The following is a 57,671-nucleotide window of genomic DNA, read 5'->3' on the forward strand; positions in this document are numbered from 1 at the left end:
GGCTCCCTACCGTTCCAACTGGGGATACGACAACCGTTCCTGCATGATTCGCATTCCACCAGAGCGCGGCCAGGGAACTCGCCTCGAGATTCGCGTGGGCGACGGTGCTGCGAACCCTTACCTCGTTATTGCAGCAATCCTGGCAGCTGGTCTCGATGGCATCGTCAACGAGATGGAATGTCCTCCAGATGCAGTCGGTATGGCTTACGACAACGAGGGTGCAGAAATCTTGCCCGAGACCTTCACCGAATCGCTGGATGCACTCGAAGCAGACGACGCGCTGCGCACCCAGCTCTCTGAGGAGCTGGTCAACGTGTTCATGGTGCTCAAGCGTGATGAGATCGCTCGCTACGAAGCAACGGTGAAAGACCCCAAGACGCGTGAAGTTACCGAGTGGGAAATCACTGAGTACGCAGCTGCTTACTAACGATCACTGCTCCCCAGCAGGAGCAATGAATATAAAGAACCCCCGGAGATATTCTCCGGGGGTTCTTTGATGATCTGAATTAGATGCTGGGGTTAGATCCCAAGTCAGCGACCAAGGTTCCACCGTTAAAGGTTGTGCCAACTTCTCGGAAGTAACCACCAAGGATCTTCTCGACAGGAAGGAGTGAGCCAAGCTCATCCCACTGTGAGTCACCAAGGGTGAGTTCTGCTTCGCCACCCCATGCCTGTCCGAGGTCAAGGTCGACACCGCCCATCTCAATGAGCTGGTTGAGTGAGAGACCAGCACCTGGAGTGATGGAGGGAACCCAGCGGCTGTGGAGCATGCGGTGACCGTTGACGAAACCGTTGCTCTCAACGGGCTCGCGCAAGGTGACCTTTGCTGATGCTAGGCGGTGGTCGTAGGCAGTGAGGCTCGCACCGAACATGGCACCGGCCTCGAGGCGAGGAGTTGCCTTTCCGCGGTTGTAAACGCGAGTGGCGTGCATGGACCCAAGCTTCTTGGGGTAGCCCTGGAACCAGCCACGTGCCATGGCGAAGTCCTTGGTGACCCAGATGGCTACACATCGGCTGTAGGTCACACCTTCATACTTGCAACGCACAACCACGAAGGTCTCCATGTACTGCGAACGATCTGGGTCCATCAGCTCTTCGAAGTCGTTGCTGCAGGACTGCCAGTCTGCCCAAATCAATGCAACAGCACCAGGCTGCTCATCTGCGAGCTCAAGCTCAGGGGGAAGTATGGCGCGGACGTTGGCAGGATCAGTTAGATACTCGACAGTGAGTAGCGTTCCTGAATAGTGCCAGGGCATCTCTGGAATGATGGCGCTTTTACCGGTTGGGGTCTTTGGCGCAAGAAAGCCTTTAAGTTCAGTCATGAAGATAAGAATATAGGTCATTCGTATCCGAACAAAACCTTTGTTTGAAGTATTTTTTTACAGAAAATATTCTGTATTTCTGTCAGGAACAGTAATACCCTTGACTTGACCCCGTCAGTAATTTTTGACAAAGTTAGACAATCGTTTATATCCAAACGATTGTTATGAACTCAATGAGGAGATCAAATAATGTCATCCACTCAGACAACTGAGGAAGGAAAACTCCACAAGGGCCGTCTCGGCATTGCTGGAATCGTCTTCTTCGTTGTAGCCGCATCAGCCCCTATGGCTGGTATGACAGGTACCGTTCCGGTAGCTGCTGTTCTCGGTGACGGCGTAGCCGTTCCTGGAGCTTTCGTATTCGTAGGTCTTATCCTGCTTCTGTTCAGCGTCGGTTTCACCGCGATGAGCCACAAGGTCACCAACGCCGGTGCCTTCTTCGCATATGTAGGTAAGGGCCTCGGCGTCAACATGGGTGTTGCGACATCCTTTGTCTCCGTGCTCGCATACATGACCGTTCAGTTCTGTATTTATGGCTTCTTTGGCGCCATGATGAGCTTCACCTTCGCACCAATGGGTCTCGACCTGCCTTGGTTCGTCTGGTTCATCATTGGCTGGGTGCTTGTCACCACTCTCTCGCTCTTCAGCGTTGACGTGGGAGCAAAGTTCCTCGGTGTCCTCACCTCTCTTGAAGTTCTCTCCATGCTCATTACCGCCATTGTGATCCTGTCAAACGGTGGTCCAGAAGGTCTGAACTTCGACGCGAGCTTCAACCCCTCCAACATCTTTGTTGGTGGCATCACCGGCACCGCTGGTATTGCACTCTCCTTCGCCTTCGCTTCCTTCATCGGATTCGAATCAACCGCTATTTACGGTGAAGAAGCTAAGGACCCCAAGAAGACCGTTCGCCGCGCAACCTACTGGGCCGTCGGAATCATCGCTGGTCTGTTCGCAATTGTGAGCTTCGCCATGATGACCGGTATGGGTTCATCAGATGCAATCAACCAGATCCTCGAGCGTTCAGACGGACTTGCAAACCCTGCAAACGTACTGTTCTCACTCACCAGCGAATACGTTGGACCTTGGATGGCTTCCATCATGCAGGTACTGATTCTCACCAGCCTCTTTGCAGGTCTGCTAGCTTTCCAGAACGCTGGATCTCGCTACTTCTTTGCAATGAGCCGTGGTGGAGTTCTTCCTCACCAGCTCGCCAAGACCAACCGTCGCGGCGCACCTTCCGCAGGTGTATGGACCATGTCCATCGCAGGTCTGATTGTTGTTGGATTGTTCGCAATCTTCCAGCTTGACCCCATCCTGAACCTGTTCTACTGGCTCAGCGCAGTTGCCGTTCTCGCCATCACTTTGGTTGAGATCCTGGTTTCGATTGCGGTTATCTCCTACTTCATGAAGAACGAGGGAGCTAACGTGTGGCAAGGCAAGATTGCTCCAGCCCTGGCTGCAATTGGTATGACCTTGGCTATCTACCTGGTTGTCGCCCGCTTCAACCTGCTTGCAGGAACCGTAGCGGATGGCGTTGACCCAACTCTCCCAGAAAGTGCTTTCCAGCTGAGCCCACTTGGTTGGTTCTTGGTAACACTTCCTGCGATCTTCTTCGTCATCGGCCTCATCGTGGGTGTCCTCGACAAGAAGGAAAACGCATCGCTGACCGAGGACATGATGTCCTAATCAGCAACAACAACTGGGGCGCTCACCTGCATAAGGTGGGCGCCCCTTTTTATGCCCTTACCTACACAGCTGCTGCACACACAAGAATGCCCCCGCTTTCGCAGGGGCATTCTTACTGTTTATTTGTTAGAGCTTGATGTAGGTGGTCTTGAGCTCGGTGTATTTATCTAGAGCATGACGTGACTTATCGCGCCCATTACCGCTCATCTTGAAACCGCCAAAGGGAACCGTAAGATCACCTTCTTCGTAGCAGTTCACCCAGACCGTTCCGGCCCGAACCTGACGTGCTAGACGGTGGACCTTAGAAACGTTTGCCGTCCACAGACCTGCTGCTAGACCGTAGTCAGAGTTGTTTGCCACCTGGATTGCTTCTTCATCACTCTTCACGGTGGTGACGGAGAGCACAGGTCCAAAGACTTCCTCTTGAGCTAGTGCCGAGTTGGGGTTCACGTTGACGAACACGGTGGGCTGGTAATACGCACCGCCAGAAAGTGGACCGCTGAGATCAACCGAGTTTCCACCGAGGGCAAGCGTGGAGCCATCTGCAAGCGCACGGTCAACGTGTGCCTGGACTTCAGCACGGCGTGAGGATGACGCCAATGGTCCCATCTTTGTGCTGTCACTGAATGGGTCGCCGGGCTGGTAGTTCTCTGCTGCCTTGATCACGCCAGCAATCACTTCATCTGCGACATCTTGGTGAACAATCAAACGCGACGGTGCTGTGCACATTTGACCAGTGTTGAAGAAGATGCCCCATGCGGCAGTATCAATTGCTGCTTGGAGGTCGGGGGCATCCGGCAGGATGATGTTCGGCGATTTACCACCAAGCTCCAGCCAAACCCTCTTCAGGTTGGACTGTGCTGCGTATTCCATATAGGCACGGCCCACCTCAGTAGAACCGGTGAATGCGAGGGAGTCCACGGCGCGGTGGAGTCCGAGACCTTTACCAATAACTGAACCGCGTCCGGGCAAGACGTTGAGCACACCGGCTGGAATGCCTGCTTCCAAAGCTAGTTCTGCAATGCGCACTGCGGTGAGCGGAGTGAGGTCAGCAGGTTTGTGAACAACAGTGCAGCCAACAGCGAGCGCTGGAGCAATCTTCCACGCTGACAAGGTCAGCGGAAAATTCCACGGCGTCACTACGGCAACCACACCCACAGGCTCTCGAGTGATCAATGCGAGATCATCATCACCAACGGGGGAGATTTCGTCGAGTTCTTTATCTGCCATTTCGGCATACCAGCGATAACTGTTGATCAATGCTCGAAGCTCAATGCCCCACGCATCTGCGATGGGCTTGCCCATCTCCGCGCTGAGCATGGTGGCAAGCTCGGTGCGGTGCTGCTCCATAAGACCTACCCACGCTAGCATCAGTTCCTTGCGCTTCTTAGGTGCCATGCGCGGCCAGGGGCCCTCATCGAACGCTGTGCGGGCCGCAGCAACTGCCTGCTCTAGTTCATCACTGGTTGCGTAAGGAACCTGAGTGACTGTTGATCCATCTCGTGGGGTAACAAGTGGAACATACGAGTCATCTTTGGCGGCTTGTGCCTTGCCATCGATGACCATGGCCTGGGGCCAGGTCAAAGAATTTGCGTAGTCAGTCCATTCTTGAACACTCTTGGTAGGAAAGTTCATCTTTAGTTCCTTACAGCTTCTTATTCGGCAACGGTGAGGACGACTCGGCCACGGATTTCTCCCCGGCGCAAACGGTCGAGTGCTTCTTGAGCGTCGTCGAGTGGCATGGTTTCAACCAGGTGTGCAACACCCTGCGTCTTGACGAACTCCAGGAGTTCTTTCATTTCTTCCAAACTTCCCCAGATGCTTGTGGTGATAACTGCCTCGCTGGGGATGACGCCCACACCAAATTCGAGACGACCACCAGCAAGTCCGACCACAACAAGAATGCCTTGACGGTTTACTGCACCAGCAGCTGCCTGCATAGTGGGGTTTGCTCCCACGAAATCAATGATGGCGTCATACTTCACCCCAGCAGGAAGTTCTTTGACTGCGTGATCAGCTCCAAGTTCCTTTGCAGCTGCCATTTTGTCATCTGCCATATCGAGAACAGTAAGTTCGACGTTGGCAAGCTTCTTGATGAACTGAACCGCAAACTGGCCCAAGCCACCTGCGCCGATGATGAGCGCTTTCGCGCCTGGAACGTTGAGGTGCGGAAGCGTACGCTTGACTGCGCGGAAAGCGGTGAGCCCACCGCAGGCGAGTGGCGCTGTTGTCACAGGGTCCAAGTCCCCAATGGGAACGAGGTAATCCCGGCTAGGAACGCGCATGTATTCGCTGTAACCGCCGTCATCAACCACCCCAGCTTCGTGGCTGTTGGCGCAAATCATTTCCAAACCAGCGTTGCACTGACGGCAGTCATCCTTGCGACATCCCCATGGTGCATAAACAAGAACTCGGCCCAGCTCAGGGTGTTCACCCACGACTTCGTGACCGAGTACTAGTGGGAGTGGTCCACCAAAGTGTCCATCGGCAACATGAATGTCCGAATGACACACACCGCAGGCAATTACTTTGACGATTTCTTCGCCCGGACCGGCAGTTGGAATCTCGCGTTCTTCTCGCAGCAATGGCATATTTGCTTCCGCCAATACGTAAGTTTTCACGAGACCTCCACAGTGAGAAATGCCCGGCAATAGTTGCCGGAGAAGTAACCCTCGGTTACTCTATATATTGTATATCCGATTGTCGGATCTGTAACTCAAAGATGAGGAACCATGGCTTCACAGACCGCTACTGCAGCAAAAACCTTGGCTGATTGCGCAAAGATCATCTCCGAAAACAACATTCACACCGTGGAATGTATTTTCACCGACACCTGGGGAATGCCGCGCGGTAAGCGTCTGCCAGTGGAACAGTTCCTCTCCGGTGCAGGCTTTGCCATCTCCGGTGTCGCGTTCTCGTGGAACTTCCGTTCCGACGTCGAGGCGACTCCATGGTTCGAACGCGACATGGGTGCTCCCGACATGAAGGCGATCCCTGATTTGCAGTCCTTCCGCATTGCTGGGTGGGAAGAAGGCATGGCCAACGTGATGTGTGACATGGTCGATGGCCACACCGGAGAACCCGTCACGATGGATGGTCGCGGCATGCTCAAAAAGACCATTGCTGAATTCGCCAAACTTGGTTACGGCATCAACCTGGCAACCGAACTTGAGTTCCACCTGTTTAACGAAGACTGGACACCCATCTCTGACCAGGCGTATTGCTACTCCATGGACCGTGCAGATGAATTGGAAAACGTCATCGGTGGTATCCGCCACGCACTCGAGCGTTCCGGAATTGAAGTAGAAGCTTCCAACGTTGAATACGGTCCCTCTCAGATTGAAATCAATCTGAAGTATGACGATGCTCTGACCATGGTCGACAAGACCATCTTGTTCCGCCACATTGTGCGTCGCGTTGCACGTCAGAACAGCTTGCACGCAACGTTCATGGCAAAGCCCATCAACGGCGGCGCTGGTTCAGGTATGCACGTGCACCTGAGCCTGACCGATAACAAGGGTAAGAACTTGTTTGCCGCAAAAGACTCAGATCACGTCGTTCACTCTGACCTCATGCGCAAGTTCCTTACTGGTGTACTCAAGCACAACCTCGAACTGCAGATTATTGCTCAGCCCACCCAAAACGACTACAAGCGCATCGTGGACTACTCCTTCTCCCCCACCCAAGTGTGCTGGGGCTTGGACAACCGCCTGGTGGGTGTGCGCTGCATCACAGATGCTGGTCCCGGCACCCGCATGGAAGTTCGATGGGCTGCAGCAGATTCCAATCCCTACCTCGTCGCCCAGGGCTACCTCCAAGCAGGTCTTGACGGTATTCGCAATGAATACGAACTCATTGGTCAAACCATCGGAGATGCTCACCTCGATGAATCGTTGGTTCGCTTCGCCACGAACATGCGCGACTCGTTGGCTAATTTCTCATCGAGCTCATGGGCGCTGGAGTGCTTCGGCAAAGATTTTGTCGAGAACTTCACTGTGATGCAAGAGAATGAAATGGCCGCATTTGCTGCATGGGTTACCGACTGGGAGACCCAGCGCTACCGCGATGTCATCTAATCCAAGGGTTACTAGTGTCTAAAACAATTCTTCTCGTTACGCACGAAGAAACTATTGCCTCTGACTATGGCTACGTAGCTGACTACCTCACCGAGATTGGTCACACCGTCATTCACCATGAGGTACTCAACGCGACCGAAAACCACGATGGTTTCCTACCCGCGAATACCAATTTCCCCTCACTTGAGGGCGTGGACTCCGTCATCGTGTTTGGTTCGTTCACGCACGCATACAACCCAGCAACACGCGCCTGGGTTGAGGAAGAAATTGAGTTCATTCGCAAGGTTCGAAACCGTGGAACTCCGTACTTAGGCATCTGCTTCGGCGCACAACTGCTGGCGGAAGTTCTCGGCGGTCGCACCATCAAGGCGGAGCGTATGGAGGTGGGCATGATCGAATTTGATGCCTCCGCTGGCTGCCCCGCAGCACCGGGTCCCTGGTTCTCTTGGCACAACGACATTGTTGAACTCCCTGCCGATGTTGAAGTTCTTGCCCGCACAGAGATTGCTCCCCAAGTTTTCAAGGCAGGTAATTCTCTCGGAGTGCAGTTCCACCCAGAAGTCACCAAAGAACTGATGGAGGAATGGCTTCGTGTTGGCGGAGATGAGTTGGTGGGTAACTTCACCGCCGAAGAATTCCGTCAAGAATGGGACGCCAAGGGCAAATATGCTCAGGCCCACGGCCGTGAACTCATTGACTGGTTCCTCGAGGTTGAACCGGTAGCTGTTTAGTTCTGAAACCTAAGAAGCCCCCACCACAGTGGGGGCTTCTTGTTTGCCGTGAGGGCGTGGAGGTTGAGTAAGTTTCGCTTAGTAGGTCTCGCGACGCTTCATGGTGAAGTAGCGGATCTCCTGGTATTCCTCGAGACCTTCTGCACCACCTTCACGTCCAGTGCCGGATGCTTTCACGCCGCCGAATGGAGCTGCGATGTTGGAAAGCAAACCGTTGTTGATGCCCACCATGCCGGTCTCGAGTGCTTCAGCCACATTGATGGCGCGATCGAGGTTTTCGGTGAACACGAATGCTGCCAAACCAAATTCGGTGTCATTCGCCTTCTCGATCACTTCTTCTTGCGTGCTGAAGCGAGTGATTGCCGCGACAGGGCCAAAGATTTCAGTCTTTGCAATATCGGCATCTGCTGGCACGTTATCCAGAACAGTTGGTTCGAAGAAGTGACCTTCGCGCTCTGGTGCCTTGCCGCCGGTGCGCAGGGTTGCACCCTTTGCAACGGCATCATTGACCAGGTGAGTCAGTCGTTGAACAGCACGGTCATCAATGACAGGACCTAAATCAACGTCCTTGTTCATTGCGTTGCCCAGCTTGAAGGCAGCCATTTTTGCAGTGAAGCCCTCAATGAATGCGTCAGCGATACCGCCTTGAACAAACATGCGGTTTGCAGCAACACATGTCTGTCCACCGTTACGCATCTTGGCCAAGATGGCGCCTTCGATTGCACGGTCAAGATCTGCATCATCAAAGACAATGAGCGGTGCGTTTCCACCGAGTTCCATCGAGCTCTTCACGATGTTCTTTGCAGCAAGTTCCATCAAGGTTGAACCCACTGGAGTAGATCCGGTGAAGGAGATTTTGCGCACACGCTGATCGGCGAGCAGCGTGGAGCTAAAACCTGGAGCATCCGTTGTGGTGATGACCTGAACGAGGTCTTCTGGAACTCCAGCTTGAACCATCAGGTCTTGAACAACAACAGTGGTCAACGGGGTTAGGTTTGCTGGCTTGACCACACAAGCACACCCTGCTGCCAGAGCTGGTGCAATCTTGCGAGTTGCCATGGCCATAGGGAAGTTCCACGGCGCGATCAGCACAGCATTTCCTACTGGTGCTCGGCGCACCAAAATGGTGGCATCGCCAGCTGGCGAATCACGGTAGAGACCCTGTGCTCGAAGTGCCTCCTCGGCAAACCAGCGCACATAATCCGCTGAGTACTGGACTTCTGCATAGCCTTCAGCCAGTGGCTTACCCATCTCTCGAGAGATGATGTAGGCAAGGGTGTCCTTGTTCTCGATCAGCTTGGCGTAGACAGCATGAAGAACGTCCGAACGGTGACGAGGTGACGTCTTTGCCCACTTCTTTCCTGCAGCATCTGCCTTTGCCAGTGCCTGCAGTGCGTGTTCTGGAGTGTGGTCAGGAAGTGTCCCAATGACCTTCTCCGTTGCCGGGTCGATGATGTCAAAGGTCTGAGCTGATGGAATCAGTCGTGCTGTGCTGATTGATGCGAGTGCCTTTTCTGAGGCAGCAAGCAGATCGGCATCTGGTTCAAAGTACGACATTGCCTTCTCTTTCTTTACAGTCCGCCGCGTGCAACTAGCTGTGCAGCAATAACGTTCTTTTGAATCTCGTTGGTTCCCTCGCCCACAATCATGAGCGGTGCATCACGGAAGTAGCGTTCAACATCGTATTCGGTTGAGTAACCGTAACCTCCGTGAATACGGATTGCATTGAGCGCAATCTCCATAGCAACTTCAGATGCGTAGAGCTTGGCCATACCCGCTTCCATGTCGCAACGTTCTCCGCTTTCATACTTCTCTGCGGCATAACGAGTGAGCTGACGGGCAGCGGTGAGCTTGGTAGCCATTTCTGCCAAGTAGTTACCAATGGACTGGTGCTTCCAGATGGGTTTACCGAAGGTCTCACGTTCTTGGGCATATTTGAGTGAATCTTCAAGAGCGGCAGCAGCAACACCGAGTGAACGTGCCGCAACTTGCAGGCGGCCGGTCTCGAGCCCCTTCATGAACTGAGTAAATCCATGGCCAGGTTCACCACCGAGAATCTGTGTCACGGGGGTGCGGTAGTCATCAAATGAGATCTCGCAGGATTCCACACCCTTATATCCGAGCTTGGGAAGATCCTTCGAGACAGTGAATCCAGGACCTGGTTCTACCAAGACAATGGACATACCTTTGTGACGGGGTTCTGCTTGTGGATCGGTCTTTACCAGAAGAGCAATCAGTCCCGAACGACGTGCATTAGTAATCCAGGTCTTCGACCCATTGATGACCAAGTCATCTCCGTCAACACGAGCAATAGTTGAGATTCCTTGCAGGTCTGAACCTCCACTGGGCTCAGTCAAGGCCATGGTGGCACGAAGTTCACCGGTGGCCATCAGGGGAAGGTATTTGCTCTTCTGCTCTTCAGTGCCATACATGGTGAGCAACTTGGCAACTACGGTGTGACCGCCCATTGCTCCCGAGAGGCTCATCCATCCCCGGGCCAACTCTTCGGTTACCTGGACATACGCAGGCATGGAAATAGGAAGTCCGTCATATTCTTCAGGAACTGCGAGACCGTAGATACCCATCTCTTTCATCTGTTCAATCCACGCTTCAGGGTATTCGTTGGCGTGCTCTACTTCGTTGACGGTGGGCTTAACGTCGCGATCGATGAATGCTCGGACAGTGTCTACGAGCATCTGTTCATCTTCATTGAGATAAGAGGTCATAAAAACAAAATATATCATATTGACCGTATCCGACAGAGCTACAACGAATATTATGTAAAGAGCACTTTCGCCCTATTTCGCGGGCATTTCATGCGCACATATACCTAGGAGCACTGCTGATGATCCCTCCCCGCCAGCACCAAGTTCGTCCCCAACTCGGCGATGAAGCTGCCTCCTTCTTGCGTGACCAAATCACCTCCGGCACACTCCCCGCTGGCGCACCAGTTCGTCCCGAAACAGTTGCCGACGAGCTCGGTATTTCCACCACCCCCGCCCGTGAAGCACTGCAGGCACTTCGTGCCGAAGGATTCCTTGACCTTGCCCCCCGTCGCGGATTCACCGTTGCCAAAGTTGACGGCAACGATGTGCGCGACATGTTCCTCGTTCAGTCCATGGTTGCTGGAGAGCTGGCAGCTCGTGCTGCTTCGAAAGCAACCCCTGAAACGGTTGCCTCACTTGAGCAGATTCACACCGAACTTGTCGCTGCAGCAAACCGTGGAGACCTGGGCGCACTGGAGGAACTGAACCATGCCTTCCACCGTGAAATCAACCTCACTGCAGATGCTCCCCGACTGGCGTGGGTGATCAAACTCGTTTCACGATATGCACCACGTCGTTTCTATGCAACTATCAACGGCTGGCCTGAAACCACCGTGCACGATCACTCAGGTTTGCTCGATGCAATCCGACAGGGCGATGCAGAACGAGCACGCCAGGAAATGACCGAGCACGTGCGTCACGCGGGTGAACAACTCGCGAGCCACATCGACGCTCGTATCGCCGCCCAGGGCTAAACAAAACGCGGTTGTTGCTGCTCTTGCTCTCCCATAATGAGTTTGGTATATAATATTTTCTGTTACTCGATGAGAGGAAAACAGTAGTGAAAATCGTTGTATTGATGAAGCAGGTGCCCGACACCTGGGGTGAGCGCAAGCTCGACACCTCAACAGGATGGGTAGACCGCGGCGGTGACAATGTCATCGATGAAATCAACGAGCGCGCACTCGAGGTTGCCCTCTCCTACAAAGACTCCGATAAGTCCGCTGAGGTTATTGTGATGACCATGGCACCCGGTGATGTCAGTGAATCCATCAAGAAGGCACTGGCCATGGGATGTGACTCAGCAGTGCACATCAACGACGCTGCACTCGCAGGTGCAGACGCAGGCCTCACTGCCGCCACGCTTGCAGCAGCAATCAAGGAAATCTCCCCCGATCTCGTTGTCGCCGGTAATGAATCAACGGATGGACGTGGAGGAATTGTTCCTTCGATGATTGCCGAGCACCTCGGCTTTGCTCACTTAGGAATGCTCGGATCCATTGAAATCTCTGGCAGCTCTGTGTCAGGTACTCGACTACTCGAAGACGGAACCCAGCAGGTTCATGCTGAATTGCCTGCGGTCATCTCAGTGAACGAAAGCAATCCCGATGCTAGATTCCCCAGTTTCAAGGGAATCATGGGCGCCAAGAAGAAGCCTGTTGCCACAAAGACCGCTGGGGACCTGGCTGCGGCAGTTCCAGCTGGATCAACAACAGTACTCACCACCACAGTTCGCCCTGCACGCGAAGCAGGAATCAAAGTTATCGACGACGGCACAGCTGCCCAGCAGCTGGCTGACTTCCTCGTCTCGAACAGACTGATCTAAGGCAGGTACTCACATGTCGAACATTCTTGCCCTCGTAGAACTCAACAGTTCTGGATCGCTCAGCTCTACTACGCCCTCACTCTTGGCATCGGCTACCAAGCTGGGCACTCCCGTTGCTGTCGTTGTTGTTGCCCCAGGAGCAGCGGCAAACCTTGCCCAAGAACTCGGAGCATTAGGTGCCGCACAGATCATCATTGCTGAATGCGCACAGGCAACTACCGCGTTAGCAACCCCTGCGGTTGCTGCACTCGAAGCAACAATCAGCTCAACTAGTCCTGCCGCAGTACTGATTCCCAACACCATCAACGGCCGTGAAGTTGCCGGTCGTCTTGCCGTGCGTTGCAACACCAGCGTCTTGGTTGACGCAGTAGATCTCACATCGGGCACTTCTGGAATTGTGTCCACACACTCTGTCTTCGGTGGTGGTTACACCGTCGAAGCCCACACCACAGGTGGCCTCGTAATTGCCACAGTCCGTCAAGGATCGCCTGACGGTCGCACCCCGGTTGCTTCGCCTGCAGTGAGCACGATTTCTTTTGAGATCAACCCCGCACAGTCCGGAACAATTGCGAGCACCCAAGTGCAAGATTCCAACTCAACACGGCCCGAACTTCGTGGTGCTGAGAAAGTCGTCTCAGGTGGTCGTGGTCTTGGTACGGCTGAGAAGTTTGTTCTTGTTGAGCAACTGGCAGACACCCTCGGTGCTGCAGTTGGCGCATCACGCGCAGCGGTGGATGCCGGGTTTATCCCCCAGTCACACCAGGTTGGACAGACTGGTGTGACTGTCGCACCACAGCTCTATGTTGCTCTCGGAATCTCTGGCGCCATCCAGCACCGTGCTGGTATGCAAACTTCAGACACCATCATCGCCATCAATAAAGACGGCGATGCGCCTATCTTTGAGGTTGCAGATTTCGGAATCGTGGGAGACGTCTTCACTGTTGTTCCGCAGTTGATTTCTGCAATCGAGGCTCGTCGATGAGCAACCTTGCTGCTGCATTCAGCAGCCCAGAAACCAAAAAGAAGCTTGCTTGGGGAATCCCCCTTGCACTTGTTGTCCTTGTTGCCATCGTCTTGGCTGCCCAGTGGTATCGCGCCAGCGAGGCTGGTGCTGCATTCCTGGCTCAATACCCCGGAGCAACAGAGCTTCCTGCTGGGGCTCCTGAAGGATTCCCGGCATGGTTGAACTTCCAGCACTTCCTCAACGCATTCTTCATTGTGTTGATTATTCGCACCGGATGGCTCGTTCGCACTACCCAGCGCCCTGCCGCCTATTGGACCCGAAACAATAAGGGACTACTTCGCACAAAGGGTGGGCCTAAGAAGATCAGCCTAGATCTGTGGCTTCACCTTAGCCTCGACTTCCTCTGGGCAGTCAATGGCGTGATCTTTATTGTTCTGCTGTTTGTCACAGGACAGTGGATGCGTCTGGTGCCCACAACCTGGGAAGTCATTCCTAACGCCTGGTCTGCAGCAATTCAATATGCGTCACTTAATTGGCCTGTTGAGAATGGCTGGGTCAACTACAACAGCCTTCAGCAGCTGGCGTATTTCCTCATCGTCTTTGTTGCGGCACCATTGGCAATACTCACCGGTATTCGCATGTCTAACGCCTGGCCTGGTCCTTCCGCCAAGATCAGCAAGCTCTACCCACTTCCCGTGGCTCGGGCAATCCACTACCCCGTGATGCTGTTCTTTGTGCTGTTTGTCATTGTTCACGTGACTCTCGTTCTCACCACAGGCGCACTCCGCAACCTCAACCACATGTATGCCGCAAACAACGGCGACAGCTGGCTTGGCTTTGGCCTGTTCGCTGGATCGCTCGTTCTCACTGTTGCAGCATGGATTTTGGCCAAGCCTGCATTCCTGCAACCTGTGGCAACAATGACCGGCAAGGTCACTCGCCAGTAGTACTAATTCAGACCGAACTCAGCCAGCACTGATTCGGTATCTGCACCGAGTGCCGGGATGGGACCCATCGCAGGTTCATAGGACTGCGCAGTCACAGGTGGCAGTAATGAGCGTGCGGTGTCGCCGTGAGGGAGTTCAACTTCACGCCACCTATTGCGTGCGGCAAGCTGTGGGTGGGCAGAGAAGTCACGCATGTCTCGCAGTTGAGCATTGGCAATTCCTGCTTCGTCCAAGCGTGCAAGAGCCTCGTCGTTTGTGAGCGTTGAGAAGGTGCTGTTGATGACCTTGTGTAATGCAGGTCGGTTCTGCACGCGTGACACCCCAGCACTAAAGCGTGGATCGGTCGCAACCGAGTCATCCTGCAGAACAACCTCACAGAACTTGACCCATTCGCGTTCGTTTTGAATGCCGAAGAAGACTGTTCCGTTGCTGGTATTGAACGGGCCATATGGAGCGATGGTGGCATGTTGAGCACCGGAGCGTGGCTGCTGAACACCGCCATACTCTGCATAGAGATAGGGCTGACTCATCCACTCACCCAATGCCTCCAGCATGGATATTTCGAGCACATCTCCCTTGCCCGTTTTACCCCGCTGAATCAAGGCACTGAGCACACCTGAATAGGCATACATACCCGCAGCAATGTCTGCGACAGAGATTCCCACTTTGGCCGGAGCTTCTTCGGTGCCGGTCACACTGAGCAAGCCTGCTTCACACTGCACGAGCAAGTCGTAGGCCTTCTTCTGCTCATAACTTCCGCCACGGCCATAGCCAGAGATGGAGACATAGATCAACTGCGGGTTGATGTTCAACGCTTCTGCAGAGCACAGACCCAACCGTTCAATGGCGCCTGGCGCCAAATTCTGGATAAACACATCTGCCTTCGAAATGAGTCCCTTGAGTGCAGCAATACCCTTGTCACTTTTGAGGTCTAGAACGACGCTTTCCTTATTGCGATTGATCCAGACGAAGTAGCTTGCTTCTCCATGAACCTTGTCGTCATAGGCGCGGGCAAAATCTCCGGCATCTCGTTCAATCTTGATCACTCGAGCACCGAGATCAGATAGCTGACGGGAAGCAAAAGGGGCCGCAACAGCTTGTTCGAGAGTGACGACGGTGATGCCATCGAGTGGGCGAACCATGGTGTTACTCTCCCGCCCTCGCCAGTATGCGCTTAGCCCGGTCAACGACCGGCTTATCAATCATCACACCGTTGTGCTGTGAAGCACCGCCTTCAAGTCCCTCGATTTCCTGAGCCCAGGCAATCTGTTCTTCACTGGGGCGAAAACTTGTCTTGACCGGTTCGACCTGAGCAGGGTGGATGCACAGCTTTCCGCCGCAACCGAATTCTCGTGCACGTTTAGCCTCTGTGGTAACCACAGCGACATCTTTGATGCTCAAGCTGGGTGAATCAACTGGGGTGGCAATTCCAGCAGCACGCGAAGCAACCACAATGTTGGCTCGGGCATAATCAGTAACACGTTCATGAGTTGCGTCTGTATCTACCCCGAAATCAACGGCACCGAAACCAAGCCTGGTGACACCTGAAACGTGTGCTATCTCATTGACGTTGACAAGACCCAGTGCTGATTCGATCAGAGGGACTATCGCCAACTCCGCTGGCAGCTCATTAACTGCATCTTGTATCTGTTGTCCTGTTTCTGCTTTGGGAATCATGACACCCAGAAGACCGTTGTTCTCAGCTTCTGAAACTAACTTCAAAGCAGCAAGATGTTCGGCAGCAAGGTTGCTGTCAATTCTCACAAGTGCGGTCAGTCGAATATCGGCCTGAGAGGTTGTCAATGCAGTGACTGTTTCGCTCAAAGCCATGGATTTGTTTTCTGGGCCGACCGCATCTTCCAGATCAATAATGATCAGGTCAGCACCAGACTGATGGGCTTTGACGAAGCGCTCTGGTCGATCCCCAGGGACAAACAACAAGGTAGTGGCATTGGCCACTACGTCCTTGCCTGACCACGGAGTTGACGCCATTATTGTGCCGCTGTCTCTGGCAGTGACGATTCATCGGGACGTGAGCCAGCAACGCTGGGCAGGTGGCCCTTCTTATAAATCATGAAGGAACGCTTGAAGCTGACCACAATCGTGCCGTCTTGGTTGAAACCTTCGGTGGCAACCGTCACAACACCCATGGTGGGCCTTGAGGCTGATTCGCGTAAATCCAAAACCTTGGAGCGGGAGTAAATGGTGTCACCTTCATAAACAGGTGCAGGCATGCGCACTTCGTCCCAGCCAAGGTTTGCAAAGACATTCATCGAAAGGTCCATCGTTGACTGTCCGGTGACCAATGCCAGTGTGAAGGTGGAGTTAACAAGAGGAAGTTTGTAACTAGTACCGGCTGCATAGTTTCGGTCAACGTGGGTCTTCGACACGTTTTGAGTCATCAGCGTGAACATCTGGTTGTCAGCTTCAGTGACAGTCTTCCCAAAGGGGTGGTAGTAGATATCCCCAATAGCGAAGTCTTCAAAGAGTCGGCCAGTCCAGCCTTCAACGACACGGGAGTTGTTGTCACTCATCTGTGTTTTCCTTAGATATTCAGGGCGCTCTACGCGTTAAATATATTATACAGAGCGAGTGGGTCCCAGGAGTAGCGGCTTCTTCTGATCCATCGTGAAGAAGTCATTGCCCTTGTCGTCGACAACAACGAAGGCGGGGAAGTTTTCAACCTCGATCTTATAGACAGCCTCCATACCCAACTCGGGGTAATCAATGATCTCCATCGAGCGAATGCTGTCCTGAGCAAGACGTGCAGCAGGTCCACCCACAGATCCGAGGTAGAAGCCACCATAGGTACCACAGGCCTTGGTCACCACAGAAGAACGGTTTCCCTTAGCCAGCATGACCATGGAACCGCCCGCCTTCTGGAACTCCTCCACATAGCTGTCCATGCGCCCAGCCGTGGTGGGCCCAAAGGAGCCAGTGGGAAGGCCCTCGGGGGTCTTCGCTGGCCCTGCGTAGTAGATGGGGTGGTTCTTGGCGTAGTCAGGAAGACCCTCACCGCGTTCCAGACGTTCGCGCATCCGGGCGTGCGCAATGTCACGAGCCACCACAATGGTTCCGGTCAGCATCACACGAGTACCAATAGAGCAGGCAGAAAGTTCCTTGAGGATTTCTTCCATGGGCTGGTTCAAGTTGATGGGAACACCAGGAGATGCCTGCTCGATTTCTTCCAGACCAGTTTCAGGAATGAAGTGTGCGGGATCGTGCTCGAGCTCTTCGATGAAGACACCCTCAGAGTTGATGGTTGCCAAGAGTTGGCGGTCTGCCGAGCAAGACACTGCGATAGCAATCGGCAACGACGCACCGTGACGAGGCAGGCGCACAACACGAACATCGTGGCAGAAGTACTTACCGCCGAACTGAGCACCAAAACCGATGGTTTTGGTCAGTTCGAAGACCTTCTTCTCAAACTCCAGGTCACGGAAACCCTGGCCTTCTTTGCCACCTTCGGTGGGGAGAGAGTCGAGGTAGTGAGTGGAAGCAAGCTTCGCCGTCTTCACCGCGAAGTCAGCTGAGGTTCCGCCGATGGTGATAGCCAGGTGATACGGAGGGCACGCAGCAGTTCCAAGGCTGGCAATCTTTTCGCGCAGGAACTCCAACAAGCGCTGCTCTTCGAGAACTGCCTTGGTCTCTTGGTAAAGGAAGGTCTTGTTCGCGCTACCGCCACCCTTAGCCATGAAAAGGAATTCATAGCTGTCTCCCTTGGTCAAAGAGATTTCCACTTCAGCCGGCAGGTTGGTTCCGGTGTTAACCTCGTCCCACATCGTCACAGGTGACATCTGGGAGTAGCGAAGGTTGAGGTCGTGATACGCCTTGGCAATACCGTTCGTGATGTATTCCGCATCGCGACCATCGGTCAAGATCCGGTGACCACGCTTTGCCATCACTAGAGCTGTTCCGGTGTCCTGACACATAGGCAGCACACCACCAGAAGCAACGTTGGCGTTCTTGAGAAGATCCAAAGCCACGTATTTGTCGTTGCCGGATGCTTCAGGGTCATCCAGGATCTTGCGCAGCTGGGCAAGGTGGGCTGGGCGCAGGAAGTAGTTAATTTCCTTATAGGCGGTGTAGGCAAGAAGCTCGAGTGCCTCAGGAGAGACCTGGGTAAAGGTGTGCTCACCGAGAGTGACGGATTCCACCCCCTGATCGCTGAGCAGAGTCCGGTCATAGTCCGAGGACTGACGGTGAAGAATCTGGTATTCGCCCTTATTCATAATTGCCTTTGCGTTAGGGAAGTAATAAAAGTTTGCCGGTGGTTTTACGCCCAGCCAAGTCGTCCTGAGCCTGGGCGGCATCCGCTAAGGGGTAAGTGCCACCAATGCGCACATCCAACTTCCCCGCAATAACGGCATCTGTGAGCTCGCCCCAGCGCCAGTTGCGCTCTTCGGGCGTGAGCAAGTAATTCCAGAGCGTGGGACGAGTAATGAAGAGAGAACCACCAGAGTTCAGTCGCTGCAGATCAAATTCAGGAACAGGCCCTGAGGCCGCACCGAAAAGAACCATGTATCCGCGGATAGCTAAGGACTTCAGTGAACTATCAAAGGTTGCCTGTCCCACACCGTCATAGACAACATTGACCCCCTGGCCGTTGGTGAGTTCACGGACGCGAACATCAAAACCGTCGTAGTCCAGAACTTCATCAGCACCGGCAGCCCGAGCAAGTTCTGCTTTCTTCTCGTCAGAGACTGTAGTGAAGACTCTTGCCCCACGAAGCTTTGCGAGCTGAATCAGTAACAGGCCCACGCCACCTGCTCCGGCGTGAATGAGTGCAGTGTGTTCAGGGCCCAGTGGGAAGGTACTGGATGAGAGATAGTGTGCCGTCATTCCCTGCAATGGCAACGCCGCTGCAGTGAGGTCATCCATGCCCGCGGGGATGAGCAGTGCCTTATCTGCTGGCACGAGTGCCAACTCGGCATAGGTTGAGATGCCGTCAGTGAAGGCAACGCGTTGACCAACCTGGAGGTTGGCCACTCCCTCACCCAGGGCTTCTACTGTTCCCATTCCTTCTGCACCCAGAATATGAGGAAGAGGGATGGAGTAGATGCCCTTGCGTTGATAAATCTCAATGAAGTTCACGCCGGTGGCACGCATGCGCACCAGCACCTGGCCGTAACCTGCAACAGGTGGTTCAACTTCGGTGAAGTTCAGGACTGAAGAGTCACCAAATTCACTCAGAACTATCGCTTTACTCATTAAGCAATTCTGGCACTGAAGCTAGCGACGAATCTTGTCGCTGAGTTCTTCAATCACACTGAAGAGTACATCCACGTCCTCAACTTCTGTTCTGAAGTTTGTGTAGCAGGGGCGCAACCAGCAGTGCCCATCAATCATTGCGGGGGAGAGATACACACGACCATCTTCAACAATTGCCTTACACAGCTCAGCATTGTGATCACTGACCTCTTGGGGATCAGTCATTCCCTGTGGCAGATACTGCACAGGAACCACGGAAAGCTGTGGGCGGTGTGGCATCACGCGATAGCGCGCATCAACACTTGCTCTGTCATAAGTGATCTGTGCCAATTGGAGATCGTGTTCAATTGCTTCACGGAACTGACTGGCACCATGGGTTTTGAAACCAAGCCACAGTTTGAGCGCACGCAAAGGCCTGGAATATTCCAGCGTTACATCAACAGGGTTGGGCTCTTCGGTGTTGTGCGGCATGTAGGCCTCGTTGTGGCCAAAGGTTTCGGCGAGCGCGGCATAGTCCCGAACCAGCACAATGCTGCACGCTTTGGGCACAAACAACCACTTGTGTGCATCAATGGTGACCGAGTCAGCAAGTTCTAGCCCATCAAAGAGCGGGCGGGCTGAGTCTGCACCAGCTGCTGGAGCACCGTAAGCTCCATCGACGTGCATCCACACGTTGTAGGTGTTGGCAATCCGAGCAATTTCTCGCAGAGGATCAACAGCACCAGTCAGGGTTGTCCCTGCGCTTGCAATAATCGCCATTGGTTTCACACCATTGGCAATGTCCTCTTTAATGGCACGTTCTAGCTCAACGGGAATCATTCGGCGCTGCTCATCAATGGGGATGGAGCGAATGGCCTTGTTCCCGAGACCGAGAAGTTCAACGGCACGGCGGTTGGAGTAGTGAGCTTCGCTCGAGCAATACACAGCAAGAGGGACACTATTTCCTTCTGCACGCGAGTTGGGAACAGCCTTCTGCCTCGCAACTGCCAAACCGGTGATATTGCTGATCGTTCCACCGGAGGTGAATAATCCTCGTGAATTAGGGAATCCAATAAAGTCACCGAGCCATTTACTGGTTTGGACTTCGAGCATGGTGGATGCTTTGGAATTCAATGCAACATTGATGTCATAACTTGCAGCGAGGAAGTCTGCGACAGCACCCACTTCAAGACCACTAGATCCGATGTATGCGAGGAAGCGTGGCCTGGACTGGGCAATGGACTGGTCCAGCACTTCGGCAGCGAGGCCCAGAGCAGCTGTTGCATCCATTCCGGTCTCGGGTAAGTGTTCTTTGAGGAGTTCGACAGTGGCTTGTGTGAACTCTGGTTCACCTTCGCGTGCCTTGTCTTGTCCCTGCCACATCTTGTTGACGGTCAGGAAGGTTTCTTCGAGAACGCTCTCGCGCTCTTCGCCCAATCGCAGAAAATCATGCATGGGTCAAGGTTACGCACGGCGCTTTGAACCCGGCTATATCAGGGAACATCCTGTGTCCCGCCTGCTGGACAGTCGATCAAGTAAACGGAATATCTACAGAGACTTCTTGGTTGATACATTGAGACGTCGACACAGGAGCAACGTGACTACTACCTCGGAGAAAGAAAGCCAGCTGAGCACTTTCAGCAGCTTGCTTCGGGTATACCCATTTGTGCAAGGAGCGCTGCCCCGACTGATTATTGGCATGGTTACTGCCCTCGCTGCCGCAGCAACTGCACTGTCTATACCTTTTGCTCTGCGCTGGTTGGTGGACAACCCCCTCTCCACCGGAGATGCTGCTCAGATCATTCCTGGCGTTGCGGTCATCTTTGGCCTCGGCCTTGCCGAGGTCACCTTTATTTACCTTCGCCGCTGGCTCACACTCGGTCCCGGTGTTCACCTCGAAGGCAAGATGCGCAACGCCATATATGTGCATCTCCAGCGCCTTCCCGTCGCGTTCCACGACAAGTGGCAAAGTGGGCAGTTACTTTCCCGCGCCATGGGTGACATCAGCACCGTGCGTCGCTGGATTTCTTTCGCCCTTGTTCAACTTGTCACTAGCACCATCATGCTGGTCACAGGCTTTAGCCTGCTCTTCGCCTTCAACGCCCTGCTGGGATTCATCTTCCTGGTGTGCTCGCTGCCGTTGATCCTGATTAGCATTCGATTCCAACGACAGTTCACAACCCTGGCTCGCAGCACACAAGATCAGCAGGGTGACTTGGCAACTGCCATTGAAGAATCTGTTCACGGCATTCGTGTGTTGAAATCCTTTGGTCGTGCTGGCGAAGCTCTTGAAGAATTCCTCGAACAAGCAAATGAGCTGCGCGGCACTGAACTAGCTAAGGGAAGAGCAAACGGCCGGATGTGGTTCTGGATGTTGCTCATCCCCGACCTCGGCTTTGCCATTACCTTGCTTCTGGGCATTATTCAGGCGGAGCAAGGAATTGTTTCAGTTGGAACACTGATTGCTTTCTTTGCTACCGCCGCATTGCTCAAAGGACCTATGCAATCCATTGCACCCATGCTCTCCATCTCTATCGAGGCGGCAAGCTCACTCAATCGCTACTTCGAGGTCATGAATACTCCGGTGGAGATTCTGGAACTCGAGACAGCAACGGAACTCCCACCAGGGCCCGGTGAGCTGGTATTTGAAGATGTTCACTTCCGCTATAGCGATGCACAAGAACACCACGCAGATTTGCTCAACGGTATAAACCTGAGCATCAAGCCTGGTGAAACCATGGCGCTTGTTGGGCTCACCGGTTCGGGCAAGACGAGTCTGACTGCCCTCACCACCCGACTCTTTGATGTGACCAGTGGTCGCATCCTCATAGATGGAATAGACATCCGAGACGTCACCATCGAAAGCCTGCGCACACAGGTCGCCATGGCTTTCGAAGATGCCACGCTGTTCTCCATCTCCGTTCGAGATAACGTCTTGCTAGGCCGAGAAGACTTAACTGATAATCCTCAGCTGAAAGACGAGGCCGAGGAGCTACTGCAACAGTCTCTCGACATCGCTCAGGCCGACTTTGCTCGCTCCTTACCCAAGGGCGTGGAGAGCAAGATTGGCGAGGAGGGGCTGAGCCTTTCTGGCGGTCAGCGTCAACGTCTTGCTCTTGCTCGCGCAATTGCCGTGCAGCCACGGATATTGGTGTTGGATGATCCGCTCTCCGCCTTGGATGTGACGACGGAAGCTGCCGTGGAGAAAGCGCTCCGGCAGGTTCTTGCGACCACAACAGCACTCATTGTTGCTCACCGCCCATCCACAGTGATGTTGGCTGACCGTGTTGCTTTGCTGCACGAGGGCAGGATCTTGGATGTGGGAACACACAGTGAGCTTTTGGCTCGCTGCCCCGAATACCGCAACGTGATTGCCTCCCTCGATGAGGAGAAGCGATGACAATTACTGGAGTTCGCGGAGAAGAACGATCCGACTTCACCAAGCAGGAAGGCAAACGCCTGCGCCAGCGCTCGCTTGCCCTGCTGGGGTCGCTTCTGCACCCTGTTCGAGTGCGGGTGTATTGGACTTTGGTGATTGTTGTAATCAGCACGGCAGCCCAGGTTGCCGGGCCCACGCTATTGGCACTGGGGATTGACCAAGGTTTGACCCAAGTCGTGACAAACCACAACTGGTTACCTGCCCAACTGATCGTTGCCGCCTATGTTCTCACTGCCATCACCAGCGCCAGCATGATGGCCATCTATATGCGCTCCTCTGCCGTGATCAGTCAGAGTGTTCTGTTAGACCTGCGCGAGCGAGTCTTCGCACACACCCAAAATTTGAGCATGAGCTTCCACGAGAACTACACCTCAGGACGTGTCATTGCCCGCCAAACCAGCGACATCGAAACCTTGCGCGAACTCCTCGATGGAGGAATTAGCAACCTGTTCCGCGGCATCTTGCTCATGACCTTCACCGCTGCCGCGCTGATTGCGCTGGACCCTTCCAGCGCTATTCCTCTGCTTGTTGCTCTCATTCCCTGCTACTTCCTTACTCGCTGGTTCTCCGACACCTCGAAAAAGCAGTTCCGTGAAGCACGCACCTTCTCCGCACGACTGATTGTCCAATTCGTTGAAACAATGACCGGTATTCGTGCAGTGAAGGCGTTCCGCCGGGAAGAACGCAACGAGAAGAGCTACGCCCTTGCAGTTGATGACTACCGCGAAGCAAACCGCAAAGTAATCCGCCTGTTCGGAACATACGATCCAGGTCTCAAAGTCATCGGCGTCTTTACCCTGGCAGCGGTATTGATTCTGGGTTCGTTCCGTGTTGCCAACGGCGCCATGGATGTTGGTGTTCTCCTCGCTGCTGTTCTCTACACCCGCCGATTCTTCGAACCGATGGAAGAACTTGCCATGTTCTATAACTCTTTCCAGAACGCGTCGTCAGCTCTGGAGAAAGTCTCCGGCATGCTCGAAGAACAACCCTCTGTGACTGAGCCAGCGAACCCCGTCCACCTCGCACACCCGCAGGGCAAGCTCGATTTCTCTCACGTGCGCTTTGGCTATAACGACTCAGCTGTGGTTCTTCCTGATCTTGATCTCCACATCCTGGCTGGACAGACCATCGCTGTGGTGGGAACCACCGGCGCTGGGAAGTCCACCCTGGCCAAACTGGTGGCCAGGTTCTATGACCCCACCTCTGGAACAGTCAGCCTGGACGGTATTGATCTGCGTGAACTGGCGAATGCTGACCTGCGTCGCGCCATCGTGATGGTGACGCAAGAGTCATATCTCTTCTCTGGCTCTGTTGCCGACAACATCGGTTTGGGTAAACCAAATGCAACCTTCGACGAGGTGAAGCAAGCTGCCATAGCCGTGGGTGCGCATGACTTCATCATGCGTTTGCCTGAAGGATACGACACCGACGTGAATAAGCGGGGTGGTCGTCTCTCTGCCGGTCAACGTCAATTGCTTTCCTTTGCCCGTGCATTTATTGCTGACCCCACCGTGTTGATTCTTGATGAAGCAACAGCATCACTGGATATCCCAAGCGAACGACTAGTTCAGCAAGGCCTGCAGACCCTGCTGGCCGATCGCACCGCGATTATCATCGCGCACCGTCTCTCCACCGTCTCTATTGCAGACCGTGTGCTGGTGATGGAGCACGGCGAGATCATTGAAGATGGAACGCCAGAGGAATTGATTGAAGGAACCGGCAAGTTCGCCAGCCTTCACACCGCCTGGCGAGACTCGCTGGCTTAGGCCACTCCGCCCACAACGCTGTAGTCGCCGAGGACGGTGTCACCCGTCTTGGCAAGAACAACAACCAGTGAGCCATAGCCACCACGCCATTCGGAATGAATGCGGGTGTGCTCTAACTCGGGAACCTCCATCGATGCTTCGCATCCCTGTTCCGTTGCTTTCACCTCGCACGGAACACCATTGATGGTTACAGAAACTTCAGCAGCAGAAGTCGTAACGGAGACGGACACGAGAACCTTGCCATCGATAACATCTCCAACACTCGAAGAAACGCTGAGTGTGAGTTCAGCTTCGCCCACTCCGAGTTGACTCCAGCGTGAGGCGGGAAGTTCAGGGGTGCGCGGAGCCGCAATGCGACGGTTGCGGTAGTGATCAAACGCCCAGGCATAGGCCAACAAATTACTGTCGTCGTAACCGCGACCGGCAAAGGTGAGACCGGTCGGCATACCAATATCGCTGAGAATACCCATAGGTGCGGTCACAGTGGGGATACCGAGGTGGCGAGGAACGAGGTTGCCGTTGGCAACCCATGTTCCGTTTCGCCACGCAAGGTCAGCAGATGCAGGATTAACATCTGCATCAGCAGGACCAATATCTGCCGAGGCAGGGAAGACAACGGCATCGAGTCCGAGTTCATCCATCCAGTCTTCGAGGTCAAGCTTGCGCGCTTTCTCGAGTCCTGGAATACCCTCTGCCATATCTGGAATGTCGACCAGTGCCGGAATACCGTCACGCTTGGCGCGTGCCACATATTCCTCGAGCGGAACATCCTCTGGTGCAAAGCGGTGCAGATGATCGTCATACCGGCCAGGTACTGAACCAGTTGGAACAGGGAAGATCTTCTCTGGCTCAACATCAGCCAGGGCATGGAGTGCAGGGTCATTGTTTGCGGCAAGGAAATCATGCCAGCCAAACATGGAAAGCTCCCACAGCTCATGCTCTGCGAAGTGTTCGGGAACGAGGCCACGTGCTGTGAGGTTTTTCGCCCCTTCTCCACGGCTCTCGTAGTTGGTGACCACAGGGAAGTCTGTCTCAATCACCTCAGCGCCCAAGGCTTCGAGGTCTGCCTTGGCGTGGTGCCAGAGTTCAACAACCGAGTCACGGGTTTCAATGACATCGATCTCGTCTTGAACGTGATCCTGTGGTTTCTTGTTGATATACATCCGAGGAATAGCAATGCGCTTGCCACGAAGAGCGTCAGGGTTTTCCAAACCAACATACGAAGCAGGGCGTAGCTCAGAACTCTTCGGGGTTGGGACCCAGGGCTGCATTCGCCAGAAATCGCCACGCACTTCCCAGTCATCTGCGACAACTTCATCGAGCAGTGCAAGCATGTCATCCATCGTGCGGGTGTGAGGAACAACCACATCCATGGTGGGAACCAGTGGCCAGTTACCCCGGGTCGAAATCACTCCACGGGAAGGAGTGTATGCACACAACCCGTTGTTATTTGCCGGTGCACGCCCAGATGACCACGTCTCTTCACCCAGACCAAAAGCAGCAAAGCTTGCACCAGTTGCCGTTCCTGAACCATTGGAGGATCCTGAACCAAACGCAGCAGTGAGGAAGTTAGCGTTATAGGGGCTTTCTGCACGACCATAGAGTCCGCGCTGCATGCCACCGTTTGCCATCGGTGGCATATTGGTCAAACCAATCAGCACAGCACCTGCTTTTCGCAGTTGCGCAATGGTGAAGGCATCATCGGTTGCGATGAGATCTGCAAAAGCAGGCGAGCCTGAGGCAACCGTGAGGCCTTTGACCTTGTAGCTGTTCTTGGCGGTGTAGGGAATACCGTCCAGAGGACTTAAGAGTTCTCCGCGAGCACGACGTTCATCAGATGCACGAGCTTCAGCAAACAGTTCCGGGTTGAGGATAGGAACAGCATTGAGCGTGATGCCATGGCGGTCATAGTAGGCAATGCGATTGAGGTATGCGGCAACAAGCTCCACGCTTGTGATGTTGCCTGCGTCTAAATCTGCACGCAGCTGCGCAATGCTTTTCTCAACAACGTTGTAGGACATTGCTCCAGCCTAACCTCAGAGCTGAGAATTCACTTATTGGAAAAGTGCGAGCAGTTCGGCAATCGTGGTGTTGTTATTTAAAGGGTGACGCAAGGGAATTTCACCGTGCACGGTGTAGTGATTATTGCGACCGAGCTTTGTCTTCTCGACATAACCTGCCTCAACGAGATCGTTGAGTATTCCTGCGGTTGCCCGCGCAGTAATCCCAACCTTTGCCGCAATCTGATCAACGGTGAGATCAGATGCTTGTGCAACGGCAACCAGCACGTGTCCGTGGTGGGTGAGGAATGTCCAGTTCGCCATAGTTATATCCTGACAGACCTACGCCACACAGGCTTCAACTCAGCCAGTTCTTCTTCAGTAGCTTCAGGGAATTGCTCTCTTGCAACAGGCTCACTGTGCTGAGGTTCTCTGTTTTTACTCACCACCAAGCTTGCCACGATTGCCGTAATCAAGATCACCAAGATGACTGTCAAAGACAGTGAACTGGGCACCTTCACGATGTCGTGGAGCCCCATCTTGATTCCTACCCAGACCAAGACCAGAGCCAGTCCCACCTTCAGATAGATGAAGCGGTGCATCAAATCTGCCAGCAGGAAATACATTGCGCGCAGGCCCAGCAGGGCGAAGGCGTTAGCCGTGAACACAAGGAAGGGCTCCGACGTGACGGCGAAGATTGCCGGGATGGAGTCCACAGCGAAGATAATGTCTGTGAACTCAACAAGAACCAGCACCAAGAGCAATGGCGTGGCAAGCAGTGCCCCACCTATACGAACGAAGAGGCGTTGTCCGTAATATTTCTTGACCGAGGGAACCCGAGCTGAGAACCATGTGTAGAACCGCCCCTGAGTCGGGTCTGAATGCTCGTTTCGCTTGATGAGCATCTGTATTCCGGTGAAGATGAGGAACGCTGCGAAGAGGTAGAGCACCCAGGCAAAGTTTTCGAGAATCACTGCACCGAGTGCAATAAAGATGCCGCGGAAGATGAGAGCCCCAACCACCCCGAGGAAGAGAACTCTGTGCTGGTACTTTCTCGGAACGCTAAAGGCAGCAAAGATCAACGCCCAGATAAAGACGTTGTCAATGGCTAGTGACTTTTCAATAACAAACCCAGCGAAGTATTGCTGACCGTATTCTTCGCCGTAGACATTCCAGATCAGCGCGCCAAAGCCCACTCCGGTGGCCACCCAGAATGTTGACCACAACGCTGCTTCACGCAGCGAGATCTCATGTGCCTTTCTGTGCGCAAAGAGATCAATCAACAACATGACGATGATTCCCGCGCAGACTGCGAGCCACATCCAGAGTTCTACGTTCACGTTTCAACCTCACTAAAGAAAAGTTATTACTGAATATATTTTCATGTATTATTCTTCTAGTCAACTGATTGGATGCATATGTTTGAATCTCTCGGGCTCGCGGTGAGCAACCTGACCTCTCCCCCTGTGTTGGCATTTGTTCTGGGGCTCATTGCAGTAGGACTTCGAAGCAAACTCGAGATCCCCCCGCAGATATTTAGCGCCCTCTCCATTTACTTACTCCTGGCCATCGGCATCAAGGGAGGAGTGGGCCTGCGGCAAGCAGACCCTAGTCAGATTGCTGTGCCGATTGCCCTCGCCATCGCAGTGGGACTGCTCATCCCTATCGCGGCATTTGCCGCACTCAAACTCCTCACCCCACTGACACAAACAGACCGTGGCGCCATCGCTGCCCACTATGGTTCAACATCCCTGGTGACCTTCACCGCAGGGCTCATGTTTGTGGAATCCCTCGGACTCGAAGCTGAAGGCTATCTCCCCACACTCCTCGCCATCATGGAAGTGCCTGGGCTGATCGTTGGCCTCGTGCTTGCCCGAAAGGCAAGCAAGAAACAAGCATGGGGACCCCTCTTGCATGAAGTGCTCACTGGAAAGTCGATCCTGCTTCTGGTGGGTGGACTGGTCATCGGTGCAGTGAGCGGTCAAGCCGGATACGAACGCGTCGAGCCCTTCTTCGGCGGGCTCTTTGTCGGAATCCTCACCCTCTTCCTCCTGCAGCTCGGCATTCAAGCAGGGTCACACCTGAAAGAACTCCCCCAGGCAGGGTGGGGCTTACTGGTCTTCGCACTGGCCTTCCCCGTCGCCGCAGGATTCACAGGCGTCGCACTAGCCAGCTGGATCGGAATGAGCGTGGGCGGGGCTGCAGTCTTCGGCATCCTCTGCGCGAGCGCCTCCTACATCGCAGCACCGGCAGCGGTGAAACTCTCACTGCCAGAAGCAAACCCAGGGTTCTATCTCACCGCCAGCTTAGGGATCACATTCCCATTCAACCTGATTGTGGGAATTCCTCTGCTGGTGTGGTTTGCGCAAACAATCTAGGGCTGAAATAACACAGCCCCCTCTGACGGAGGGGGCTTATGAAGAGTAGCTGGAGCGGGGCTCGATTCCTCACTCGCCTGTGCATGTTTGTTCTTTGTTGACTGTTCTTCAGAGATGTCAGTTGCAGAGAACTCGGAGTAACTATCCAAGTTCTCTGCAACCGGTATTGCTAGGAACGCTGTCTGCGACGGATTGAGTGCGCAACCATTAGTAGACCGAGCACTGTAGAAATTCCAAACATGCCAAGCAGAATTGCCTTGCTGGATCCAGTATTTGCAAGCGTCTGGCTAGAAGACGAAGCTGCTGCCGGGCTTGAAACAGGAGTAGCGGTCCACTGTGCATAAAGGGTGGTGTCCCCTGAGAATGTGGCGCTGGCTCCATCGGCATATGAGGTGCCAGTTCCACCAGCAACTGTGTTCCATCCGGCAAAGGTATATCCAGAACGCGTGAAGCTGTTTGTCGTCAAAGTCGACTGCAATCCCACGCTCTGAGTACTGACTGAACCTGCCCCACCATTGGGATCGTAAGAAAGGTTGATCAGGCTGTATGGGATAGATACTTTTGAAACAACTTCTTGGGTACTCAAGGCACCTGATCCAGACCCGACTGCACCGACAATAATCGCAAAGTCTCCTGCTTGAATTTGAGCTTTCTGGGAATCAGTAACAGTGACCGTGTAGTTCTTGACGGTTGACGTCGTATTGCAGCCTGGAACTGTTCCAGTGTTGAAGACGCCAATGAGATTTGCGGAAGTTGTCGTTTGAACCGTGTTCTTACCCACTACGAAATAGACTCCGTAACCCTGCTTTTCACATGTTGCATCAACACGCAGGGTGAAGGAGTTCCCGGAAAATGCAGCGGTCGGAACAGTGCCAAACCACAGAGCAATGTCCATTGGGTCTTGATTGTTAGTAGAGACGTTAAGCGGAGACGTGAATGAATTTGTACACGAGACGAGGTCAGTAGAACTACTCGATGTAAAGATATTCGGATTGTAAGAAGGATAACCACTCTGTGTAGTTTGAGTAGCCGCTTGCGTTGGGCATACCTCGGACGTAGTTACTGCGTTTGCAGAGATCGGAACAAGGCTTACCCCGATAGTCAAAACCAATGCGCTGATTACGCTTGCGACAAAACGAATCTTCATAACTTTTCCCTTAATTCCTCAATTCACTCTTTAGGTTACGAATCGCAATATTGAGTAGAGATAAAAACTGTGGCGCACCCCAGAGCTACTTCTTTGAACGCCGTCGCCAAATTGACATCGGAAACACGATTGTTCCTACGGCAGCCAACGCTCCAGCAATGCTGAGTAATACCGTCGTCTGGCTGCCGGTATGAGGCAACACGGGCGTTGTAGAAGTTTCCGCTAGAGCAACTGAAGATTGCGAACTTGGACTCGAGGAAGCTGAAGGGCTACTACTGGGCGTAGGCGTGTTTGAGCTTGGACTAGTGCTTGGCGTGGGAGCTCCCGCTGTCCATTGGGCAAACAGAGTGATGTCTGCAGAAAAGTCGTATTGACCACCATCCGTGTATGCAGTCCCGGTTCCATTGGCAGCAGTATTCCACCCAGCAAAGGTGAAGTTCGACTTAGAGATTGAGCCAGCATTAGTCGTCAGAGCGGTTTGCGTGTCAGCCGACTGTGCCGTCAGGGATCCTGCCCCACCATTGGCGTCGAAGAGCACCGTTGGCATCACGTAAAGATTTACAGTGTGCTGCTGTGACCACTGGTTATCTTGAACGCTGAAACTACCGAATGAAACTTGGATATAACGTCTGTTGTTGAAGGCTGTAAAGGGCGGAACCGTAATACTGCTCCTTGGTGTCACAGCCTGTGGGTTGGTGTTTCCGGTGGGGAAGCTGCTTTTGAAGTCCACGTATTCAAATCCGCAACCGCCCGTACCGTTATTGGGATCATCAGTATTTGATGTAACTACGATGGTGTCTGCCCAACTCACGGCAACCATCTGCGGATCTGGATTTCCGGTGCAATCAACAGTGATCGTCACGACGTTTGCGTTGGCTGGTGAAGGTATCAAAGCGGAAGAGACAGCCACTGACAGTCCCAAAGTTAACAACGCAATGCCTCGATACATGTTCAACAAAATATGAAACGAGGTTGTGCCTCTAGGGGATTTTCTTTGGTAGACCCCAGAGAACTTGAAACCGCCGCGAGAACAAGGGAACTTGGGTCTGGGGTCTGCCCCAGAGAATGATGGGAACGAACCAAAGCCAAGTGGGAAAATTAGAACACCTACCATCAAGAGGTTTTCAATTGATTAAGCCGCGCATCCTTGTCGTTGAAGACGACGAATTCACTGGATCTCTCATTACGAGCGCTCTGGCGAACGAGGGTTTTGAGACGCAGCTGGCCACCTCAGCCCTCAGTGCAAAAGATGCCTTGCGCACTTTCGACCCTGATGCCGTACTGGTTGATATCGACCTTGGTGATGGCCCTAATGGAATTGAATTTGTGCAACTCGTCCACAAGAGCAGGCCTGAAATCGCACCCATTTTGCTCAGTAAGCATGGGGATACCGTTAGCGCTGGCGCTAAAGATGCACGTATCCCAGATGGAGTTGCCTACCTCAGGAAGAGCGTCATTCAGTCAACACAAGGTCTTGTTGACGCAATACGTGAAACTATGCGTGGTCGAACTGAAAATCTGCGTCACGATCAACAGCGCCAAGGTGCCCTTGATGCCCTGACCAAGAGCCAGCGTGAGATTTTACAAATGATGGCACAAGGGTTTTCCAACAAAGAAATTGCCGCGCAACGTGGCGTGAGTGTGTCTTCAGTCGAACAGTTAGTCACCGGAGTATTCAAAGCCTTTAATCTCACCAACGAAGACAAAGTTGTACCCCGCGTGGAGGCCATCCGCATCTTTGCCCGCGAAAGTGGTTTACCTCGGAGGCCGCAAGAGTGAAAACGACCTGGCGCAGGCTTGGACGTAGAGACGCCATCAATTGGATTGTGATCTCGGTCGTCAGTTCGCTTTCGCTCATTGGTGGCTTAGTTGGGACTAACCTGGCGAACACCGCACATGAATTGTTGTTCTTCGGCGTCACCGTTATTGCAGTGGCAACAGCCGTTGCGACATTGTTGTTAGGCCGATTCCTCATACGCATAATGGTCAAGAGCAGCTTGAGGTCACTAACTACAGTTGTTGTATTCGAACTTGCTGCAGTTATGCGGGCATTCGTACTCTCTCAACTGCTTGTGGAGTTCCATCTAATTCATACCAATGAATTCTTTTGGCGCTTATATGGTTCACAAGCGAATGTGTTCTTCCCCGCAATCATCACTTCGGCACTCGTCTCGATGGCCCGAGAATACAGCGAAAAGAATCAAGAACTGGCGGACTCGTTAGCAACCCTGGTTTCAACCAAGGATGAACTTGCTGAACGAACAGCGCACCGTAAAGATTCCCTTCTTCGCTCAGTGAGAGAGCAACTTAACAACGGCATGGCATTGCTGACGGGTAACAATCTCAATAACGACGCTTACCAGCTCAAATCACTCATTGACGAGGTGGTGAGGCCTATTAGCCACAGACTCGGTCGGGAATTCCTCACAGAAGATGCAACGACAGTGTCCACATTTTCAGTGAAAATACGATGGGCGCGAATTTGGGCAGCCGCATTAGAGGAGAATCCAATTCACCCGCTGTGGTTTACCTTATGGACAGCTCCCGTTGCACTTCAATGGTTTGTGATTTTCGCCGGTCAAAGATTCTTAGCTCCCTATCTCTCAGCCCTGGCATTCTTCATTCTCTGGTTCGCAGCAGCACGGTTTCTTTGGAACTACTTGCCTACGAAGCTAGGGCTCACTGCCCGTGGTGTTGCATATACACTCAGTACTTTCGCCATGGCATTCACTATGAACTGGTTCGTTCAAATTGTTTTCAGACTTGGACTGAATGACGCGGGTTTTGTCATAGGCGAGGCGCTCTGGATCGGAATGATTACTTGGACGATTTCGCTTGTTGTTGCGTTGCGAAATACTCTTCGTTCTACTAACGAGAAATTGACCACCGCCAACGAAGAACTAAAACGTCGCCTTATTGTTGAAAATGTCAGCGCTCGACACTTAGAGGAAGGCATCTCGCGTGTTCTGCACGGACCAGTGCAGGACGCCATTGCGGCTTCTCTCAAACGCATACAAGCGATGCCCCCGGGGACCCAACTTGGCGAGACTGAAATAACCGCTATCCGTCAGCCTATTGAAGAAGCCTTGAAGAAACTCGATCAAAAAGATCCGCACCAAATTTCTGCCGAACAAGGCATTGGAGACCTTGCAGCATTATGGGCGGGAGTGGTTGAAATCGAAGTTGTGTGGGGTGACGAAGTACTCAATTGCCTTCGAAATGCCGCAACAACCTCGAGCATCGTGATTGAACTTGTGCGGGAATCGGTCTCAAACGCGATAAGACATGGGGACGCACAACACATTTGGATCGAAGCGAACTTGAATGATTCAAGGAATGACGTTGTGATTTCAGTATCGAACGATGGCCTCCAAGTGAGTCACAACGCTTTGCCGGGAATCGGTACTTCATTACTTACAAGCATGTCGCTGTCATGGTCGCGTGTGAACACTGAAGTGGGTGTTACCTTAACCGCCACAATCCCTTTGCAGGCGAATAGCTTCATATCCTGATAGTGGATACCAATACCGCCACGAAAAAAGACAGAACAGAATAAACACAGCCCCCTCTGACGGAGGGGGCTTATGAAGAGTAGCTGGAGCGGGGCTCGATCCCGCGACCTCACGATTATGAGTCGTGCGCTCTAACCACCTGAGCTACCCAGCCACGAACATTTAGCTGATGAAGAAGCTAGCTTCTTCAGAAGTAAATGATCGGGCCCCGAGCGAGGATTGAACTCGCGACCCCTTCCTTACCATGGAAGTGCTCTACCACTGAGCTATCGGGGCGTATCCATACCTTCAAGGTTTCCCTCGAAAATTGGCACCGTAAGAGATTATCACCTCTGAGGGCATGCTAAAAACACAGACGGATTTTGGACATCCCGCGAACCTCTTCACGAGGGTTTCTTACCTGTCTAAACTTGCTCCATGTCGAAAAATGAGTGGTGGCGTTCTTCCGTTATTTACCAGATTTATCCCCGGTCTTTCGCTGACGCGAATGGGGATGGAATCGGTGACTTGGCAGGCATCACATCTCGACTTCCACAGCTCAAAAAGCTTGGCGTGGATGCCATTTGGCTCTCCCCCTTCATGACCAGCCCCCAGAAAGATGCTGGTTACGACGTGGCTAACTACTGCGATGTGGATCCACTCTTTGGCACACTCGCAGACTTTGATGCACTCGAGTCAACTGCGCACGACCTTGGACTCAAGGTCATTGTTGACCTTGTTCCCAATCACTGCTCATCAGAACACCCCTGGTTCTTAGAAGCCCTAGCTGCCGGTGAGGGCAGCGAAGAGCGAGCCCGCTTCATGTTCCGTGAAGGCGCAGGAGAGAACGGCGAGCTGCCACCGAATAACTGGGAGTCTGTCTTTGGTGGTCCTGCCTGGACCCGCACCACCAACCCAGATGGCACACCAGGCCAGTGGTATTTGCACCTGTTTGATTCAAGCCAACCTGACTTCGACTGGACCAACCCCTGGGTTCGTGAACGATTCCTCGAGATTCTTCGCTTCTGGTTAGACCGTGGGGTTGATGGGTTCCGCGTTGACGTGGCACACGGGTTATCGAAAGCTCCTGGTCTGCCCGACTTCCGTCGTGATGAGGCCTATTGGAATACTCCTGCCGAGATCCGTCCAGACAACCCCTACTTCGGTCACGACGGCGTGCACGAGATTTACCGCGAATGGCACAAGCTTCTTGAGGAATACCCCGGCGAGCGCATTTTGTGTGCGGAGGCTTTTGTTGAGCCACTGACCAAGATGGCGAAGTGGGTTCGCCCCGATGAAATGCAGCAAGCATTCAACTTTCCCTTCCTTGTCACTCGCTGGAATGGCGAGCAGATGCGCCAAGTGATTAAGGACTCCATCTCTGCTTTCCATGCCGTGGGCGCACCCAGCACATGGGTGCTTTCTAACCACGACCAGATTCGCCATGCAACACGTTTGGCTCTGGACCCCAATGCCAAGACTGCTGACCGCATCACCGGTATTGGTCCTCTGACTCAACCAAAGCCAGATGTTGCTCTTGGTCTTGCCCGTGGCCGTGCTGCTTCTGTGATGATGCTTGCCCTTCCTGGTGTTGCGTATATGTATCAGGGAGAAGAGCTGGGTCTTCCTGAAGCAGTGGACATTCCTGACGATAAGCGTCAAGACCCCACCTTCTTCCGCACCGCAGGCCAGTCTTATGGCCGCGATGGATGCCGGGTGCCCATCCCGTGGGAAGCAGATGCGGTCAACTATGGTTTCGGCCCCTCAGAGGAACCATGGTTACCCCAGCCTTCTGTTTACCGCGAATATGCTCGCGATCTTCAGGAAGGTAAGCCTGGCTCTACCCTCGAGCTATACACCTCAGCGCTGGCGATTCGAAAGAATCGGGCGCTGGGCGAGGGTGAACTGGAGTGGATTGAGGGAACCCCTCAAAACGTTCTAGGTTTCCGGAATGGGGAGGTGACTGTGTTCATCAACTACAGCACCGAGAACTTCATACTGCCTGAGGGCGAAATCATTCTCGATAGTGCAGACAGCTCGTCCGGAGTTCTTGCTCCTGCAGCTGCCGTCTGGATGGTTTAGTCCCGGACCTCGTTTGGTGCCTTACCTGCCCGCTGCACGATAAACGCATAGGGGTCCACTGGAGCATCGTTGATGCGAATCTCGAGGTGGAGGTGCGGTCCTGTGGTCACACCGGTCAAACCGATGTTTCCAACGAAATCACCTTTTTTCACGGTCTGTCCTGCGGTAACCGTGGGAGACCCAATGACCATGTGGCAGTAAACGCTGGTGAACTTGGTGCCGTCGAGGTTGTGTTCAATAAAGACTGCAACACCACAGGTAGGTCCTGGGTTTTCCACCAGCGAGACGATGCCATCGGCAACGGCATAGATCGGTGTTCCATAGGCTGGGTCGAAGTCCAGACCGGTGTGGAAGTTATACCAACCATAAAGATTTCTGTCGCCATACGGTGAAGAAATTCGAACCTCATCGACTGGCCAGCGCATACCGTTCGTTGAAACTGGAACGTTGACGTTGAGCTTCTTGGGCGCATATGCTCCCGCGGTGGGGGCGGCCTGCGCTCCCGTTACGCTCACACCATCACGGCCTGCAAGAACTTCTGCTCCCGTACCTTCCACGCTTTGTCCGTCACCAATTGGCAAAGTGCTCAGACGCGCTTGCTCTGATTGAAGTGCGATGTCTTCAGGTGACAATAGAGCGTTAGCAGGGATGCTGGTGGCAATAGCCAAACCGGCAACGAATGCCATGGCTACCAAACTAAAGATTTGAGCTCCCCGACGTTTGCGGGAGATGGGTGTCACAACCTTGGGCTGTGTCACCTTGCGCTTGTGCTTGACGCGCACCTTGGCAACAGGTGCTAACTGCTGGGCAACAATAGGTTGCGGAGCAAGAGTGATGCGAGCTGGAATCGGAGCAGTCGTGGTGGGTGGTTCAGTAAGCACAGGACCAGTAACGGGAGATTCAACCGCACTCACTTCTTCGCGAGGCAGTACTGCTTCGCTAGGAGTGACGTCAGGAGCTTGATTATCAGTAGTCTGCGCCAAAGGAGGTCGATTGCTGCGATCTCTGCGCAGCAATACTGGAGTTTCAGGCAAGGCCTCAATGACTGGTTCTGCCTCAACCACTGGATTCACTTGTGGTGATGGAACGGACTCAACTGGGACTTCTTGGATGGGGGCAGGTCGTAATCCCAGCATCTGGCGCTCAAGCTCTTCCGCCATGCGATCTTCGGAAAGCTGAGCTTCACGCGCTCGGAGTTCACGACGAGTTAGTGGGCGTGCAGGGTCCCCGGAAGCACTCTGCTGGTTACCAGCAGAGGGTTCAGCGGGGTCGTATGTCACCTAAAGCTTGTCCTTACCTTTTCATGTTCCGGGGCAGCGCCCAGCGGAGTGAAATATAACGGAATGGTTAACGCTACAGATGAAGCCTGAGAAAGACCACTTAGAAAAGGTGAAAAGTGGGTGAATTACCCTAGCTCAACAGGAGTTTTTCAATTTGTGGGAAAAGGTGGGTATTTGCTGCCAACAGCATGTCTCGGCCCTCTGGAGCACCGGCCAAACCTCCCACGATTCCGCCCGCTTCTCTCAAGACAAGACTTCCTGCTGCGTAATCCCACGGCTTGGTGTCACGTTCGTAGTAAGCATCTAGGCGACCCATCGCTACATCACACAGATCAAGAGAGGCTGCCCCTGCCCGGCGAATGTCACGAACTGCAGGAAGAATACGGGTGAGGGTTTCAGCCTGAATTGCTCGAAGTTCAGAGCTGTAGGCAAAACCCGTTGCAACGAGAGAATGCGCAAGCAGGGACTCCTGGTTCACGCCAAGTTTCTCTGTAACCCCTTCAGAGGTGAGGTAGGCGCCACCGCCGAGTGAGGCAGAAAAGAGTTCCCCCTTGAGTGGGTTGAACACCACGCCCGCAAGCTGTGTCCACGTTCCTGGGTCTGGACTTCCTTCAACCACAGCAATACTCACTGCAAACTGTGGGATGCCATAGAGGTAGTTCACGGTGCCATCAATGGGATCCACAATCCAGGTCAAGCCTGAGGTGCCAGTGGAGTCGCCACCCTCTTCGCCATAGAAGCCATCCTCTGGGCGAAGTTCTAGCAGTCGCGCCTTCACAAACTCTTCACACTCGCGGTCAGCAAAAGTCACCACATCGATAGAGGAGGACTTCGTGTCTGCAATTGTCACGCCTTCATTCCGGCGACGGGCAATCAGTTCACCGGCCTCCAGGGCAATGGTGCGGGCAATATCCAAAAGTTCGGAAGGAGAAACAGCCATGAGTTCAGGCTACAAGCATCAGCTAATTGATGTTTGTCAGCACCCGTGAATGAATATCCAATTCTGGCCACCACGACTTCAACATCTCGGATAATTGGGCTGCTGCTGCCTCGACTCGTTCCTTGGCACCGTCGCCTACTCCATCAAAGATGAACAGTGCGGTGGTGGTGTCCTCGTTCAGGTGTGTGCGCACGCACTGACGCCAGTTCCAGCGACGGCATGTCACACCAGCGTCGTCTCGCCACACAATCTCGCCAGGCTCTGGCGAAGCATTGACTGTCTCCCCGTTTTCGCGGGTATCAAAGTTTTCTGAACCATCTGCAACAACTAGACGTGCTGCACCGACGTAACTTTCAAGATCTTCGCCGCCAATAGGGACAAGGTTAATCACCGAGATGGCGTTATAGGTATCGGTCAATAAATCAACTCGGGGCATCCCTGATGCACACCTCTTCAGTAATGCCTCAAAGCTGCTCTTCGCCACACGAGGCTTCACGCCGAAGGAGAGGAACTTCTCCCGCCAGGCCTGAACCTCAGGTACTTCTTCGATGGGCATCGCAGCCAGAAGCTCTGCTGCGGAAGCTTCAGCTTCGAGCAGCAGAGCTTCACTGCGTTCATCGCTGGGTCCACCCTGAATTCCCTCCACAACAACAAGCATCGCTACGTAATCAGGGTGGAGATTCCAGACCTCTTCAGAGACAGATGCGTTGGCTAAAAATGCGTTGTGTGACATGTTGCAATCCTGCCAGAGACTTCGCTCGCTTATGCCGCCAAGAGCAACGTAATGACAAAGAGAATGGGAATTGCGCCAAACGTCGTAATGAATGTCACATCACGCGCCAAGAGTTGGCTCGTGCCATATTCATTTGCGTAGTTCAGAACATTCTGTGCCGTAGGCAGCGCTGCCAAAACAGTTACCGCATAGACCGCGTGAGCATCGAGCTGGAAGATGAACACCGCGGCAGTCCAGGCAATGATCGGCATCGCAACAAGCTTGAGAAAGCTTGCAGTGAAGATGCTGACTCGATCTTCCTTATCCTGCAGCAGCTTGTTCCCGTGCAAGGAAATTCCGAAGGCAATCAGCAACAGTGGAACTGCGGCATGACCAACCATTCCGGTTGCATCCCAGACCAGCTGAGGAAGTTTGAGGTTAAAAATGGCGATGAGCAACCCCAGCAAAGAACCCACGATGATGGGGTTCTTGAGCGTGCGAATGAGCGTTTGGTGAATCTTCGCGTTCCCCGATTTCCACGCACCCAAGAACATGAGAGAAATAGGCGCCCAGAAGATCAACTGCAACAAGATCACCGGCGCTGAATACACAGCACCGCCGAGCATGAAAGTTGCGATTGGAATACCAATGTTGTTCGCGTTGACATATCCCGACCCCAGTGCGCCAATGATGGCGTCACCAAAACTCTTCTTGGCTAACAAGGCAAACGTAATGAAGATCACAAACACTGTCGCTGAGGCGATGACCGACACCGGGAGCAGATCTGTAAAGAGCGTCTTCACATCTGCTGAACCCAAAATGGTGAACAACAGCAAAGGCGAGCACACGTAAAACGCGACTTTACTTAGAACCGTTCTGGAATTCTCCGGAAGGATTCCTATTCGCGCAACGACGTATCCGCAGAGGATGGCGAAGCCCACAACTGCGAATCCGCTGAATGCACCAATCATCGGATTAGCTCACATATTTAGAGTGAATCTATGACCTTGTTGAGCGTTGCCGACGGACGCATTACTGCGTTGACCAGTTCAACGTTGGGGCGGTAGTAGCCACCAATGTTGGCTGGCTTGCCCTGAACGGCAATGAGCTCGGAAACGATAGTTTCTTCGCCAGCAGAAAGTGCTTCTGCAACAGGAGCAAAGGTGGCTGCAAGAGCCGCATCGTCCGTCTGCTTGGCCAATTCCTGAGCCCAGTAAAGGCCGAGGTAGAAGTGGCTTCCACGGTTGTCGATACCGCCAACCTTGCGCGCAGGAGAACGGTCTTCTTCAAGGAAGGTTCCGGTTGCGCGGTCGAGGGTATCTGCCAGGACCTGCGCCTGGGCGTTACCAGTGGTCTGTGCAAAGTGCTCGAATGATGCTGCCAGTGCAAAGAATTCACCGAGTGAATCCCAGCGCAGGAAGTTTTCTTCCAACAACTGCTGAACGTGCTTAGGTGCAGAACCACCAGCACCGGTCTCAAACAAGCCACCGCCGTTGAGCAGTGGAACGATGGAGAGCATCTTGGCGCTGGTTCCCACCTCGAGGATGGGGAACAGGTCAGTGTTGTAGTCACGAAGCACGTTACCGGTGACGGAGATAGTGTCTTCCCCCTTACGGATACGAGCCAGAGAGTACTTGGTTGCCTCTGCAGGAGCCATGATCTCAATGGTCAGACCAGTGGTGTCGTAGTCAGCGAGGTAGGTCTTGACCTTCTTGATCACCTGAGCGTCGTGTGCACGCTTCTCGTCCAACCAGAAGATGGCAGGGGTGTTGCTGGCGCGTGCGCGAGTCACTGCTAGTTTGACCCAGTCACGAACAGGGACATCCTTAGTCTGAGTTGCACGCCAGATGTCACCCTTGCCCACGTTGTGAGAGATGAGTACCTCGCCAGCAGCGTTGACAACTTCAACGCGACCAGCAGATGCAATCTCGAAGGTCTTGTCGTGGCTGCCGTATTCCTCGGCTGCCTGAGCCATCAGGCCAACGTTGGGAACAGTTCCGATAGTTGCGGGGTCAAGTGGACCGTTGGCAATCACATCTTCGATGGTTGCCTGGTAGACACCAGCGTAGGAGGAGTCAGGGATGACAGCGAGTGTGTCGTCTTCGCCGCCATCAACGCCCCAGAGCTTTCCACCGTTGCGAACCAGAGCTGGCATGGAAGCATCCACGATCACGTCTGATGGAACGTGCAGGTTGGTGATTCCCTTGTCGCTGTTGGTGTAGCTCAGGCGAGGACCTTCTGCTAGTGCTGCGTTGAAGTCAGCAGCAATCTGGTCACCACCGACTACATCGCTCAAACCAGCGAGGATCGAACCCAGACCATCGTTAGGAGTCAGACCCGCTGCTTCGATGGCAGCGCCGTGCTTGTCAAAAACATCAGCAAAGAACGCCTTCACAACGTGACCGAACATGATGGGATCACTGACCTTCATCATGGTTGCCTTGAGGTGAACCGAATATAGAACGTCGTCCTTCTTGGCCTGCTCCAGAGTTTCAGCCAAGAATGCATCAAGAGCAGATGCCGACATGAAGGTGGCATCCACGATTTCACTTTGCAGAACCTTGAGTCCGGACTTCAGAACAGTCTCGGAACCATCTGCAGCGATGTGACGAATAGTGAGGGTGTCATCGGCAGGAAGCACTACTGACTTTTCGTTAGAGAAGAAGTCATCGTGACCCATCGTCGCAACACGAGTCTTGGAACCAGCAGCAAAAGGCTTGTTTACGTGAGGGTGCTTGCGGGCATATGCCTTGACCGAGAGCGGTGCGCGGCGGTCAGAGTTTCCTTCACGCAAGACAGGGTTAACAGCAGAGCCCTTGATCTTGTCGTAACGAGCACGAACATCCTTGTCTTCGTCTGTGACAAGCTCGTCTGGGTAGTCAGGAACGTTGAAGCCCTGTGACTGTAGTTCGGCAATTGCTGCCTTGAGCTGAGGAATAGATGCAGAGATGTTGGGAAGCTTGATGATGTTGGCTTCAGGGGTCTTAGCCAACTCGCCTAGTTCTTTGAGAGCATCGCCAACCTGCTGGTCAGCAGAGAGGCGGTCTGGGAAGACAGCGAGAATACGGCCGGCGAGAGAGATATCGCGGGTCTCGATGTTCACGTGTGCTGCGTTGGCGTATGCCTTGACGATGGGCAGGAACGATGCGGTTGCCAGTGCAGGCGCTTCGTCAGTGTGGGTGTAGATGATGCTCGAATCGTTCACGTGCGTGCCATTCTTCGTTGGAAATTGGGCGTAGTTAGCTCGTGACAAGTGTATCCAAAAGTATCTTGATATCGAGCTACTTTTTTTCAAGAATATATTTCTCTTCGTGAGCCTCCTCTGTAACTAGACCAAAAATGCGTTACATCATGTTTGTGATTGATGACAGTTCTGCCGTTGCTGGCTCTGATGAGATGAGTGAAATCGGGAAGTTCAATAACGAGCTCAAAGATCAGGGCCATTTTGTGATGGCAGAAGGCATCAAGTCGGGAGAACAGGCGGCCATTTTCGACAATCGAGGTGGTCACACCAAGGAAACGTCTGGCTCCCTCTACGACATTTCAGAAAACTATTCCGGTTTCTGGATCATCGAGGTTGAGAACGATGACCGAGCTCGTTCCTCTGCACAGAGCGCGTCACGAGCGTGCAATCGGAAGATTGAACTTCCCTCGTTCCTGCAGTTAACTCCCAGATAGCAATTAGCCCTGTGGGGCTCGTTTGCGACGAATAATCTGAATTCCTGCTGTAACTAACACGCCTGTAAGAAGCATCGAGCCCCCGAGGAATAATTCAGAATTCCCACGAGCACCCGTGTGAGTCAACTGCTCAGAAGCAGGAGTGGAAATCACAGAGGGGGTGGGTGTAGGTGTGGGGGTTTGAACTGCTGTGGACCAGCGCAAAACTACGATTCCCGATCCCCCATCGCCGCCGGGGAGAGCCGTGTTTGTGAAACTTGCTCCCTTGCCACCGTTGCCGGTGTTTGCACTCGCAGAAGCAGCGGCTGTGCCGGACCCATCGCCACCGTCACCACCGGTCGCGAAAACGAGAGGTATTCCAGAAATATACGTAGAGATTTTACCTATTCCGCCCAGTCCAAACACGGAAGACCCATTTGTTCCGGGGCCACCGGCGCCACCGCCGCCGCCGCCAGTTTTGTCGCTAAGCCCTGAAGAAAATCCACCTGTGTTACCAAAACCCGCACCTGCATAGTTAGCTTGGGTGGTTGAGCTTGAAGCAGTGCTTCCTTCGGAGCCACCACCACCCGAACCACCAGCTGAACCATTTGCAGGGGTGCGTGGAGTTACCCCGAAGGTGTAGTACCCCGCGCCTCCACCTCCGCCGGATGCAACATAAGTGCTGAATGAGGAATCAGAACCGTTAAGTCCATCGGCTGCCGAGCTTCCAGAGATGGATGCAGCGCCTCCGGCGCCGCCCGCACCAACAGTTATTGTGACAACAGAACCAGGGGTCAGAGTAATTCCTGTTTTCTCAACAAAACCACCAGCACCGCCACCACCAGCGAATGCGCCACCGCCGCCACCGCCACCGCCAGCGACGATCAGAGCATCTACAGTTCCCGCCAATGGCGGCACAACCCAGTCACACATCCCGGCCGTTGTAAAAGTTTGAGATTCATAGCTTCCAAAGACGTTTTGCGTCGGCGCGCACGCAGGGTTCGCGGCGTGAGAGACCTCTGCAGCGCCGCCGAGTGACAGTAAGAGCAATATCGTCGCGCTCAGGGCAGAGAATGCAACAGAAGTCCGCAACAACATTCACCCAGTATAAAGTTGCGCGACGTCGTTCGAGTCAACCAATTTCGGCCTGAAGAGCCCGCTAACAGAGCTATTGCCAAACAAATAAGCCCCTCCGAAGAGGGGCTTACAGTTTGTGGCAAGTGAGGGATTCGAACCCCCGAAGGCTGAGCCGTCTGATTTACAGTCAGATCCCTTTGGCCGCTAGGGTAACTTGCCGTTGCAGGTCATCATGATTTCTCATGACTAAGTGCCCCTCAACAATACCGGGGCAAGGCGATAGTTGAAAATCGTCTCAGGTTTAGTGTGTTACTGGAACCTTGCTCGCATACTCGTTGGCCTTGTTTGCAACGTCCTGCATATACTTCGGAACCTGGTTGTAGGCATAGATAGCGTCCTGCCAGCCCTGTGGAGTTGCAAGGTCTTTGCCTGAGTAACAGAGGTAGCGGCCAGCGGCGAGAACAGAGTCGTCGATGTTCTGTCCGTCTTCGTTTCCGTCATTGTTTCCGTCACTGTGCCACGCAGCCCAGGTTGGCGGAACTATCTGCATGGGTCCCACAGCACGGTCAAACTCTGCGGTGCCATCAAAGTTGCCGTCATCGAAGTCAGGCAATGCTTTGGTGTCATTCTTGCCATCTAGAGGAATGCCGAAGATAGGTTCTGACATGTTGCCATCGGGGAGGATCTTGCCGCCGAAGATTGTGCCGTGGTGAGACTCCACCCAACCAATACCCGCCAAGGTGTTCCAGGAGAGGTGACACTCGGGATCGACCACCGACAAACCAATTGCGACCCCGGCATAGGCGGTGAGTGCCCGCTCAGGAATACCGGTTTGTTGCGAAGTCGTTTTCACCCAGGCAGGATCGGGCAGTTCCGCGATAGGACTGTGGGCTAATTGATCAAGAGTGAGATCGGCAACATGTGGTGGGGAAGCTAAGGCTGGAGCAAAAGGTCCCCCGGCAATTGGTGAGCTCTGATTACTGCAGGCAATAAAACCCCAGGTAGCAACACCAAGCACCGCAATCACCATCAGTGTGCGGTTACGTCGAACTTTCTTAGATGCCATCTCCTTCCATTCTCTAAGTCCCGGCTGACAATCCGCCGAGGACGGGCTTAGATAGCATGGACTCATGGCTGATTCATCATTTGACGTAGTAAGCAAGGTCGACAAAATGGAAACCGATAACGCACTCAACCAGGCAATCAAAGAGGTAGAGCAGCGTTACGACTTCAAGAACGTCGGCGCCTCCATCGAATGGAGTGGCGAAAAGATCCTCATGAAGGCGAACTCGGAGGAGCGCGTCAAGGCGGTCCTCGAAGTCTTCGAGCAGAAGCTGATCAAGCGAGGCATTTCCCTGCGCAGCCTCGATGCGGGAGAGCCTTTTGCATCAGGTAAGGAATTCCGCATCGAAGCCAAGATGAAAGAAGGCATCGATCAGGACAATGCCAAGAAGGTCACCAAGCTCATCCGCGATGAGGGACCCAAGTCGGTCAAGTCACAGATTCAGGGTGATGAAGTTCGCGTTTCTTCTAAGAGCCGTGATGACTTACAGGCAACCATGGCCCTGTTGAAGAACGCAGACCTGCCCGTTGCTTTGCAGTTTGTGAACTTCCGCTAAGCCTGCTTTGGGTCGGCAACACATTGCTGACAACGTTTGCCACCAGAACACCAGAGGTTACAAAGCCTAAGCACAACAATGTTGTGACAGAGGGAACCTCTCCCAGCAGTGGAATTGCAGCCAAGGTGGATAGCACTGGGCTCAGTGCGCCAAAACCTGATGCCTTCAGGCTGCCAATCTTTTTTGTGGCAAAGCTGTAGAGCACGGTGGAAATGATTCCTACAATTACGCCCTGCATGAGAGCAAACAGCAGCACATCTTTGACAGCTGCATGACCTGCAACAATCTCGCTGGGCAAGAGTCCGACTGCAACTGCAATCAGAGCAAATACAGATGAGGGAACGCTCAGTAACACTGCGATCTCAATTGGCTTGTAACTGACCGACGCGAGAGCGATGGTGTAGCAAGCCCATAGCAATCCGCCGGCCAGCAGAGGAACAACTCCCCAGGAGAGTGAAGCACCTGTGCGGATAAGTGCTGTCATGACCCCTGCGCTGATGAGAGCAACCCCGACAGATCTCACCCAGCCAATTTTCTTTCTCAGGATGAACACCGAATACAACGCCACATAGAGTGGCACCACACCCGGGGTAACCGTTCCCACCAATGCTGCGGAGGTCTGTTCTGCGCCCCAGCTGACAAGCAGCATGAAGGGAAGTCCTGCCCCGGCAACGATAGCCAGAGTTGGAAGTACAGATTGAGTTCGTGCACGCAGCCAAGTTGCTCTCCACCGAGGAAGTAAGAGGACCGCAGGAACCGCAAACCTGAGAAGGGCAACATCTCCAGATAGCAAGGAGCTCCCTGACACTGCACGCATGTTGATGGCAAATCCTGCCCAAATCACAATGGTCGCCGCCATGGCGATGTATCCCCAGAGAACCGTGGGCTGAACCTTCTTCATGCTTTCAGGCTAGAGAAATATGCCCGGCACACGATTGCAAATATTGCCTAGAAATATGAGTTAAGAGCAATAATCTGCCAATATTTATGAATGGACAGCATAGACAAGCAGATTTTGTGGGAACTCCAACTCAACGGGCGCCTGAGCAACCAGGAATTGGCCGACCGGGTTGGCCTCTCCCCCTCACCCTGTTTACGCCGCGTTCGATACTTAGAAGAAACCGGAGTGATCTCTGGCTACGCTGCCCGGGTCAATGCAAGTGCTGTTGGCTTGTCAGTGACAGCGCTGGTTCGCATCACGATGAATTCGCACAGTGCCGAGGTGGTCACAGCCTTGGAAAATCAGATTCGTGAAGTGCCTCGCATCGTGGAGGCCTACCTCATGTCTGGAGGTGCCGACTATCTACTCAAGGTGATGGTCAAAGACCTCGCTGAATTTGAAGAGTTCATTCGCGATGACGTCAGGACCTTGCCCGGGATTGCCTCCATCGAAACGTCCTTTGCCTTCGGCATGACGAAATCCCCGACTCCGCTTCCACTCGACTAGTTACTTGAAGCCCAGAATCTGTTCGCCCCAGGCCTGGCGAATATCGCCGTCAGGATCGTTCTCAATCGAGTCTGTGCCATTAATGATCAACGTGGCACGGGTCTTCTCGTCATAGCGGGGCCAGGAAAGATCCTGCCCTGTTTCTGAATCAATGGTTTGAGGATTAGATGTCCTCGCGAAGCTCGTCCAGCGTGCTTGGATGCGCTTGGAAATAACCCATGCTTCCTTCAAGCCACCAAGTCTGAACTGCAAAGCCTTCTTATTCATTTTCTCGGGCAAGGTGCCAAAGACGTAGGGGAGCTCAGTGGCGTGGCTAGCGCCGATCCCCAGCAGCTTCATCAAGGGTGGAGCCTGGTCGAAGCGATACATCCACGTGGGTGCAACCCTCGAGTGGGCTTCAGCAACCCAGATTGAGGGCATGCGGAAACCGGCATCACGGGAAATTTCCATTGCCCCTTTTTGCTTGGGGAAGTCTGGATAAGCATCCAAGATGCGTTCTTCATCGAAGTTTTTGTCCGGATGATCCTTCGACATCAAATCAAACATTTCTTGGATGCTTGATTCGCTGATCGGCATCAAAGGTGACTTCATCATCTTGAACAAGGCGGCTTCGTCCTTGTTGGTGCCAAGAATGAGTGGAACCTTGTGCTGTCCGCCATCGCGGAAAGTTTGCACCGGATAGTGGGGAACGAACGTTCCGTCCACTATCGGGGCAAATGCAACAGTGCCTGGCCACGTTAAGGAAACGTGATCGAGCAACTTGGTTGTGTAGGAAGCGAGGGTCTTGGCATCTGTCTCGCGCAAATAAGCGGGAGCGTCTTCTTTACTCACACCCATCAGCTCAAGATAGGCATCTGCCACAAGCGCAGCACGGCCGGGCTTATAGACACTTGTTGCCGGTGAGCTTTCTGCCAGGGCTTTGTGGAAGAGACCCTTGGTCTCGGGCATGGTCATCAACGTTGTGACGCATCCACCACCTGCGGATTCTCCAAAGATGGTCACATCGTCTGGATCTCCGCCAAAAGCTGCAATGTTGTTCTTGACCCACTGCAATGCCAGGACGAGATCTGTCAGACCCATGTTGCTTTCAAAAGAAGGATCAAGTGAGCTGAAGTCCAACCACCCCAGTGCACCCAAACGGTAGTTCACGGTGACGATAATGACGTCACCGTTTTCGGCAAGGGAACGTCCGTTATAAACAGCTTGGGAAGAGAAGCCGATGAAATACGCCCCGCCATGAATCCAGAACATCACGGGCTTAGGCTTATCCCCCGGTTTGGGTTCAGGTGCCCAGATGTTCAGGTTCAGGCAGTCCTCATCGATTTCAACACCGGTGGGAATTGGGATCAGCTTGGTGGGTTCTTGAGGAGCAATGTTGCCGAACTCAAGCGCGTCTTTGGTTCCACTCCACGGCTCCACGGGCACAGAGCGGCGGTAGCGTAGCTCGCCCACTGGAGCTTTGCCATAGGGAACTCCTAGCCAGCGATGGGTGTTGCCATCCTTCGCACCGCGAACAATGCCAGCGGTTGTCTTGACCAGCAACGATGAGTCAGAGAATGCGTCCATGTTCTAAAGGTATGCCTTCAACCAGCGAGTGAGTTCATCAAATGCGTGAGCCCTGACCGGACGTGCCGAGAGCACCACGTCATGCATCGCGTTATCAATTCGAGAAAGGGTGACTAGTTTTCCCAGTTGATGAACTCGTGCAGCCACGATGTTCACATCAATAGCAATGTCTGCCTTTTTCATATCCGGGCTCCATTTAGGAACCAACAAGCTCCTGGTGGAGAGCCAGGTGAAGACAGGTGCCTGAATATCAAGCCCAGCAGCAACCTGTGCATGGCCAGTCAAGATGGCATTAAGCCATGCAGGTCGAACAGGAAAGCCGTGTTCTGGTCGCCAGTCGTAGTTGAACTCCCACTCACCGTCTTTGTGCTTATCCACGGTTCGTGAATAGAAACCAAAGTCAATGCTGGGCATCTTGGACTTGGGATTAATCTTGGTTCCTGCCCGAAGAACTGGTGCCACAAGTGCACGGGCAGCGGCTGTGAGTTGATACTCCAACCAGGGACTGTTGAGCACGACCGCATCTGCTCGACCAGGATTTCTATCAGCCCACAGGCTGAAGATGAGACCACCAGTGGAATGGCCCATCACAACAAGCTTGCGCCCTTCGAGTGCCTGATCGTTTGCTCCAGATTTCTTAGAGCCGTGACCCATCACCTCGAGCGCAGCCTCGATGTCTTCGTCATAGTCAGCCAGGTTGTCAATGAATCCTTCTGACTGACCAGGGCGAATACTGCGACCATACTTGCGCAGATCCAGTGCATAAAACTGGGCTCCGTGTGAGCACCAATATTCAGCCAGGTTCTTTTGGAAGAAGTAGTCAGACCAACCGTGGATATAGAGAACATCTGTGTTCGCCGCCACCTGCGAGGAACGGCCGAACATTTTGTTCCAAAAAGTCGGTGCTGATGGTGCTGGTGCCTTGACCAGGGTGGCAACGACAGGGCCTTCTGAATCCGGGGCAAGCTCGAGAGTCGCCTGAAGATAGCCCTCCCCTAATACGTCGGGTTTCCAGCTCGCTGACTTTTCCACGTTCCCATTCTCACTCATGAACACAGGGCTGTGGCTGTGAAAATACAGAGCGATGATGAAAGTTCATTTGCTCGTGTGAAACAGGTCGTAGGCTAGTTGAGTTCGACCGATTCAGATGGAGACATAGATGTCCGATTCATCCCTCATGCACCCCGCAGATAACGCATTCGTTCGCGAAGAAGACACCTCGAATGTCTTCCACTCTTGGTCCGCGCAGGGCGCTCTCGCACCGTTCGTGATTGCCGGCGGTAAGGGTTCTCGTATCTGGGATTACGAAGGCAACACCTACCTCGACTTCTCTTCCATGCTGGTCAATGTCAACATTGGCCACCAACATCCCAAGGTCATTGAGGCCATCAAGGCTCAAGCTGATGTCCTCACCACGGTGGCTCCTGCACACGCGAACAATGTTCGTGCGCTGGCGGCGAAGAAGATTCTTTCTCACGCTCCTGCAGGTTTTGAGAAGGTGTTCTTCACCAACGGTGGTGCTGATGCGAATGAGAACGCGATCCGTATGGCTCGTCTTCACACTGGCAAGGACAAAGTCATCTCCTTCTATCGCAGCTATCACGGCAACACGGGTGCAGCGATTGTGTCTACTGGTGACTGGCGTCGTATTCCTAACGAATATGCCCGAGGTCACAAGCACGTCTTCGGCCCTTACCTCTACCGCTCTGAATACTGGGCAACGACCCCTGAGCAGGAATCAGAACGTGCTCTGCACTTCCTGGAACGCACAATTCAAGCAGAAGGCCCTGCAAGCATTGCCGCCTTCTTGATTGAATCCGTTCCTGGCACTGCCGGCATCCTGACTCCCCCTCCTGGGTTCTTGAAGGGTGTTCGTGCTCTGGCAGATAAGTTCGGCATCGTGTTGATCTTGGATGAGGTCATGGCTGGCTTTGGTCGCACAGGTGAATGGTTTGCATTCAACGCATTCGATGTTGTTCCTGACTTGATTACCTTCGCTAAGGGTGTGAACTCAGGTTATATCCCTGTCGGTGGTGTGATTATCAACTCGGAGATTGCTCACGCGTTTGATGAGCGGGTCTTCCCCGGCGGTCTGACCTATTCAGGTCACCCTCTGGCGTGTGCTTCGATCGTTGCCACGATTGAAGCCATGGAAGAAGAGAAGGTTGTCGAGAACTCGAAGCACATTGGTGCCACTGTTCTTGGCCCTGGCCTGAACGCACTGAAAGATAAGCACTCGGTTATTGGTGATGTACGTGGTTCTGGAGTGTTCTGGGCTGTTGAGTTCGTCACTGATCGTGACACGAAGGAACCTGTCGATGCCGCCTGGATGGGCAAGCTCAAGGCCGCTCTGATGGCGAACAAGCTTCTGCCCTTCATGGCAGATAACCGCCTCCACGTTGTTCCACCATGTGTTGTTACCGAAGACGAGGCACGTGAAGGCCTCGCCATCATTGACAAGGTCCTCTCCGAAATCAGCTGAAAACCACTGAGCACATTTACTAGGTACTCATCATGGGTGTCAGCTACACAACCGAGGTCCTCGGCGAAGGAAACCATGCTTCGCTGTTGATTCCCGAATGGGTACTTGCTGAGCTCCAAGCAAACAAACGTGCTCCACTGAAAGTGACCATCAATGGTCACACCTACCAAAGCACGGCTGTTGGGGTTGCAGGAGAATGTCGAGTTGTCTTCCCTCAGAAGGAACGACTAACTGCGGGTGCTGTGGCAGGCGAAACGGTAACCGTTCATCTTGAACTAGATTCTGGCTATCGCGAGGTAGTCATGCCTGCCGAGCTCGTTGAGGCACTTGCCCACGCCAAGCTCACCGAAGTATTTGCAGCGCTGAGTTATTCAAAGCGCAAAGAATTCGCACGCACAGTTACTGAGGCAAAGTCCGAAGAAACAAAGAACCGTCGCGTTCAGAAAGTCCTGGACGAACTGAATAAGAACTGAAGCAGCTCTGGTTATCCGAAACGACCAGAGATGTAATCCTCAGTTGCCTGAACGTGAGGGTTCTCGAAGATCGTGGTGGTGTCATCGAATTCGATGAGCTTTCCAGGTTCGCCCGTGCCCGCAATGTTGAAGAAGGCTGTCTTGTCAGAGACGCGTGAAGCCTGCTGCATGTTGTGGGTCACGATGACGATCGTGTATTTCGCCTTGAGCTCTTCAATAAGGTCTTCAATTGCAAGAGTGGAGATGGGGTCTAGCGCTGAACATGGCTCATCCATCAAGATCACTTCTGGCGAGACAGCAATAGCTCGAGCAATACACAGACGCTGCTGCTGACCACCTGAAAGACCAGAACCTGGCAGGTTCAGGCGGTCCTTGACCTCTTTCCAGAGGTTTGCACCCTTGAGGGACTTTTCAACCAGGTGCTCAGCATCTGACTTAGAAATCTTAGCGTTGTTCAGCTTTACCCCTGCCAACACGTTGTCAGCAATAGACATAGTGGGGAAGGGGTTCGGGCGCTGGAACACCATACCCACCTGACGGCGGACCATTACGGGGTCAACGTCTGCGTCATAGAGGTTCTTTCCATCAATCATGACTTCACCCTCCACGCGAGCACCGGGGATTACCTCGTGCATGCGGTTCAGGGTGCGCAGGAAGGTGGACTTACCGCAACCAGATGGGCCGATGAAGGCGGTGACGGTGCGAGGCTCGATGGTGAGCGATACGTCTTCTACGGCCTTGAACTTGCCGTAGTAAACGTTGAGGTCTTTGACTTCGATGCGCTTAGACACGTGATTTCCTTATCGAATTGGTTGTGAAGATTATCTCTGACCCTTAGGTGCAAGCACCTTGGCCAGAATACGAGCAATGATGTTGAGGGCCATGACAATGAGGATCAGCACCAGTGCGCCTGTCCAGGCACGGTCGAGGTACGCCTGAGCATCACGGCCGGGGTTTGCATATTGTGTGTAGACAAACACCGGCAGGGTGGTCATACGGTCATTGAACAAGTCATAATTCATGTTCGTTGATAGGCCGGCAATAATCAGCAGTGGTGCAGTTTCACCGATAATGCGAGAGATGGCAATCATCACGCCAGTGATAATTCCGGCAATAGCTGTTGGTAAAACAACCTTGACGACAGTGAGCCACTTGGGAACACCCAATGCATAAGATGCTTCGCGCAACTCATTGGGTACTAGCTTGAGCATCTCTTCAGTGGAGCGAACAACAACTGGAATCATCAACAACGACAGCGCCACTGCGCCACCAATACCAAAACGAATGCCAGGTCCAAAGAAGATTGCAAATAAGGCGAAGGCAAAAAGACCCGCAACAATTGAGGGAATACCTGTCATGACGTCAATAAGGAAAGTAACGGCTTGAGCTAGCTTTCCTCGTCCGTATTCAACTAGGTAAATGGCGGTCATGATTCCGATGGGAATACTGATGATGGATGCGGCGAGTGTGACCTCAAGGGTTCCAATAAGCGCGTGGAGACCACCGCCACCTTCTCCCACGATGTTGCGCATCGAGGAGGAGAAGAATGTTCCATCTAGACGGTTGAGACCGTCAGCAACCGTGGTGTAAATCAGAGAGATCAATGGCAGCAAGGCGATGACGAAAGCAGATGTTACGACACCAGCAACTAAGCGGTCCGTAGCTTTACGTTTGCCCTCAACAATTCGGCTCATGACATAGCTCAATGCGACATACAAAAATGCCGACCACAAAACGGTGGCGACGATGTCAAAACCGGAGGTAATCCCAGCCATTGAGAGAACAACAAAGACTCCCAAGCTCACGAGGAAGCTCGCTGCGGCTGTAAGCCACAACACCTTGGGTTCTAGGGTGCGCTTAGAGGTTGTTACGCGCTCGACTTCGGTGCTCATTAGTTCGCTCCCGAGAAGGCCTTACGGCGGTTGACGATAAAGCGGGCAAGGGAGTTCACAATCAGGGTGATGATGAACAAAACCAAACCGGTTGCTATGAGGACATTGACGCCTAGGTCGTGCGCCTCAGGGAAGTTCAAGGCAATGTTTGCCGCAATGGTGGTGGGGTTTTGAGATTGCAGCAGTGCGAAGCTCACGATGACCGCTGGGGAAAGCACCATCGCAACAGCCATGGTCTCTCCCAACGCACGCCCAAGTCCAAGCATGGTGGCGGAAATGATTCCAGGGCGACCAAATGGCAGGACCGCCATCTTGATCATTTCCCACTTAGTTGCACCCAAAGCCAAGGCAGCTTCTTCGTGAAGTCGAGGGGTTTGAAGAAAAATTTCACGGCTTAACGCAGTGATGATGGGAAGAATCATGACGGCGAGAACAACAGCTACGGTGAGGACCGTGCGGCCAGTTCCTGATACTGGTCCTGCAAAGAGAGGGAACCACCCCACGTTGTCTACTAACCAAACGTAGATGGGCTGAACTGCAGGCGCGAGGACCATGATTCCCCACAAGCCATAAACAACAGAGGGGATTGCGGCCAACAGGTCAATGGCATAGCCCAAACCCTGAGCAATGCGGCGGGGGGCGTAGTGCGAGATAAAGAGTGCGATCGCAATTGCGAAAGGAACCGCAAAAAGCAGCGCTAAGGCAGCTGCCCAGATAGTTCCGAAAACCAAGGGGCCAATATTTCCCCAGAAGCTCATTCCTACGTCAGTAACTTCTTTGTCGGTTGCTACAAGAGCAGGGACAGATTTTGAAACGAGGAAGATTGCAACGGATGCAAGAACAACGAGGATGATGACACCCGAAGTTGTTGCAGCAATCGAGAAGACTCGATCGCCTAAACGACGAGGGGCACGCAGTGCTGGCTGACTCGTAGTTGCTGAAGTCACGGCTGTCCTTGTCTGTGGTGTTGAGGGAGTAGAAATGCCCGGTTCTAAGAATCTATCGAGATTCTCGGAACCGGGCATCCCCGAATGTTACTTGATGGTTGCGGCGATAGCTGCAGCCTGCTTCTGGACATCTGCGCTCAATGGAGCAGATCCAGCAGCCTTAGCAGCAAGAGCCTGGCCCTGCTCGCTTACGAGGTAGCTGATGTAAGCGTTGACCAGTGGTCCAACCTTTGCGTCTGCGTAGGAGAGGCAGCCAACTGCGTAGCTAACGAGTACGAGTGGGTACTCGTCAGGGTTAGTGGTGGTGCGGTTGATGTCTACAGCCATGTCGGACTTGTCCCGACCAGCAACAGGCTTGGAGCCAGCAACAACCGCTGCTGCACCCTCAGGAGAGTAAGCGACGAAGTCCTTACCAACCTTGATGTTTGCAACGGTGAGCTTGCCAACCTTGGAAGCGTCTGCGTAACCAATGGTTCCAGTTCCGTTAGCAACTGCAGCTACAACACCAGCGGTGCCCTGAGCAGCTTCTCCAACTTCGAAGGGGAACTTGTCAGCTGGCTTCTCAATAGCCCAGTCTGCCTTAGCGTTCTGGAAGAGGTAGTCAGAGAAGTTCTTCGAGGTACCCGAGTCATCTGAACGGTGAACGGGGGTGATGGCAGTTGCAGGAAGCTTTGCCTTGGGGTTGAGAGCAACAATCGCTGGGTCGTTCCAGGTGGTGATTGCACCGGTGAAGATCTTTGCGATGGTTGAAGCGTCGAGGTTCAGGTCGGTTACACCGTCAACGTTGTAGATCACAGCGATGGGGGAAACGTATACAGGAACTTCGAATACCTTGGTGCCAGGGGTGCAAGCTGCGAAGGTGCTAGCAAGTTCCTTGTCAGAAAGGTAAGAGTCGGTACCAGCGAAGCTGACACCGCCAGAGATGAATGCGGTACGGCCTGCACCAGAACCGGTGGGGTCGTAGGTGACGTCAACAAGGTTGTTGGTCATCTGGAAGTCTGCGATCCATGCGTCTTCAGCTGCAGCCTGGCTGGATGCACCAGCACCGGTCAACTTGCCGGAGATGTTAAGAGGTGTTGCAGTTGGCTCAACAGGAGCCTCGTTTGCAGCGCAGCCGGAAAGCACGAGTGCCGATACGGATACAGCAGCAGCAATAGCCAATACGCGGCCAGAGCGAGTGATGTTCACTTGGAATCCCTTCAGGATTTTCTTGGTGTAATTGTGGACTTTTCTTGATCCGGGTTTCACGCTATGTGAACTGGGTGACGTATTGGCACACACAAGGTAAACAGCAGATGAACCCTTTTTAGACACCTCACAACAAACAAAAACCCCGGTTTTTCCGGGGTATTTGTGAGGAGAGAATTAGCCCTGTTCAGCAGAAAGCTCTGGGGCCCACTCACCAGTAGAGAGGTACTTAACCTTGCGTGCAATAGAAATTGCGTGGTCAGAGAATCGTTCGTAGTAACGGCTCGCCAGAGTGGCGTCCACTGTGTCCATGGAGGTACCGCCCCAGGCTTCGCTCAAAACTTTGTCAAAAACAGAAAGGTGAAGTGCGTCAACCTGGTCATCAATGTCGCGAATTGCATCCACAAACTTCATGTCTTGGGTCTTGAGCATCTTGATGAGCTTCTCAGCAATCTTGATGTCGAGTTCACCCATCTCTTTGAATGTTGAACGCAGACCCTTTGCAATGACCTTGTCTGGGAAGCGATAGCGAGTGAGCTGTGCGAGGTGCTCTGCCATGTCACCCATACGCTCCAGAGATGCGCTCATTCGTAGTGCGCTGACGACAACACGGAGGTCTCGAGCAACCGGCTGTTGACGAGCGAGAATCTGGATAGAAAGTTCGTCGAGAGTGAGTGCCAGCTCGTCAATACGGGCATCTTCTTCGATGACCTGTTCGGCAAGAGCAATGTCACTTGTCTGGAATGCAGTTGTTCCCTTACGCATTGCTTCTGCAACGAGTTCGGCGATCTCTACAAGGCGCTGCTGAACTTCGTGAAGTTCTTGCTGAAATACGTCGCGCATGAAGGTTCCTTTTAATAGTTATGGTCAACCGCTATATAAGTAAGCCGTGTGACAGTGACGTGCTGCTGACGCACAGGTTAACGGAGATAGCGAGTCTGGTTAACAGTTGACTATTCAAGCCTACTCCTGCGGTTTTTCTTTTTGAGTGAAGCACATGGAGGGTTATCGTTAGAGCATCATGTCGGCATCACTGATTTTGCTCGCCCTCGGGGTTGGAGCGCTCGCAGGTGTTGCCATCGCGCTCCTCATTCTGTGGGTCATACGTCAACGCAAGATTGATGATGCAAGAACTTCAGGTGACCTACCTCGTGGAGTTGCACAACTCGTGAGCAAGCTTGATGGAGCCGTTCTTATCTTGGACAAGTCTCTTAATGTTCTTGTTGCTTCACCAGGAACAAGTCGACTGAGTCTTTCTGGTCAAGGTCGTCTACTCATTCCAGAGCTGGTAATCCTCGCAGAAGAAGCAGCGCAGGGCAGAACTCTTTCTCGCGAAGATATGGAAATTTCTCGCGGCCCCCTCGGAGATGCCACTCTCACAATTACCGCGCATGCCTCACCTTTCAGAAATCGCTTCGTGCTTCTCACCGTGATCGACCGTGGAGAATACAAGCGTCTTGACGATGTGCGCCGAGAATTTGTCGCCAATGTCAGCCACGAACTCAAAACTCCAATTGCATCTGTAGGACTCCTAGCGGAAGCACTTCAGGAGGGAGCAGACGATCCTGACATGGTCAGACACTTTGCCGATCGTCTCACTACAGAATCTCAACGACTCGGTGCCATCACTCGAGAAATTATCGAACTCTCACGCCTTCAAGCCGAGGGTGCACTTGCTGAGTTTGAACCCGTTACTGTCGAATCAATTGTTTACAAGGCAATCGATCAGAACAGAGTTGTTGCAAAATCTCGGAAAATTAAACTCGTTGCTGGCGGGGATCTCGATGCCATCATCTACGGTGACGAGACACGTCTTGTTGTTGCACTCAACAACCTCATTGCCAACGCTGTTCACTACTCTCCAGATAACTCTCAAGTAGGTATTGGTGCTGTTCGCCGAAATTCATTCATTGAAATTGCGGTAACTGACCAAGGCATTGGAATGAACAAGGAAGAAGTAGAGCGCGTCTTCGAGCGTTTCTATCGGACTGACCAGGCTCGTTCACGATCTACAGGCGGAAGCGGTCTTGGACTCAGCATCGTCAAACACATTATTTCCAACCACGGCGGCGATATCCGTGTGTGGTCTTCGCCTGGAAAAGGCTCCACGTTCACCATCCGAATTCCTGAAGCAATTAAACCCGGAAAGGACACCTCCGAGTGACCCGCATCCTGCTCGTTGAAGATGAGAGCTCCCTCAGTGAGCCCCTCTCGTTCTTATTAACCCGTGAAGGCTTTGAAGTAGAGATTGCCGAAGACGGTCAGCTCGCCCTTGACATCTTTGCCAACGGCAACTTCGACATCATCTTGTTGGATCTCATGATCCCCAAGGTTCCCGGCAATGAAGTGTGCAGACAGATTCGCACCACCTCCAACATCCCCATCATCATGTTGACTGCAAAAGACACTGAGGTGGACAAGGTCGTTGGTTTAGAACTGGGTGCTGATGACTATGTCACCAAGCCCTACTCAACCCGTGAACTTCTGGCTCGCATCAAAGCGGTCCTTCGACGCAACGTCAAAGACGAAGTTCACGACGATGACGGCGTCATTGAGATTGACGGCATTCGCCTTGATGCAGATCGCCACACCCTTCACGTTCAAGGTGCCCTTGTTGCTATCCCCCTCAAAGAGTTTGAACTCTTGGAATACCTGATGAGCAACGTGGGCCGTGTTCTCACACGTGGTCAGCTCATTGACCGTGTCTGGGGAACCGATTACTACGGTGACACTAAGACCCTCGACGTTCACATCAAGCGCTTGCGCTCAAAAATTGAAGCAGACCCTGCTGAGCCCGTGCA

Annotated in this window: 51 protein-coding genes, 3 tRNA genes and 1 pseudogene (2 of these 55 only partly in view); 21 read left to right on the forward strand and 34 right to left on the reverse strand. The window is 53.3% G+C overall.

Going from position 1 to position 57,671, the window contains the following annotated elements:
• Nucleotides 1–427, forward strand: the 3' portion of a protein-coding gene (locus tag M2120_RS04945) for a glutamine synthetase family protein (RefSeq protein WP_280797609.1). It extends 926 nt beyond the left edge of the window; only the last 427 of its 1,353 coding nucleotides appear in the window; its start codon lies beyond the left edge, outside the window; its stop codon occupies nucleotides 425–427.
• A gap of 79 nt (nucleotides 428–506) precedes the next feature.
• On the opposite strand, the gene M2120_RS04950 is transcribed toward M2120_RS04945, so the two are convergent.
• Nucleotides 507–1,322, reverse strand: a complete 816-nt coding sequence (locus M2120_RS04950) for an acetoacetate decarboxylase family protein (RefSeq protein WP_280797610.1) — start codon at nucleotides 1,320–1,322, stop codon at nucleotides 507–509.
• A 189-nt stretch (nucleotides 1,323–1,511) separates the two neighbouring features.
• Here M2120_RS04950 and M2120_RS04955 point away from each other — a divergent pair, with 189 nt between their 5' ends.
• Nucleotides 1,512–3,008 carry an APC family permease gene (locus M2120_RS04955; protein WP_280797611.1) on the forward strand — a complete coding sequence of 499 codons (1,497 nt, stop codon included), beginning with the start codon at nucleotides 1,512–1,514 and terminating at the stop codon, nucleotides 3,006–3,008.
• Between the two features lie 126 nt (nucleotides 3,009–3,134).
• On the opposite strand, the gene M2120_RS04960 is transcribed toward M2120_RS04955, so the two are convergent.
• Both M2120_RS04960 and M2120_RS04965 read right to left on the reverse strand, forming a co-directional pair.
• Nucleotides 3,135–4,643 carry an aldehyde dehydrogenase gene (locus M2120_RS04960; RefSeq protein WP_280797612.1) on the reverse strand — a complete coding sequence of 503 codons (1,509 nt, stop codon included), beginning with the start codon at nucleotides 4,641–4,643 and terminating at the stop codon, nucleotides 3,135–3,137.
• A 20-nt stretch (nucleotides 4,644–4,663) separates the two neighbouring features.
• Nucleotides 4,664–5,629, reverse strand: a complete 966-nt coding sequence (locus M2120_RS04965; RefSeq protein WP_280797613.1) for an alcohol dehydrogenase catalytic domain-containing protein — start codon at nucleotides 5,627–5,629, stop codon at nucleotides 4,664–4,666.
• A gap of 111 nt (nucleotides 5,630–5,740) precedes the next feature.
• Here M2120_RS04965 and M2120_RS04970 point away from each other — a divergent pair, with 111 nt between their 5' ends.
• Both M2120_RS04970 and M2120_RS04975 read left to right on the forward strand, forming a co-directional pair.
• Nucleotides 5,741–7,084 carry a glutamine synthetase family protein gene (locus M2120_RS04970; RefSeq protein ID WP_280797614.1) on the forward strand — a complete coding sequence of 448 codons (1,344 nt, stop codon included), beginning with the start codon at nucleotides 5,741–5,743 and terminating at the stop codon, nucleotides 7,082–7,084.
• A gap of 14 nt (nucleotides 7,085–7,098) precedes the next feature.
• Entirely contained in the window at nucleotides 7,099–7,815 is a 717-nt protein-coding gene (locus M2120_RS04975; RefSeq protein WP_280797615.1) for a type 1 glutamine amidotransferase, read from the forward strand.
• 78 nt (nucleotides 7,816–7,893) lie between these two features.
• Here M2120_RS04975 and M2120_RS04980 read toward each other — a convergent pair whose 3' ends face one another.
• Together M2120_RS04980 and M2120_RS04985 are read right to left on the reverse strand one after the other, a co-directional pair.
• Complete coding sequence (locus M2120_RS04980) at nucleotides 7,894–9,372, reverse strand: NAD-dependent succinate-semialdehyde dehydrogenase (RefSeq protein ID WP_280797616.1); 1,479 nt, start codon at nucleotides 9,370–9,372, stop codon at nucleotides 7,894–7,896.
• Nucleotides 9,373–9,386: 14 nt separating this feature from the next.
• On the reverse strand, nucleotides 9,387–10,541 hold the full coding sequence (locus tag M2120_RS04985; protein ID WP_280797617.1) for an acyl-CoA dehydrogenase family protein: 1,155 nt from the start codon (nucleotides 10,539–10,541) through the stop codon (nucleotides 9,387–9,389).
• Between the two features lie 119 nt (nucleotides 10,542–10,660).
• Between M2120_RS04985 and M2120_RS04990 the strand changes: the two genes are divergently transcribed.
• The 4 genes from M2120_RS04990 to M2120_RS05005 all read left to right on the forward strand — a co-directional run bounded on the left by M2120_RS04990 (nucleotide 10,661) and on the right by M2120_RS05005 (nucleotide 14,097).
• Nucleotides 10,661–11,335, forward strand: a complete 675-nt coding sequence (locus M2120_RS04990) for a GntR family transcriptional regulator (protein WP_280797618.1) — start codon at nucleotides 10,661–10,663, stop codon at nucleotides 11,333–11,335.
• 86 nt (nucleotides 11,336–11,421) lie between these two features.
• A complete protein-coding gene (locus M2120_RS04995; protein WP_280797619.1) occupies nucleotides 11,422–12,186 on the forward strand; it encodes an electron transfer flavoprotein subunit beta/FixA family protein in 765 nt (254 codons plus the stop codon).
• 13 nt (nucleotides 12,187–12,199) lie between these two features.
• The gene (locus M2120_RS05000; protein ID WP_280797620.1) at nucleotides 12,200–13,168 is read left to right on the forward strand and encodes an electron transfer flavoprotein subunit alpha/FixB family protein; all 969 of its coding nucleotides are present in this window, start codon (nucleotides 12,200–12,202) and stop codon (nucleotides 13,166–13,168) included.
• A complete protein-coding gene (locus M2120_RS05005) occupies nucleotides 13,165–14,097 on the forward strand; it encodes a cytochrome b/b6 domain-containing protein (protein ID WP_280797621.1) in 933 nt (310 codons plus the stop codon). Before M2120_RS05000 ends, M2120_RS05005 begins: the two co-directional genes overlap by 4 nt.
• A gap of 2 nt (nucleotides 14,098–14,099) precedes the next feature.
• On the opposite strand, the gene M2120_RS05010 is transcribed toward M2120_RS05005, so the two are convergent.
• The 6 genes from M2120_RS05010 to M2120_RS05035 are packed head-to-tail and all read right to left on the reverse strand — an operon-like array spanning nucleotide 14,100 to nucleotide 20,742.
• Complete coding sequence (locus M2120_RS05010) at nucleotides 14,100–15,239, reverse strand: CaiB/BaiF CoA transferase family protein (protein WP_280797622.1); 1,140 nt, start codon at nucleotides 15,237–15,239, stop codon at nucleotides 14,100–14,102.
• 4 nt (nucleotides 15,240–15,243) lie between these two features.
• Nucleotides 15,244–16,089, reverse strand: a complete 846-nt coding sequence (locus M2120_RS05015; protein WP_280797623.1) for an HpcH/HpaI aldolase/citrate lyase family protein — start codon at nucleotides 16,087–16,089, stop codon at nucleotides 15,244–15,246.
• Complete coding sequence (locus M2120_RS05020) at nucleotides 16,089–16,631, reverse strand: MaoC family dehydratase (RefSeq protein WP_280797624.1); 543 nt, start codon at nucleotides 16,629–16,631, stop codon at nucleotides 16,089–16,091. The genes M2120_RS05015 and M2120_RS05020 overlap by 1 nt, the downstream gene beginning before the upstream one ends.
• A gap of 45 nt (nucleotides 16,632–16,676) precedes the next feature.
• The gene (locus M2120_RS05025) at nucleotides 16,677–18,329 is read right to left on the reverse strand and encodes a FumA C-terminus/TtdB family hydratase beta subunit (protein WP_280797625.1); all 1,653 of its coding nucleotides are present in this window, start codon (nucleotides 18,327–18,329) and stop codon (nucleotides 16,677–16,679) included.
• A 13-nt stretch (nucleotides 18,330–18,342) separates the two neighbouring features.
• Nucleotides 18,343–19,308, reverse strand: coding sequence for a quinone oxidoreductase family protein (locus tag M2120_RS05030; RefSeq protein ID WP_280797626.1), 966 nt, complete (start codon nucleotides 19,306–19,308; stop codon nucleotides 18,343–18,345).
• 21 nt (nucleotides 19,309–19,329) lie between these two features.
• On the reverse strand, nucleotides 19,330–20,742 hold the full coding sequence (locus M2120_RS05035) for a pyridoxal phosphate-dependent decarboxylase family protein (protein WP_280797627.1): 1,413 nt from the start codon (nucleotides 20,740–20,742) through the stop codon (nucleotides 19,330–19,332).
• A gap of 142 nt (nucleotides 20,743–20,884) precedes the next feature.
• On the opposite strand from M2120_RS05035, the gene M2120_RS05040 reads away from it, so the two are divergent.
• A complete protein-coding gene (locus M2120_RS05040) occupies nucleotides 20,885–22,687 on the forward strand; it encodes an ABC transporter ATP-binding protein (protein WP_280797628.1) in 1,803 nt (600 codons plus the stop codon).
• Nucleotides 22,684–24,492 carry an ABC transporter ATP-binding protein gene (locus M2120_RS05045; RefSeq protein WP_280797629.1) on the forward strand — a complete coding sequence of 603 codons (1,809 nt, stop codon included), beginning with the start codon at nucleotides 22,684–22,686 and terminating at the stop codon, nucleotides 24,490–24,492. The genes M2120_RS05040 and M2120_RS05045 overlap by 4 nt, the downstream gene beginning before the upstream one ends.
• A 326-nt stretch (nucleotides 24,493–24,818) precedes the next feature.
• Here the strand turns inward: M2120_RS05045 and M2120_RS05050 are convergent.
• From M2120_RS05050 to M2120_RS05060, 3 genes and pseudogenes are all read right to left on the reverse strand, one after another.
• A pseudogene (locus M2120_RS05050) lies at nucleotides 24,819–26,513 on the reverse strand (amidase); the annotation flags it as partial.
• Between the two features lie 33 nt (nucleotides 26,514–26,546).
• Nucleotides 26,547–26,816 (reverse strand): helix-turn-helix transcriptional regulator, encoded by a 270-nt coding sequence (locus tag M2120_RS05055; protein ID WP_280797630.1) that lies wholly within the window; start codon nucleotides 26,814–26,816, stop codon nucleotides 26,547–26,549.
• 2 nt (nucleotides 26,817–26,818) lie between these two features.
• Entirely contained in the window at nucleotides 26,819–27,832 is a 1,014-nt protein-coding gene (locus M2120_RS05060) for a TerC family protein (protein WP_280797631.1), read from the reverse strand.
• 78 nt (nucleotides 27,833–27,910) lie between these two features.
• On the opposite strand from M2120_RS05060, the gene M2120_RS05065 reads away from it, so the two are divergent.
• Nucleotides 27,911–28,870: a sodium-dependent bicarbonate transport family permease gene (locus M2120_RS05065; protein WP_280797632.1), complete on the forward strand. Its 960-nt coding sequence runs from the start codon at nucleotides 27,911–27,913 to the stop codon at nucleotides 28,868–28,870.
• Between the two features lie 169 nt (nucleotides 28,871–29,039).
• Here M2120_RS05065 and M2120_RS05070 read toward each other — a convergent pair whose 3' ends face one another.
• Both M2120_RS05070 and M2120_RS05075 read right to left on the reverse strand, forming a co-directional pair.
• Nucleotides 29,040–29,765: an InlB B-repeat-containing protein gene (locus M2120_RS05070; protein ID WP_280797633.1), complete on the reverse strand. Its 726-nt coding sequence runs from the start codon at nucleotides 29,763–29,765 to the stop codon at nucleotides 29,040–29,042.
• A gap of 337 nt (nucleotides 29,766–30,102) precedes the next feature.
• Nucleotides 30,103–30,927, reverse strand: a complete 825-nt coding sequence (locus tag M2120_RS05075) for an InlB B-repeat-containing protein (RefSeq protein ID WP_280797634.1) — start codon at nucleotides 30,925–30,927, stop codon at nucleotides 30,103–30,105.
• Nucleotides 30,928–31,145: 218 nt separating this feature from the next.
• Here M2120_RS05075 and M2120_RS05080 point away from each other — a divergent pair, with 218 nt between their 5' ends.
• The gene (locus tag M2120_RS05080; protein WP_280797635.1) at nucleotides 31,146–31,796 is read left to right on the forward strand and encodes a response regulator transcription factor; all 651 of its coding nucleotides are present in this window, start codon (nucleotides 31,146–31,148) and stop codon (nucleotides 31,794–31,796) included.
• Between the two features lie 152 nt (nucleotides 31,797–31,948).
• Nucleotides 31,949–33,529, forward strand: a complete 1,581-nt coding sequence (locus M2120_RS05085) for a hypothetical protein (protein ID WP_280797636.1) — start codon at nucleotides 31,949–31,951, stop codon at nucleotides 33,527–33,529.
• Between the two features lie 80 nt (nucleotides 33,530–33,609).
• Here the strand turns inward: M2120_RS05085 and M2120_RS05090 are convergent.
• Nucleotides 33,610–33,683: transfer RNA gene (locus M2120_RS05090), tRNA-Met, on the reverse strand.
• A 50-nt stretch (nucleotides 33,684–33,733) separates the two neighbouring features.
• Nucleotides 33,734–33,805 (reverse strand) — tRNA-Thr (locus M2120_RS05095).
• A gap of 141 nt (nucleotides 33,806–33,946) precedes the next feature.
• Here M2120_RS05095 and M2120_RS05100 point away from each other — a divergent pair.
• On the forward strand, nucleotides 33,947–35,590 hold the full coding sequence (locus M2120_RS05100; RefSeq protein WP_280797637.1) for a glycoside hydrolase family 13 protein: 1,644 nt from the start codon (nucleotides 33,947–33,949) through the stop codon (nucleotides 35,588–35,590).
• Here M2120_RS05100 and M2120_RS05105 read toward each other — a convergent pair.
• The 5 genes from M2120_RS05105 to M2120_RS05125 all read right to left on the reverse strand — a co-directional run bounded on the left by M2120_RS05105 (nucleotide 35,587) and on the right by M2120_RS05125 (nucleotide 41,727).
• Nucleotides 35,587–36,870, reverse strand: a complete 1,284-nt coding sequence (locus tag M2120_RS05105) for a M23 family metallopeptidase (protein WP_280797638.1) — start codon at nucleotides 36,868–36,870, stop codon at nucleotides 35,587–35,589. The two genes, M2120_RS05100 and M2120_RS05105, sit on opposite strands and share 4 nt — an antisense overlap.
• Nucleotides 36,871–37,000: 130 nt before the next feature.
• Complete coding sequence (locus M2120_RS05110; protein ID WP_280797639.1) at nucleotides 37,001–37,810, reverse strand: inositol monophosphatase family protein; 810 nt, start codon at nucleotides 37,808–37,810, stop codon at nucleotides 37,001–37,003.
• A gap of 22 nt (nucleotides 37,811–37,832) precedes the next feature.
• A complete protein-coding gene (locus M2120_RS05115) occupies nucleotides 37,833–38,543 on the reverse strand; it encodes a B3/B4 domain-containing protein (RefSeq protein ID WP_280797640.1) in 711 nt (236 codons plus the stop codon).
• 29 nt (nucleotides 38,544–38,572) lie between these two features.
• Entirely contained in the window at nucleotides 38,573–39,493 is a 921-nt protein-coding gene (locus M2120_RS05120) for an AEC family transporter (RefSeq protein WP_280797641.1), read from the reverse strand.
• Nucleotides 39,494–39,510: 17 nt separating this feature from the next.
• Nucleotides 39,511–41,727, reverse strand: a complete 2,217-nt coding sequence (locus M2120_RS05125; RefSeq protein WP_280797642.1) for an NADP-dependent isocitrate dehydrogenase — start codon at nucleotides 41,725–41,727, stop codon at nucleotides 39,511–39,513.
• Between the two features lie 146 nt (nucleotides 41,728–41,873).
• Here M2120_RS05125 and M2120_RS05130 point away from each other — a divergent pair, with 146 nt between their 5' ends.
• Nucleotides 41,874–42,200: a YciI family protein gene (locus tag M2120_RS05130; protein WP_280797643.1), complete on the forward strand. Its 327-nt coding sequence runs from the start codon at nucleotides 41,874–41,876 to the stop codon at nucleotides 42,198–42,200.
• Between the two features lie 3 nt (nucleotides 42,201–42,203).
• Here M2120_RS05130 and M2120_RS05135 read toward each other — a convergent pair whose 3' ends face one another.
• The 3 genes from M2120_RS05135 to M2120_RS05145 all read right to left on the reverse strand — a co-directional run bounded on the left by M2120_RS05135 (nucleotide 42,204) and on the right by M2120_RS05145 (nucleotide 44,322).
• The gene (locus tag M2120_RS05135) at nucleotides 42,204–43,277 is read right to left on the reverse strand and encodes a glycine-rich domain-containing protein (protein ID WP_280797644.1); all 1,074 of its coding nucleotides are present in this window, start codon (nucleotides 43,275–43,277) and stop codon (nucleotides 42,204–42,206) included.
• Nucleotides 43,278–43,393: 116 nt separating this feature from the next.
• Nucleotides 43,394–43,475 (reverse strand) — tRNA-Tyr (locus tag M2120_RS05140).
• Nucleotides 43,476–43,557: 82 nt separating this feature from the next.
• Nucleotides 43,558–44,322 (reverse strand): hypothetical protein, encoded by a 765-nt coding sequence (locus M2120_RS05145; protein ID WP_280797645.1) that lies wholly within the window; start codon nucleotides 44,320–44,322, stop codon nucleotides 43,558–43,560.
• 64 nt (nucleotides 44,323–44,386) lie between these two features.
• Between M2120_RS05145 and M2120_RS05150 the strand changes: the two genes are divergently transcribed.
• Nucleotides 44,387–44,875, forward strand: coding sequence for a YajQ family cyclic di-GMP-binding protein (locus M2120_RS05150; protein WP_280797646.1), 489 nt, complete (start codon nucleotides 44,387–44,389; stop codon nucleotides 44,873–44,875).
• Here the strand turns inward: M2120_RS05150 and M2120_RS05155 are convergent.
• The gene (locus tag M2120_RS05155) at nucleotides 44,787–45,776 is read right to left on the reverse strand and encodes a DMT family transporter (RefSeq protein WP_280797647.1); all 990 of its coding nucleotides are present in this window, start codon (nucleotides 45,774–45,776) and stop codon (nucleotides 44,787–44,789) included. The genes M2120_RS05150 and M2120_RS05155 overlap by 89 nt on opposite strands.
• A 90-nt stretch (nucleotides 45,777–45,866) precedes the next feature.
• Between M2120_RS05155 and M2120_RS05160 the strand changes: the two genes are divergently transcribed.
• A complete protein-coding gene (locus tag M2120_RS05160; protein WP_280797648.1) occupies nucleotides 45,867–46,322 on the forward strand; it encodes an Lrp/AsnC family transcriptional regulator in 456 nt (151 codons plus the stop codon).
• Here M2120_RS05160 and M2120_RS05165 read toward each other — a convergent pair whose 3' ends face one another.
• Together M2120_RS05165 and M2120_RS05170 are read right to left on the reverse strand one after the other, a co-directional pair.
• Nucleotides 46,323–47,888, reverse strand: coding sequence for a carboxylesterase/lipase family protein (locus M2120_RS05165; protein ID WP_280797649.1), 1,566 nt, complete (start codon nucleotides 47,886–47,888; stop codon nucleotides 46,323–46,325). It abuts the gene before it with no gap.
• A 3-nt stretch (nucleotides 47,889–47,891) separates the two neighbouring features.
• Nucleotides 47,892–48,938, reverse strand: a complete 1,047-nt coding sequence (locus tag M2120_RS05170; protein ID WP_280797650.1) for an alpha/beta hydrolase — start codon at nucleotides 48,936–48,938, stop codon at nucleotides 47,892–47,894.
• A gap of 109 nt (nucleotides 48,939–49,047) precedes the next feature.
• On the opposite strand from M2120_RS05170, the gene M2120_RS05175 reads away from it, so the two are divergent.
• On the forward strand, nucleotides 49,048–50,370 hold the full coding sequence (locus tag M2120_RS05175) for an aspartate aminotransferase family protein (protein WP_280797651.1): 1,323 nt from the start codon (nucleotides 49,048–49,050) through the stop codon (nucleotides 50,368–50,370).
• Between the two features lie 32 nt (nucleotides 50,371–50,402).
• Complete coding sequence (locus M2120_RS05180; RefSeq protein WP_280797652.1) at nucleotides 50,403–50,843, forward strand: YdeI/OmpD-associated family protein; 441 nt, start codon at nucleotides 50,403–50,405, stop codon at nucleotides 50,841–50,843.
• An 11-nt stretch (nucleotides 50,844–50,854) separates the two neighbouring features.
• Here M2120_RS05180 and pstB read toward each other — a convergent pair whose 3' ends face one another.
• From pstB to phoU, 5 genes are all read right to left on the reverse strand, one after another.
• A complete protein-coding gene (pstB, locus tag M2120_RS05185) occupies nucleotides 50,855–51,634 on the reverse strand; it encodes a phosphate ABC transporter ATP-binding protein PstB (RefSeq protein WP_280797653.1) in 780 nt (259 codons plus the stop codon).
• Nucleotides 51,635–51,664: 30 nt separating this feature from the next.
• A complete protein-coding gene (pstA, locus tag M2120_RS05190) occupies nucleotides 51,665–52,735 on the reverse strand; it encodes a phosphate ABC transporter permease PstA (protein WP_432418531.1) in 1,071 nt (356 codons plus the stop codon).
• Complete coding sequence (pstC, locus tag M2120_RS05195) at nucleotides 52,735–53,682, reverse strand: phosphate ABC transporter permease subunit PstC (protein ID WP_280797654.1); 948 nt, start codon at nucleotides 53,680–53,682, stop codon at nucleotides 52,735–52,737. The genes pstA and pstC overlap by 1 nt, the downstream gene beginning before the upstream one ends.
• 87 nt (nucleotides 53,683–53,769) lie before the next feature.
• Nucleotides 53,770–54,870, reverse strand: a complete 1,101-nt coding sequence (pstS, locus tag M2120_RS05200) for a phosphate ABC transporter substrate-binding protein PstS (protein WP_280797655.1) — start codon at nucleotides 54,868–54,870, stop codon at nucleotides 53,770–53,772.
• Between the two features lie 177 nt (nucleotides 54,871–55,047).
• Nucleotides 55,048–55,713, reverse strand: coding sequence for a phosphate signaling complex protein PhoU (phoU, locus tag M2120_RS05205; RefSeq protein ID WP_280797656.1), 666 nt, complete (start codon nucleotides 55,711–55,713; stop codon nucleotides 55,048–55,050).
• Between the two features lie 178 nt (nucleotides 55,714–55,891).
• On the opposite strand from phoU, the gene M2120_RS05210 reads away from it, so the two are divergent.
• Both M2120_RS05210 and M2120_RS05215 read left to right on the forward strand, forming a co-directional pair.
• Entirely contained in the window at nucleotides 55,892–57,034 is a 1,143-nt protein-coding gene (locus M2120_RS05210; protein WP_280797657.1) for a sensor histidine kinase, read from the forward strand.
• A protein-coding gene (locus tag M2120_RS05215; protein ID WP_280797658.1) for a response regulator transcription factor crosses the window boundary here: on the forward strand, nucleotides 57,031–57,671 show its 5' portion. The gene runs 43 nt beyond the window's last position; 641 of the gene's 684 nt are visible here — the first part of the coding sequence; it begins with the start codon at nucleotides 57,031–57,033; its stop codon lies beyond the right edge, outside the window. Before M2120_RS05210 ends, M2120_RS05215 begins: the two co-directional genes overlap by 4 nt.

Source organism: Aurantimicrobium minutum, from assembly GCF_029893825.1.
Taxonomy (GTDB): Bacteria; Actinomycetota; Actinomycetes; order Actinomycetales; family Microbacteriaceae; genus Aurantimicrobium; species Aurantimicrobium minutum_C.

Excerpts from the sequence above, each read along its gene's own strand:
- M2120_RS04950 (WP_280797610.1), bottom strand. The coding sequence starts at position 1,322 with ATGACTGAACTTAAAGGCTTTCTTGCGCCAAAGACCCCAACCGGTAAA.
- M2120_RS04955 (WP_280797611.1), top strand. The coding sequence starts at position 1,512 with ATGTCATCCACTCAGACAACTGAGGAAGGAAAACTCCACAAGGGCCGT.
- M2120_RS04960 (WP_280797612.1), bottom strand. The coding sequence starts at position 4,643 with ATGAACTTTCCTACCAAGAGTGTTCAAGAATGGACTGACTACGCAAAT.
- M2120_RS04970 (WP_280797614.1), top strand. The coding sequence starts at position 5,741 with ATGGCTTCACAGACCGCTACTGCAGCAAAAACCTTGGCTGATTGCGCA.
- M2120_RS04980 (WP_280797616.1), bottom strand. The coding sequence starts at position 9,372 with ATGTCGTACTTTGAACCAGATGCCGATCTGCTTGCTGCCTCAGAAAAG.
- M2120_RS04985 (WP_280797617.1), bottom strand. The coding sequence starts at position 10,541 with ATGACCTCTTATCTCAATGAAGATGAACAGATGCTCGTAGACACTGTC.
- M2120_RS04990 (WP_280797618.1), top strand. The coding sequence starts at position 10,661 with ATGATCCCTCCCCGCCAGCACCAAGTTCGTCCCCAACTCGGCGATGAA.
- M2120_RS05000 (WP_280797620.1), top strand. The coding sequence starts at position 12,200 with ATGTCGAACATTCTTGCCCTCGTAGAACTCAACAGTTCTGGATCGCTC.
- M2120_RS05005 (WP_280797621.1), top strand. The coding sequence starts at position 13,165 with ATGAGCAACCTTGCTGCTGCATTCAGCAGCCCAGAAACCAAAAAGAAG.
- M2120_RS05010 (WP_280797622.1), bottom strand. The coding sequence starts at position 15,239 with ATGGTTCGCCCACTCGATGGCATCACCGTCGTCACTCTCGAACAAGCT.
- M2120_RS05015 (WP_280797623.1), bottom strand. The coding sequence starts at position 16,089 with ATGGCGTCAACTCCGTGGTCAGGCAAGGACGTAGTGGCCAATGCCACT.
- M2120_RS05020 (WP_280797624.1), bottom strand. The coding sequence starts at position 16,631 with ATGAGTGACAACAACTCCCGTGTCGTTGAAGGCTGGACTGGCCGACTC.
- M2120_RS05025 (WP_280797625.1), bottom strand. The coding sequence starts at position 18,329 with ATGAATAAGGGCGAATACCAGATTCTTCACCGTCAGTCCTCGGACTAT.
- M2120_RS05030 (WP_280797626.1), bottom strand. The coding sequence starts at position 19,308 with ATGAGTAAAGCGATAGTTCTGAGTGAATTTGGTGACTCTTCAGTCCTG.
- M2120_RS05035 (WP_280797627.1), bottom strand. The coding sequence starts at position 20,742 with ATGCATGATTTTCTGCGATTGGGCGAAGAGCGCGAGAGCGTTCTCGAA.
- M2120_RS05045 (WP_280797629.1), top strand. The coding sequence starts at position 22,684 with ATGACAATTACTGGAGTTCGCGGAGAAGAACGATCCGACTTCACCAAG.
- M2120_RS05055 (WP_280797630.1), bottom strand. The coding sequence starts at position 26,816 with ATGGCGAACTGGACATTCCTCACCCACCACGGACACGTGCTGGTTGCC.
- M2120_RS05065 (WP_280797632.1), top strand. The coding sequence starts at position 27,911 with ATGTTTGAATCTCTCGGGCTCGCGGTGAGCAACCTGACCTCTCCCCCT.
- M2120_RS05070 (WP_280797633.1), bottom strand. The coding sequence starts at position 29,765 with ATGGACATTGCTCTGTGGTTTGGCACTGTTCCGACCGCTGCATTTTCC.
- M2120_RS05100 (WP_280797637.1), top strand. The coding sequence starts at position 33,947 with ATGTCGAAAAATGAGTGGTGGCGTTCTTCCGTTATTTACCAGATTTAT.
- M2120_RS05110 (WP_280797639.1), bottom strand. The coding sequence starts at position 37,810 with ATGGCTGTTTCTCCTTCCGAACTTTTGGATATTGCCCGCACCATTGCC.
- M2120_RS05115 (WP_280797640.1), bottom strand. The coding sequence starts at position 38,543 with ATGTCACACAACGCATTTTTAGCCAACGCATCTGTCTCTGAAGAGGTC.
- M2120_RS05120 (WP_280797641.1), bottom strand. The coding sequence starts at position 39,493 with ATGATTGGTGCATTCAGCGGATTCGCAGTTGTGGGCTTCGCCATCCTC.
- M2120_RS05130 (WP_280797643.1), top strand. The coding sequence starts at position 41,874 with ATGTTTGTGATTGATGACAGTTCTGCCGTTGCTGGCTCTGATGAGATG.
- M2120_RS05135 (WP_280797644.1), bottom strand. The coding sequence starts at position 43,277 with ATGTTGTTGCGGACTTCTGTTGCATTCTCTGCCCTGAGCGCGACGATA.
- M2120_RS05145 (WP_280797645.1), bottom strand. The coding sequence starts at position 44,322 with ATGGCATCTAAGAAAGTTCGACGTAACCGCACACTGATGGTGATTGCG.
- M2120_RS05150 (WP_280797646.1), top strand. The coding sequence starts at position 44,387 with ATGGCTGATTCATCATTTGACGTAGTAAGCAAGGTCGACAAAATGGAA.
- M2120_RS05155 (WP_280797647.1), bottom strand. The coding sequence starts at position 45,776 with ATGAAGAAGGTTCAGCCCACGGTTCTCTGGGGATACATCGCCATGGCG.
- M2120_RS05160 (WP_280797648.1), top strand. The coding sequence starts at position 45,867 with ATGGACAGCATAGACAAGCAGATTTTGTGGGAACTCCAACTCAACGGG.
- M2120_RS05165 (WP_280797649.1), bottom strand. The coding sequence starts at position 47,888 with ATGGACGCATTCTCTGACTCATCGTTGCTGGTCAAGACAACCGCTGGC.
- M2120_RS05170 (WP_280797650.1), bottom strand. The coding sequence starts at position 48,938 with ATGAGTGAGAATGGGAACGTGGAAAAGTCAGCGAGCTGGAAACCCGAC.
- M2120_RS05175 (WP_280797651.1), top strand. The coding sequence starts at position 49,048 with ATGTCCGATTCATCCCTCATGCACCCCGCAGATAACGCATTCGTTCGC.
- M2120_RS05180 (WP_280797652.1), top strand. The coding sequence starts at position 50,403 with ATGGGTGTCAGCTACACAACCGAGGTCCTCGGCGAAGGAAACCATGCT.
- pstA (WP_432418531.1), bottom strand. The coding sequence starts at position 52,735 with ATGAGCACCGAAGTCGAGCGCGTAACAACCTCTAAGCGCACCCTAGAA.
- phoU (WP_280797656.1), bottom strand. The coding sequence starts at position 55,713 with ATGCGCGACGTATTTCAGCAAGAACTTCACGAAGTTCAGCAGCGCCTT.
- M2120_RS05210 (WP_280797657.1), top strand. The coding sequence starts at position 55,892 with ATGTCGGCATCACTGATTTTGCTCGCCCTCGGGGTTGGAGCGCTCGCA.